Raw genomic sequence first — 56,135 nt, 5'->3', positions numbered from 1 at the left:
CTCCGACAGCGTGGTCGAGTCGGTACGCATGTAGGTGATGTAGCCGTTCTCGTAGAGCCGCTGAGCGATGCTCATCGTCCGCTCCGCGGAGAACCGCAGCTTGCGACCCGCTTCCTGCTGCAGCGTCGACGTCATGAACGGCGGATACGGGCGGCGGGTGTAGGGCTTCTCCTCCGCCGACGCCACGGTCAGCTGCGCGCCGCGCAAACCGGCGGCCAGCTCAGTCGCGCGCGCCTCGTCCAGCACCACCACTTCGTCGGCCTTGCGTAATACGCCTTGCGAGTCGAAATCGCGACCGGTGGCCACGCGCAGGCCGTCCACATTGGTCAGCCGGGCGTTGAAAGTGGGCGGCTGCGCCTCCGGGTCGGACACGCTGGCATCCAGCTTGGCCAGAATGTCCCAGTAGGAGGCGCTGCGGAACGCCATGCGGTCGCGTTCGCGCTGCACGATGATGCGGGTGGCCACCGACTGGACCCGGCCCGCCGACAGCTTGGGCGCAACCTTCTTCCACAGCACCGGGCTGACCTCATAGCCGTACAGCCGGTCCAGGATGCGGCGGGTCTCCTGCGCGTCGACCAGGTCGATGTCCAGGTCGCGGGGGTTTTGGGCGGCCTCGAGGATGGCCGGCTCGGTGATCTCGTGGAAAACCATCCGCTTGACCGGTATGCGCGGTTTCAGCGTCTCCAACAGGTGCCACGCGATCGCTTCGCCCTCGCGGTCGCCATCTGTGGCCAGATACAGCTCGTCGACGCTCTTGAGGAGGCCCCTCAGCTCGCTGACGGTGCTCTTCTTCTCCGGGCTGATGATGTAGAGGGGTTCGAAGTCGGCGTCGACGTTGACGCCGAGCCTGGCCCACGGCTCCGACTTGAACTTCGCGGGCACGTCGGCCGCGGCTCGTGGCAGATCGCGGATGTGCCCTCGAGAGGACTCGACGATGTAAGACGAGCCCAGGTAGCCGGCTAGTTTGCGCGCCTTGGTCGGCGACTCGACAATGACAAGTCGCCGTGGGCTCCCATTTCGGCCGCTAGTAGTGCCCGTCTGGCCTCCGGTACTCGGGTCAGGCAACTGCGCTTACGCTCCATCTCTGTGTTCCGGCCCCCGACGGGACCACCCGTAGCAGGGATAACGGTCGGCCCTGAGGTGCAGATGCAATCCAGGAGATCCGGGTCCGTCGGCGTCCCTCCGCCTGCGGGCACCTGACAATTTCGCACCCTTTGGTGGGCCCGCGCAAACTGGGTGCACACCGACTCCCCGTAATGGGGATGCCGGCGGACCGCTAAACCCGCGGCCACTGCGACAACGCGTCCGCGCTATCAGGCGGTTCCCCTACGTTCTCTACCAGGCGCGATAGCCGGCGTCGGCCGCTGATCCGCAGGGCGGGCCGAGCTCCGCGAGTGCCGATCAAAGTAGGCGCGATGCCGACCCGCATCAACGCCGACGCGAGCGGCGAATGGGTGTCCGGCGCGTGTGGATCCAGACCCAGCAGGTAGCGGTCGGCCTCTGGGCTTCCCGCCGCCAGGGTCCACGCTCGCAGTTCCCGCGGGCCCGGCAGCCAGCGCGGCGGCACCGTCTTGACCGCGCCACGCGTCCATTCGGCGGCGATCGGGCGCAACAGCGGGCTGACTTCCGTCCTGACCAGCGGGGTGTCTTCCTCGGTGCGGGTGATCTCGGGCGCCAAACCGGCTTCGCGGATCATCTCGGCCAGCGCCTCTGCGCGCCAGGGCTGCTCGACCACCACCGAGAGCCGGGCGCCCTGAATATCGCCGCTGGTGACAAGCACGATCTGACCAGTGGCCGCCAGCACACCGGCGAGATCGGCGACCGCGGGCGGTACCGACTCTGCGGTGAAGAAGGAAAGCTGGCTCACGTCACCGACAGTAGGCCAGCGAGCCGAGCTGCGGCTTGAAGTTTTCGGCGCGGCGGTGCTGCCTCGCGCCGGATGGACCAAAACGAAAACCCCCCGGATCGCGCCGGGGGGTTTCGTCAGCTTCTGCCCGCTTAGACGGAACGGACGCCGGTGGCCTGGGGGCCCTTAGGGCTGTGGCCGATCTCGAACTCGACCTTCTGGTTTTCTTCAAGGGTGCGGAAGCCCGAACCCTGGATCTCCGTGTAGTGGACAAACACATCCGCGGAACCATCTTCAGGGGCGATAAAGCCGAACCCCTTCTCCGCGTTGAACCACTTCACAGTTCCCTGTGGCATTTCTCGATCTTTCCTTTTCTTCTGGGTGCGGTGCACCGCCTTTCGGTGCCCCGGGCCAGCTGCGACCGCCATACCTCGCGGAGTCGCCGGAACTTCACCCGACCGATAACCTCGCAGGAACCGCGGCCGCAACGTCGATCCTGCGAAAGTTTGACACGAACACAGAAGCTGCGACCGGGATTAGTCAACCATGTTCAACGCGTCGGCGACAGCTCCTTGGCAGTCGAAGGGATGGTGAATTTACGTCCGCGTCATACCGACACCCGGCTAGACACGCGCGGAAAGGCCTGAAATGGCGAGTTTCGGCAGCGAACTGCTGACGGTCGCGCTCGCCGGCACTCCACCGGGCGAGCGTCCGTTGCGCCATGTCGCCGAGCTGCCGGCGCGCAGCGGCCGGCCCCACCAGTGGCCGCACTGGGCCGAGCCCGAGGTGATTCGGGCGTTCGGCGAGCGCGGCATCGTCGCTCCGTGGTCCCACCAGTTCGAGGCGGCCGAGCTGGCGCACGCCGGCCGTCATGTGGTGGTGAGCACCGGTACCGCGTCGGGAAAATCGTTGGCGTATCAACTCCCCGTCCTCAACGCGCTGGCGACCGACCCCACGGCCCGGGTGCTGTACCTGTCGCCGACGAAAGCGCTCGGCCACGATCAGTTGCGCGCCGCACACGCCCTGACCACCGCCATCCCGCGGATGGCCGACGTCGCTCCCACGGCCTACGACGGCGACAGTCCCACCGAGGTGCGCCGGTTCGCCCGCGAACGCTCTCGATGGCTGTTCTCCAACCCCGACATGGTCCACTTGTCGATACTGCGCAACCATGCCCGCTGGGCGGGGCTGCTGCGCCGTCTTCGCTACCTGGTTGTCGACGAATGTCATTACTACCGCGGTGTTTTCGGCTCGAACGTGGCGATGGTGCTGCGTCGCCTGCTGCGGTTGTGCGCGCGTTATTCGGCCGAGCCCACGGTGATCTTCGCGAGCGCGACGACGGCATCGCCGGGCGCGACGGCCGCCGAACTCATCGGCCGCCCGGTCGCGGAGGTGACCGAGGACGGCTCGCCGCAGGGGGCCCGCACCCTCGCGCTGTGGGAGCCTGCGCTGCGTACCGACCTGACCGGTGAGAACGGCGCCCCGGTGCGACGGTCCGCGGGTGCCGAGGCCGCCCGGGTGATGGCCGACCTGATCGCCGAAGGAGCCCAGACCCTGACGTTCGTCCGGTCGCGGCGTGCCGCCGAGCTGACCGCACTGGGCACCCAATCCCGGTTGGACGACATCGCTCCAGAGCTGTCCAAGACGGTGGCGTCCTATCGAGCCGGTTATCTCGCCGAAGACCGCACAGCCCTCGAGCATGCGCTGGCCGAGGGCAGGCTGCGCGGTTTGGCCACGACCAACGCCCTGGAATTGGGTGTCGACATCGCCGGCCTGGACGCGGTGGTGCTCGCCGGGTTTCCGGGGACAGTCGCTTCGTTCTGGCAACAGGCGGGGCGGTCCGGCCGGCGCGGACAGGGCGCGCTGGTGATGCTGATCGCCCGCGACGACCCGCTGGACACGTTTCTGGTGCACCATCCAGCGGCGCTGCTGGACAAACCGGTCGAGCGATCCGTGATCGATCCCGCCAACCCTTACCTTCTGGGACCCCAGTTGCTCTGTGCAGCAACCGAATTGCCCCTCGATGAGGCCGAGGTCAGAGCGTTGGGTGCCGAGCAGGTAGCCGAAAACCTGGTCGACGACGGGCTCCTGCGGCGGCGCAACGGCAGGTATTTTCCGGCGCCCGGCGTCGAACCTCACGCCGCGGTGGACATCCGGGGTTCGACGGGCGAGCAGATCATGATCGTGGAGGCCGAAACCGGACGGCTGTTGGGCAGTGTCGGTCTCGGTCAGGCTCCGGCCACGGTTCATCCGGGGGCGGTGTACCTGCATCAGGGCGAGACCTACCTCGTCGACTCGCTGGATATCGAGGACGGGATCGCTTTCGTGCACGCTGGGGACCCCGGCTACGCGACGTTCGCGCGAGAAGTCACCGACATCTCGGTCACCGGTATCGGGGAGCGCTTACCGTTCGGCGAAGTCACTCTAGGGCTGGTGCCCGTGACCGTCACCCATCAAGTCGTCGGCTATTTGCGTCGGCGGCTGACCGGGGAGGTGATCGACTTCACCGAATTGGACATGCCCAAGCACACCTTGCCCACCACCGCCGTCATGTACACCGTTACCCCGGAGGCCCTGTTAGACAACAATATTGAGCTACCGCGCATCCCCGGGTCGCTGCACGCCGCCGAGCACGCCGCCATCGGACTGCTGCCGTTGGTGGCCAGCTGCGACCGCGGCGACATCGGCGGCATGTCCACCGCAATCGGGCCCGACGGCCTGCCCAGTGTTTTCGTCTACGACAGCTACCCGGGCGGGGCGGGATTCGCCGAACGTGGCTTCCGCCAGGCCAGCACCTGGCTGGGTGCGACCGCCGCGGCCATCGAGGCATGTGAATGCCCGGGCGGATGTCCGTCATGTGTGCAGTCGCCCAAGTGCGGCAACGGCAACGACCCATTGGACAAGGCCGGTGCCGTGCAGGTGCTGCGGTTGGTGCTCGCCGCGCTGGCCGGCGAATCACGATAAGGAACCCGGAGGATGGCGACCGACCCCTCGACGGTCGACCTCCACGGGACGACGAGCAGTCGGAAAACACGATCCGCTCGTAAGCCCGACGATGCGGGCGCAGAGGAAATTACTCCGTTTCCGGTGGTCTGCGCAAATTCCGTGGGCCGCACGAACCCGGTCGATGCGGCGACCCGCTTCGGGCCTGATCCTGGCTCCGGCCCGTAAACTTGTCGGCATGGCCCACGACTGGCTGCTCGTGGAGACGCTGGGCGACGAACCCGCCGTGGTAGCGCAGGGGCGTCAACCGAAGAACCTCGTTCCGATAACCGCGTTCCTGCGACGAAGTCCCTACCTCTCCGCGGTCCGTACGGCGATCGCCGAGTCCGTGCAAACTGGCCAGAGCCTGACCAGCATCACCCCCAAGAGCGACCGCGTCATCCGCACCGAACCAGTGGTGATGTCCGACGGCCGCATGCACGGCGTGCACGTCTGGAGCGGGCCCGCCGGCACGGATCCGCCGGAGCGGCCGGTCCCCGGCCCACTCAAGTGGGACCTGACCTTGGGCATGGCCACCGATACTCCGGAGTCGCTGGAAAACAGCGGCAAAAATCCGGCGGTCGAGGCCACTCATGGCAGGGCCTTCGCGGAGGATCTGCCATCGCGCGATCTCAATCCCAACGAGAGCAAGGTACTGGCGTTGGCGATCAAAGCCGAGCCCGGTCAAACCCTTTGCAGCAGCTGGGATATCACCGATTGGCAGGGCGAGCCGATTCGGGTGGGCTTCGTCGCGCGCACCGCGGTGGAACCGGGGCCGGACGGTCGCGACCACTTAATTTCGCGCGGGATGAACTGGCGGGGCGAACTCGAAGGGGCGCCACTGCCGGTCGATCGACTGGCACAGCAGATCTTGAACGGATTGGCCCAGCCCGGGGTGCACCGGGCGTTGGTCGACCCCAACAACTGGACCCTGTTGAAGTGGCTCGACGACCCCTGCCCCTTCTACGACTGGCGTGGCAGCGACCCCGACCGGCCGCGGGTGCATCCCGACGACGAGCATCTGAAGTCGTCCATGACTTCGGAATTCGTCGGCGGCGCCACATCCCGGGTGTTGCGCCTGCCCGGCGACCGTGGCGCTTGGGTGCCGATGCATGTGACGGTCAATCGGGTAGAGCTGGAACCGGACACGTTCGCCGGATTGGTGTCGCTGCGACGGCCCACCGACGAAGAACTCGCCGACGCGAATCTGGCTCCGGGCACCGACGACACCGACGACACCTGACGAACGAGCTACCTCGAAACCGGCCCGGCCCGCGCCGCCGCCTGCGCCGCGCCGGCGAAGGCGACAGCGACCCGGACCGTTACCACCACGTCGAGGCCGTCTACCCGGCATACGGCGTCGTCGACACGCATCGCCAGGGCCACTGCGGTCGCCAGATCGCAGGCCGCCGCAACGCCCGAAGGTAGTCGCGCCGCGCCCGCCAGAGCGGCCAGGTCGGCCGCCGCCTGCGCTCGGTGCCGTGCCACCACGACCGAGCCGAGATACGCACCGGCGCCCGTAACGGACAGCAGGACGGCGACCATAGCCGCCGCGACCAACGTGGCCGAGCCGAGATCATCCCGCCGGTTCGGCTGCCGATACCGCTTTGGCCGCAATGCCCAACTTAGGCAACAGCTTTGAGTGCGCGACCACGGTGGCGACCATGAAGTCGCCGTCGCGGCGTACCTGGATCTGCGCGCCGCCCGGGGCGATGCGCCGCGCTGCGGCGACGCCCGCGTGTTCGTCGCCGCGCGCCGACAGCCGGGCTGCCTCGCGGGCGGCATCGATACAGCGCACCTGCATCGACACCGCGGTGATCCCGGCCAGGCACAACACCAGCACCACGACCAATGCGGCGATTCCCAGTGCCGCCTCGACCGTGCTCGCGCCGGCACTCGCAGCTAGACCTTCGTGTTGAGCGCGCGACCGATGATGTTGGTCAGCGCTGACACGATGGAATGACCGGTGACGACGGAGTAAAGGATCGCACCGAAGGCCGCCGCCGCGATGGTCCCGATCGCGTACTCGACTGTGGACATCCCGGACTCGTCGGTGGCAAGCAGCGTCATGCGCGCCACGAACACCCGAAACATGTTGATTACCAAGACTTTCTCCTTTTGGTCGGTCTTCATCTCTATTCACAGCAGTCCCGATTGAAGAAGGTCGCCGGCCAAGCCGGCGACCACCGGAACAATGCCCAGACACACGAACGCCGGCAGAAAGCACAGTCCAAGGGGTCCGGCGATCAGCACCCCGGCTCGCTCGGCGGCCGCGGCGGCCGCGTGTGCAGCGTCGCTGCGGCACTGATCGGCCAGTTCCGCGACGCCGGCGGCCAGCGCCGAACCCGAAGACGCCGAACGCCTGGCCAACCGCAGCAGCGCATCGATCTGCGGATCCACCGAGTCGGCGGGCAGATCCCGCGGCGACGACCAGGCCACTGCCGGGTCGGCTCCCAGCGCCAGCAGATCGGAAGCCCGACGGAGCACCGAGGCCAATTTTGGTGGCGCGGACGGCGCGGTCGCCGCCGCTGCGGCCGACACCGCCATGCCGGCCGTCAGGCAGACCGCCAGCACGTCGAGGCTGGAGGCCACCGCCAGCGGGTCCGCACCGCGTTTCGTGCGGTGCAGCGGGCCCTGCCGGGTGTGTGCGCGGACCGGTCTCCTGGCTCGCGCCCGCACCATCGAGGGGCCGGCGCCGGTCCACAACGCCACGGCCAACAAAACCGCCGCGGTACTCATGCCTCGGCTCCCGCTCGCTCGGTAATGCGGTCCGACCAAAGCAGTCCCAGGCAAGCGAGTGTCGACCCCACCACCAGCAGCCACCCGCCCGCGTGGCCACTCAGCAAGAACGTCAGCGGCCGGGCCCCGATCAGTTGGCCGAGCAGCACCCCGAGCACCGGCAGGCCGGCCAGGATGGCAGCGGTAGCGCGAGCGCCGGCCATTCCCGATGCCACCCGTGCCGCGAATCGTTGCCGCTCGGCGATGTCTCGTTGTGCGGCGCGCATCAAAGTCGCGATGGCCAACCCATGGTCGGTGGCCAGCTGCCAGCACACGGCTAGCCGCTCCCACTGCGAGGGCAGGGCCGAGGAGCCGGCCGCACCGCGCAGACCCGCCGCAACATCGGCGCCCAATCTGGCCCGAGCCGCGACGGCGCGCAACGACGCGGCAACCGCGCCGTGGGTCTCGTCCGCCGCGACGTCGAATGCGTGCACCGGATGCGAGCCCACGCGCAGTTCGCCGACCAGCACATCCAGCGCGGTTTCCAAGGTCTGGCCCTCGGCGGTCGCCCGGCGGATTCGGTGGCCACGGCGGCGGCGCACTGTGGCGGTGGCGCCCAGCACCGCGCCGGCGAGAACCGTCGTCAAGGGCAGCAAGGCGACGCCGGCGACCGCGGAACATCCCACCGCGATGCGGCCCGCGCAGCGGGCGCCCGCCAACCGGAGGTGCCGACCGTCGAGCGCCGAAACGGTGAGCCGGCGCCGCGGGGACGACGAAAGCATGAAGAGGGCAAGCGACAAGAACAGCGCCGCCATCACCTGGCCGTTCACGACGATATTCGGCTTCGCAGTAGGCGCTGCAGATCACCCGCGTCCTCGGTCATTCCCCGGTCGGCATGCCACACGGTGACCGCCCGAACTGTCCCTTCCGCCGGGCGCAGCACGGCGATCTCTGCGAGCCGACGCCGCCCGAAGCGGTCCCGAGCGACGTGCAGCAGCACCTGGACGGCGGCGGCGAGCTGGCTGTGCAGCGCGGCCCGGTCGAGACCGCCGAGCGCGCCCAGCGCCTCCAGCCGCGCGGGAACCTCGCCCGGATTGTTGGCGTGCACGGTGCCCGCCCCGCCGTCGTGGCCGGTGTTCAGCGCCGTCAGCAGATCGACCACCTCGGCGCCCCTGACCTCGCCGACCACGATGCGGTCCGGCCGCATCCGCAGCGCTTGACGAACCAGCTGGCGCACTGGCACCTGCCCGACGCCTTCGACGTTCGCACATCGCGCGACCAGCTTGACCAAATGCGGATGCCGGGGTGCCAGCTCGGCGGCATCTTCGACGCAGACGATGCGCTCATTGGGAGCTACCGCGCCCAGCATGGCCGCCAACAAAGTTGTCTTTCCGGCCCCGGTGCCGCCGCACACCAGAAATGCGAGCCGCGCGGCGATGATGTCGGCGACCAGCGCAGCAGCCTGCGGCTCGATCGCGCCGGCCGCGGTCAGGGCTGCCAGATCCTGAGTGGCGGGCCGCAGCACCCGCAACGACAGGCAGGTGCCCGCGGCCGCGATGGGCGGCAGCACCGCGTGCAGCCGCACCGCGAACTCTCCACCGCCGATTGAGGTTAGCTGGCCGTCCACCCAGGGTTGCGCGTCGTCGAGGCGGCGGCCGGCGGCCAAGGCCAGCCGCTGCGCCAATCGCCGCACCGCCGCCTCATCGGCGAACCGAATTTCGCTGCGGCGCAGTCCGTTTCCGTCGTCGACCCACACCGCATCCGGCGCGGTGACCAGAACGTCGGTGGTGCCGTCGGCACGCAGCAGCGGTTCGAGGATTCCGGCGCCGGTCAGTTCGGTCTGTAAGACCCGAAGATTGGCGAGAACCTCGGTATCGCCGAGCACTCCGCCAGACTCGGCCCGTATCGCGGCGGCCACCACAGCGGGCCCCAGCCGCGACCCCGGCAAGGCGGGTTCCGCGGCCAGCCGCTCCCGCACCCGTTCGATCAGCGACCCGCTCACGCCGCCCTGCCGTTCTGCATTGTGCCCGGACGTGCCGGCAGCACACCGAGCACCCGACGAGCCGCCACCGCCAACGGGGAGCCACGCCGCAAGCGCAGGCCACCGTGTTCCAGCTGCTCGGCTAGGCACGGCTGGGCTCTCATCGAGGCCAGCAGCGGCAGACCCGCGATGTCTGCCACCTCTGCTGCGCGCAATCCACCCGGTGACGGTCCCCGGACGACCAGGCCGACGTTGGGATTGATCGCGGCGAGCATCGGAGCGAGGGTCGCGGACGCCGCGCACGAACGCACATCGCACGGGCTCACCAGTACTACGAGATCAGCTGTGTCCAAGGCGGTCTGGGTGGCATCGGTCAGGTTGCGGGGCAGATCGCATACCACGGTGACTCCGCCACGGCGGCCAGCGTCGATGACAGCGTCCGCCGGCCCCGCTTCGACCTCGTACCCGCGTCTGGTGCCGGAGAGCACGGTGATCCCGCGATGGCGGGGCAGCGCTTCACGCATGGCCGACCAATTCAGCCGGCCGCTCTGTAATGACAGGTCGGGCCAACGCACACCGGGCACGCCCTCTCCGCCGACCAACAGGTCGATGCCACCACCCCACCCATCGAGGTCCACCAGGAGCGCGTCGGTGGCCGCGAGCGCGAGTGCGACCGCAAACAACGACGCGCCCGCGCCGCCGCAGCCGCCGACCACAGCGACGACGTCTCCACGGGCAGCGTCGTCGCGCGCCGATTCGGCCGCTTCGGCCAACTCGTGGACCAGTTCGGCCTCTTGGCCGGGCAATCTCAGCACATGCTGGGCGCCGACGACGATGGCCGACTCCCAGGTCGCAGTCGTTGGTCCGGCGGCGGTCAGCACGCTGACATGGACACGCCGCGGCAGCGCCAGCCGCCCACAGCGCTCTGCCGCGGGCTGGTCGAGGACCACGGCCGCGGCCGCCGACCATGTCCTTCTGCTCAGCGCGGCTCCTGAGCCGAGGTGCACCACTCGGATACCGACGGCAGCGGCAACGCGGTCCAGCTCGTCACGCAGATCGGAGTCGGTCAGCACCGCCAACACACCGGCCGAAGCCATCCTTACGTTGCTCGCGTCGCTACTCACTCACCCAGCGTGGGCGGCCGGCGGGCTGGGACGCCAGTCCCAGACAGCGATCTGTGGAAAGAGACGCAAGTGTGCACAAACTGGCCCGCCCAGCACTGCGACCGCGCGCGACAGCACATTCCCGCAACGCACATCTAGCTGTGCCGAGCGCCCTACGTATAAGAAATATTTTCCGGAGAAAAGGGACGACCCCCGCCAGGGGGGGAGGAGGCGAGGGTCGTCGTGTATCAGCCCCGGGGGGTCGGGCTGATACACCCTCGGCCTAGGCCGAGTACTGCTTACTATACACATGACAGTCCGCACTAACGCAAGTGGTCGTCGTATCAAAAAGACACCGTGAGCCGCAAAAACACGCCCTGCCTCGGGTACCTCGGCCGACTCGGTGGCCATTTGGGGCGCAAGACCGCGGCCTCGTCATACCCGCCCCCTATGCTGGGTGCGTGACCGCTCCCGACTCGGCCGCGCAACAGCAAACCTCGCCTGAAGCAGTGCCGCCCGCCGGTCCCGGTGCTCGCACCGCGGCTTTTTTCGACCTCGACAAGACCATCATCGCGAAGTCCAGCACGCTGGCGTTCAGCAAACCATTCTTCGCTCAGGGACTGCTGAGTCGCCGCGCTGTGCTCAAGTCCAGCTATGCACAATTCATCTTCCTGCTCTCCGGGGCAGATCATGACCAGATGGATCGGATCCGCGCCCACATGACCAACATGTGCGCCGGATGGGACGTGGCGCAGGTGAAGTCGATCGTCAACGAAACTCTTCACGACATCGTGACCCCACTGGTGTTTGCCGAAGCCGCGGACCTGATCGCCGCCCACAAGCTTTGCGGCCGTGACGTGGTCGTGGTTTCGGCGTCGGGTGAGGAGATCGTGGGGCCGATCGCCCGCGAGTTGGGCGCCACCCACGCCATGGCGACCCGGATGGTCGTCGAGGACGGCAAGTACACCGGAGAGATTGCGTTCTACTGCTACGGCGAAGGCAAGGTGCAAGCTATCCGTGAGCTGGCCGCGCGTGAGGGCTATGCGTTGGAACACTGCTATGCCTACTCGGACTCGATCACCGACCTGCCGATGCTCGAGACAGTCGGTCACCCGAACGTGGTCAACCCGGACCGCGCGCTGCGCCGAGAAGCCATCGAACGTGGTTGGCCCATACTGACGTTCGACCGGCCGGTGTCGCTGCGCGACCGCATCCCCGCACCTTCGGGTGCCGCAATCGCAACCACCGCCGCGGTGGGTATCAGCGCGGTGGCCGCCGGCGCGGTCACCTACGCGCTACTACGCCGGTTCGCCTTCTAACCCCGCGCAGCTTCAGCTGCCAGCAAACTGGCAAGCGCGCAAATTCAAAGCCCCTTCGCAACATTCACTCAATTGGGCCTTGCTGTGCCAAGGGTCTAGTAGTACAAAGGAAACACGGAAGCCCGGTGAGGCCTAGGTCGATCCGGAAGAGAAGGTTCGATCTCCCGATCCGGGCACCTAGCACGGTTCTCGGCACCCACGCTGAGTCACAGCCGCGATAATGGCAGAAGTGTTGCGGGCCTGCGTAATTGCGAAAAGTGAAAGGTATCGACGGCCCTTTGGGTGGGGTTGCAACCGGAAGCGTCGCAAGATCGCCGAGGCCATCCCACGCAGCCCATAGGATGTACGCCTGGTAACCGAGTTCCGTGTTAGCGGGCGGCGGACCGAATACCTCGGACCGCCGCCCGCTTTCACATTTCTGGACGTATCTTCGGCACCGGTCGGCTATTTTTTCGGATTCGTCGGCAACGACTCCGCAATCGAAAGTGCCTCTTCCGCGCCGGCCTGTAGCGCGCGGCAACACAGCAGCAGCCACGCCCCCACGCCTTTCGGCGTGCCTTCCGCGAAACCGCGCGCGGCGTCGCGATAGTCGGCGGCTTGGCGCATCCATCGCACTTCCGGCACCCCCAGCCCGTGCGGGTCCAGCCCGCTCGCGATGGTCACCAGCCGCGACACCGCGCGGGCGACGACGCCGTCCGCGCTACCGAAAGGCTTGAGCGTCAGCAGCTCTCCGTGTGCGACCGCGGCAACCACCGGCGCGGACGCCTCGGTGCGACCGGTCACCAGCTCAGCGAGCAATTCCAGTCGGGGCCCGATCTCGGGCTCGGTGCGGGGACGCCCCAGACGATCCGCATCGACCTGGTCCGCGGCGGCCAGCATGTGCAGGCGCGCCAGCGCTTGCAACGGAGCCCGCTGCCACACCGCGACCAGGGTGCCTCCGCCGCCTTCCAGCGCCTGGGCCACCCGCAGCGCTCCACCGAAGACGGGATCGCTGACGCCCGACTCCGGTCCGGCCGAGTCCGCGAGATCGTCCAGGCGCACCGGACCGCCGTCGAGCACCGACGACGCCCGCGCCGCCCGCAACGCCGACTCGGCAGCCGTCACCGGCCAGCCCCGCAGGTTGGCGCGGTGCCGGTGGGCCCGGCCCAGCGCGTCGCGGGCCCGGTCACTGGCCTCGGCGACGCCAGGCAACTCCATCAGCGGAGCCAGCGGGTCAGCCGTCACGAGTTGCCAAGCCTATCGGGAACGTGCCGAGGCGCCGGGAATGGCCTGCAGCAGCTCGCGGGTGTACTCATGGCCGGGCCGGCTGAACAGCTCTTCGGTGGGCGCACGTTCGACCACCCGCCCGGCGCGCATCACCAGCACGTCGTCGGCGATCTGCCGGATCACAGCCAAGTCGTGACTGATGAACAGGTAGGTCAGGCCCAGTTGGGTCTGCAGATCGGTCAGCAGATCAAGAATCTGCGCCTGTACCAGCACGTCGAGTGCCGACACCGCCTCGTCGCACACGAGTACCTCCGGGCGCAGCGCAAGTGCCCGAGCGATCGCCACCCGTTGCCGCTGACCACCCGACAGCTCACGGGGCAGCCGGCCCAAGACCGACGACGGCAGTGCCACCTGGTCGACCAGTTCCCGCACCGCGTGCTCCCGTTGCCTGCGATCGCCGATCCGGTGGATCCGTAACGGTTCCTCGATGGCGCGATACACCGTGTATCTGGGGTCCAGACTGCTGTAGGGATTCTGCAATACCGGCTGGATCCGCCGGCGGAAGGCAAGCGCTCCGTCCCGGCCAAGGTGGTCGGTGATCTCAGTGCCGCCGAAAACCACCGTGCCCGACGTGGGTCGCAGCAGACCGAGGACCATCCGCGCCAGCGTTGACTTTCCCGACCCGGACTCTCCGACGATCGCCAGGGTGCTCGCCCGTCGTAGCCGGAATGACACGGCGTCGACGGCACGGAATTCCGTTCGCCGCCAAGGCGCGCCGTGCGACTCCCGGTAGACCTTGGTCAGCTCTGACGCAACGAGAATGTCGTCGAATTCGGCCTGCACAGCCCGCTCCCGGCGGCGGGTCGCAATAAGCGACGGAGCCGCGGCCACCAGCCGCCGGGTGTACTCGTGTTCGGGGCTGCGCAGGATCTGCTGTGCCGCACCGGATTCCACCACCTTGCCGCGATGGACGACGACGACGGCCTCGGCCCGCTCGGCGGCCAGCGCCAGATCGTGCGTGATCAGCAGCAGAGCGGTGCCCAATTCGGTTGTGAGGCGTTGCAGATGGTCGAGCACCTGCCGCTGCACGGTGACGTCCAGCGCGGATGTCGGCTCGTCGGCGATCAGCAGCCGGGGTCGGCCCGCCAGGCCGATGGCGATCAGCGCGCGCTGGCACATTCCGCCGGACAGCTGATGCGGGTACCTGCCCGCCTGCTTCTGCGGGTCGGGCATACCGGCCTCGGCAAGCAATTCCACCGCCCGTCGTCGCGCGTCGCGCCCATCGGTGTTGACCCGCAAGGCTTCCCGGATCTGGAAGCCGACCTTCCAGACTGGGTTGAGATTGGTCATCGGATCCTGCGGCACATAGCCGATGTCTCTGCCCCGAATGGACCGCAGCAGTCGAGAGTCGGCTTTCCGATCGGACGACGCGATGTCTCGGCCGTCGAAAGCGATGCGGCCGGCGGTTATTCGCCCGCCCGGCGCCAGCAGGCCGAGGATCGCCGCGGCCGCGGTAGATTTCCCCGATCCGGATTCGCCTACCACGGCGACGGTTTGACCACGAAGCACGGTCAGATCCAATCCACAAACCGCGGGTTCCTGGCCGCCGAACCTGACTTCGAGACCCTCGACCGACAACAGCGGAGGGTCGGCGTTCATGCCCGCCACGCCCGTGATGCCGGATCAAGGGCGTCCCGCAGGACGTCACCCATCATCATGAAAGCCAGCACGGTGATCGCCAGTGCGCCTGCGGGATAGAACAATATCGGCGAGCCGGCCCGCAGCCTGGTCTGCCCTATGTTGATATCGCCGCCCCACGAAACTACCGATGTCGGCAGACCCACCCCCAGGTAGGACAACGTCGCCTCGGTGACGATGAACGCGCCCAGAGCAATTGTGGCCACGGCGATAACCGGCCCGATGGCGTTGGGCAGCGCATGCCGCAGCAAGATTTGAATTCTGCTCAGTCCCAGAGCTTTAGCCGCCAGCACATAGTCGCTGGCCCGTACTTCGAGGACCGCCCCGCGGGAGATTCTGGCCACTTGCGGCCAGCCGAACAAGGCCAGGATGGCGATCACGGTCCAGACCGTCCGGTGGTGCATGACCTGCATGAGCACGATGGCGGCCAGCAGCAGCGGCAATCCGAAGAACACGTCGGTGATACGGGAGATGACGGCGTCGATCCAGCTGCCGTAGAAGCCCGCCAGGGCTCCCAAGGCCCCGCCGACGACGAACACCGCCAAGGTGGCTCCCAGTCCCACGGTGACAGACGCCCGCGCACCGTAGACCGTGCGCGCGTAAATGTCGTGGCCCTGCAGGTCGGTGCCGAACCAGTGTGCCGCCGACGGCGGCTGCAGGCTCTGGCTGGGATCGGCGTAGGTCGGGTCGGCTGCGGTGAACAAAGCCGGAAACCCGGCAACGACGACGACGAATAAGATGAGCGCGGCGGCGACAACGAACTTCGGCCGGCGGCGCAGATTGCGCCAGGTGTCGCGCCAGAAGCTGTGCGTCTCAGCCATACCGGATCCTCGGGTCGAGCGCCGCGTAGAGCAGGTCCACCAATAGGTTGGTGATCAGATAGATGAGCACCAGCACCGTCACCACCGACACCACCGTTGGCGCCTCCTGCCTGGTTACCGCCTGATACAACACCCCTCCGACGCCATGGATGTTGAAGATGCCTTCGGTCACAATCGCTCCGCCCATCAGCGCCCCCAGATCTGCACCGAGGAAGGTCACCACCGGGATCAACGAATTGCGCAGGATGTGTACCGTCACCACCCGAGGCCGCGACAAGCCCTTGGCGGTGGCGGTGCGGACATAGTCCGCGTGCGCATTGGCGGCAACCGCCGACCGGGTCAAGCGCACCACGTAGGCGAATGACACCGAGCCCAGGACGATTCCAGGTAGCAAAAGGCGGGTGAAGCTTGCCCTTTCACCGACGGTGACGGGTGCGATGCCCAGTCGGACCCCGAAGACGAATTGCGCCAGAAAGCCGAGCACAAAGATCGGGACCGCGATGATGACAAGACCGGTGACCAGGACTGTGGCATCGAAGACACCGCCCTGACGCAGGCCGGCGATCACGCCGAAACCGATCCCCAGCACCGCCTCCACTGCCAGTGCGATCAACGCCAGCCTGATAGTCACCGGAAACGCATGCGCCAGAACGGCACTGACCGGCAGGCCGGAGTAGGCGCGACCCAAGTCGCCATGCATGACACCGCCGAGGTAGCGCAGATACTGCAACAGAAAGGGATCGTCGAGGTGGTAGCGGGCGCGCAGCTGTGCGGCCACAGCAGGGGTCAACGGCCGGTCTCCGGCCATCGCGGCCAGCGGATCACCGGGTAACAGGAACACCATGGCGTAGATCAATAGCGTGGCACCGAGGAAGACCGGCACCATGGCAGCGATCCGGCGCACTAAGTACCAACCCATTTCAGGCCTTCACGATGTTCTCGTAGTCGGGCAATCCGTTCCAGGTGACCGTGACGCCATGTACCGACGACGACCAGCCGACCACCGCGATGTTGTCCCACAACGGCACAGTAGGCATGTCGTGCAACAGGATTCGCTGCGCGATATTGGTCAGCACGGCGGACTCAGCCAGGGTGGGCGCTGCTTCTGCCGTCGCCAGTGCCGCGTCGAACTCCCTGCTGGAGTACCCGACGTCGTTGGATCCCGCCCCGGTCCCGAACAGCGGGGCGAGGAACTCCACCATCGACGGATAGTCGCCCTGCCAGCCGGCGCGGAACGCGGTGTCAATGTTGCGGTTGGTGATCTGGGTACGGAATCCCGCGAACGTCGGCTGCGGCACGCCGGCGGCATCGATACCCAGCACGTTCTTGATGCTGTTGGCCACCGCGTCGACCCAGTCCTGGTGTGCGCTGTCGGCGTTGTAGGCAATCGCGTAACGGCCGCTCCACGCCGAGATCGCATTGGCTTGCGCCCATAGTTGCCGGGCCCGTTCGGGGTTGAAGTCCAGCACGTCGTTGCCAGGCAGGTTCGGATCGAAGCCCGGCAGCGATCTGGCGGTGAAATCGCGTGCGGGGCTGCGGGTTCCGGCGAAAATCTGCCGGCAGATTTGCGGACGGTTGATCGCGGCCGACAGGGCGAGCCGGCGCAGTCGCCCCTCTTCGCCGCCGAAATGCGGCAACCGCAACGGGGTGTCGAGGGACTGATTCACCGCGGCCGGCCCACTAGCGGCGTTGCCGCCGAGGTCACGCTGGTAGATGGTCAGCGCGCTCGACGGAATCGTGTCCAGCACATCGAGATTGCCGGACAGCAGATCGGCATAGGCGGTATCCAGGTTTGCGTAGAACTCGAACCTCAGGCCCTTGTTGTGCGGCTTACGGTTGCCGTGGTAGTCCGGGTTGGGTTTCAGGTCGATCCGGACGTTGTGTTCCCAGGCTGGACCGTCGGGGCCGTCGGCCAGCCGGTAGGGGCCGTTGCCTACCGGGCTGCGGCCGAATGCCGGCATGTCACGAAATGCCTTGTCGGGCAGCGGATAGAACGCGCTGTGGCCCAGTCTCAACAGGAAGTCGACGGTGGGCGCCTTGAGCCGTACGGTGAATTCGCCATCGCTGACCACCCGCAACCCGGACATGGTGGTGGGTTTTCCGTCGCCCGGTGCGCCGGCGACATCCTCGAAACCGTCGATCGGGCTAAAAAACTCTTGTTGCAGTTGGGCATTGGCGCTCAGGGCTCCATAATTCCACGCATCGACGAACGAGTGGGCCGTCACCGGCGATCCGTCGGTGAACTTCCACCCGGGTTTCAAGAGGATTCGATAGTTGACGTTGTCGGTGGTCTCGATCGACTGCGCCACCTCCGGCGTCGGTTTGCCCGCGGCGTCATAGGAGACCAAGCCGGCGAACAGCCGATCCAGGATCCGCCCGCCAAAGCTGTCGTTGGTGCCGGTCGGAATCAACGGATTCGGCGGTTCGCCGCCGTTGACCACCACCACATCGGGGCTCAGTACCCCGCCACCGCAACCGGCCAGGAACGCGGCCACCAGCACCGCGATGACGGCAGCTAGCGTGGCCCGCAACCTCGGACGCATGACAGCGACCATAGGTGCTGTCGTCGCGGCGCGCTGTCAGCTCAGGTGCCGACGCGCCGCGCTGGCTAGAGATTCTTGCCCACTGCTACAGTTGCACTACTGTGTGTTTTCGGGTTGCAGGCAAACCGTCTAGATGGTCGCGGTGGCAGTCGGCCATCGCTGTCGTTGCCGTGTTGTGTGTCTGCGGCGCTGCCTTGGGCAGCTGGACTTTGCAGACCGACATCTCGACCGACGCATCGCAATCGGTCGCCGCAACAGCACTGATCGGCCCGAACGCCGGTCCGGCACACGCCAATCGCCGCTCCGCGTCAGTAGGCGATCTCGACAGCGGTTCCCCCTCGGACGACAAGGCAGTCAAAGGCGTCGGACTGAGGCGTGATCGGCCCAGCACCTGGTCGGTGTGCGAACCTCGCGGCGCGTGGTCGCCGCCCTCGGTTACCTGGGTCGCCGGGACGCAGCGGCAGGGCGACGTCCGTTCGCGAGCACCCGCCACCGTCCTCGCCGGCCAAGATATTTTGACCCAACTCTGCGTCGCCCGGCGCTGACCGGTCAGCCGCCGGGCAATTCCCCTGCGTTACAAGGCCTTTGCCGGAACTGACGGTTCACCAATCCCGCGGTAGAGCACGCGGCGACAAGCCGAGACGCAGTCAGCGGCAGCCTTGGTCTATCCGCGCAACTCAGCTTCCAGGAGCGATCCAGCAGTGGATTTCGGGATGTTACCGCCGGAGATCAACTCCGCACGGATGTATCACGGCCCCGGGCCGGGGTCGATGTTGGCCGCCGCGACGGCCTGGGACGAACTGGCCGGCCAGCTGTACGAGGCGGCCGCCGACTACCATGCCATGACCTCTGCATTGGTCGACGGATGGCAGGGCGCAGCGGCCACGGCGATGGGTCAAGCCGCGGCACCGTACCTGGGGTGGCTGAATGCCACTGCCGCATCGGCGCAGCACACGGCGCGCCAGGCCAGAGCGGCTGCCGACGCCTTCCAATCGGCGTTTGCGGCGACGGTCCCCCCACAGCTGATCATGGCCAACCGCGCCTTGCGGACGTCATTGGTGACGGCGAACTTCTGGGGCCAGAACCACCCGGCAATCGCGGCAGCCGAGGCCGATTACGAAAAGATGTGGGTCCAGGACGCCGCCGCGATGTACGCCTACGCCGACGCCTCGGCGGCGGCCTCGAACCTGCAGCACTTCGTGTCGCCGCCGGCCGCCGGACCCGCCCAGACATCCGACGACGACGATGACGCTGAGGTCATATCCGCTGGCGCACAACTGATTTCCATGCTGCCCCGACCACTCAGGGCGCTGTCCTCGGCCTCGTCCACGCGGTTCGGCAAGGCTCTGCTGTCGATGTCGTCGCCTCTGTCGAAGCTGAGTTCGCTGCGGCTGGGTTTCGCAAAACACGCCAGCGTTCCGATCGCCGTCGCGATCGCGGGTGCGACCAAAGCGGTCCGGTCGAACCGCGCGTCCGTCGTCGCCGGTGTCGGCCGCGGCATGTCGATCGGAGTCCTGTCGGTACCGCAGGCCTGGCTACCGGCGCCGCCGGCCGGGACTTTCGAAACCGAATTCCAGAGCGCTGCCGTTGCGATCGGGCGCCGGCTGAGTGGACGACCCGGGCGCAGCGCGACGTAAGCAACAGCGGAACGCCTCGGCCAAACCGGCGCGACGGCAGTAACCGCGACCGCTATTTGCTCAAAAACCTCAAATCGATCAACCCCTAAACCCAAGGAACTGGGATGGATTTTGCCGGACTACCACCAGAGATCAACTCCAGCCGCATGTATACGGGCCCCGGGGCAGCACCCATGCTGGCGGCCTCGGCGGGATGGGACGCGCTGGCCGCCGAACTGCACACCGCCGCCGGGGGCTATCAGTCGGTAATGACACGGCTGACCGGGCAATCGTGGATCGGCCCGTCGTCGATGTCGATGGCGGCCGCGGTCACGCCCTACCTGGTCTGGATGAGAGCCACCGCCACCCAGTGCGAAGAGGCGGCCAGGCAAGCCACCGCGGCTGCCGGCGCCTTCGAAACCGCCTATGCGATGACGGTGCCGCCGCCGATGGTGGCGGCCAACCGGGTTCAGTTGGCGACGTTGGTGGCGACCAACCTGCTGGGGCAGAACACGCCTGCGATCATGGCCAACGAAGCGGAGTACGCGGAGATGTGGGCCCAGGACGTCGCGGCGATGTACGGCTACGCGGCGAGTTCTGCTGCCGCGTCGGCTGTTACGGCGTTCACCCCGCCGCCGCAGACGACCAGCCCCGGTGGCGTTGGCGCCCAGGCTGGCGCGGTCGCGCATGCGGCGGGCACTCGTGCCGGCGCTGTGGCGCACACGGCGTCGACGCACCTGATGTCCACGGTGCCCCAGACGCTGCAGGGTCTGGCGACGCCCGGATCGTCAACCGCGGGCACGATTGCCTCGTCGGGCATGTCGTCTGCGGCATCGGCGCCGGTTGCCGCGGTTTCCGGCCTCGCCGGCGTGTCAGGCATGAAGGGCGTCGGCAAAAGCGCCGGCGCTCTCGAGGGCGCGGCGACGGGCCTGACCGGTCTTAGCGGTGAGGAACTGGGCTTGGCTGAGGACACCGCGGGTCTCGGCATGGACGCGTTCGGTCTGGTGGGTTTGGACGGCGGAGGTGTGGGCCTGGATTTGATCGGCGTAGGCATGGACTTCACCGGCGCGGACGAGTTGAGCGAGTCCGCAGGATTGGGACCGTTGGGCGCCTTGGGACAGCTCGGTGGTGCCGGAGTTTTGGGTCCTTCGGGCGGATCCGGCGCGGCAGCGAGCCTGGGCCAAGCGACGCCGCTGGGGACTTTGTCAGTGCCTCCGAGTTGGGGCTCTCAAGCGGCGCAAGCCGTGCCGATGACTGCGCCGGCGCCCATCCATACCGGCGTCGTACCGGCCGGGACGCCGTCGACAGCGAGCGGACCCGCGATTTCCAGACTGCCGCTGGGCGGCATGGTGGGACGCGAATCCGAAGGTGCGCTGCGAGTTGGGTTCCGTCCGTCCCTGATTCCCCATTCGCCGTCGGCCGGCTAAGACGGCGTCGCCGTGGATGCCCTCGCCGCGGATGCCTCGCTCGCTGCGCGCCCATCGTTGCGGCGCTAGGCTCGCAGGCGCGAGCCGAGACCCGATCGGCCCACCGCACGGCAGCGCCTCGACCCAGGAGAGAAGCCAGTGAGCGACACCGATGCCGAAGGACCTCACCAGGGCCCGCCGTCGTATCCGCCGCCCGCACAGTTCGTAGAGCAAGCCAACGCCCGCGAGGATCTCTATCGGGAGGCAGAGGAAGACCGGCTGGCGTTCTGGGCCAAGCAAGCCGAGCGGCTGTCGTGGGAGACACCCTTTACCGAGGTGTTGGACTGGTCGGATGCACCATTCGCCAAATGGTTTGTCGGCGGCAAGCTCAATGTCGCCTATAACTGCGTGGACCGCCACGTCGAGGCCGGCCACGGCGATCGGGTCGCTATCCACTGGGAGGGCGAGCCGGTCGGCGACAGCCAAAGTTTGACGTATTCCGATCTGCAGACGCAGGTCTGCAAGGCTGCCAACGCTTTGACCGATCTCGGTCTTTCGGCCGGTGATCGCGTCGCGATCTACATGCCGTTGATTCCCGAAGCAGTGATCGCCATGTTGGCCTGCGCGCGATTGGGGGTCATGCACAGCGTGGTGTTCGCCGGCTTCACCGCCAAGGCACTGCGCGCCCGGATCGCCGACGCCGAAGCCAAGCTGCTGATCACGACCGACGGACAATTCCGCCGCGGCAAGCCGGCGCCGCTGAAGGACGCCGCGGACGAGGCGGTCGAAGGACCGGACAGTCCCGTCGAGCACGTTATCGTGGTGCGGCGCACCGGGATTGACGTGCCCTGGAAAGACGGCCGCGACCTGTGGTGGCACGACGCCGTCGACTCCGCGTCACCCGAGCACACCCCGGAACCGTTCGATGCCGAGCAGCCGCTGTTCTTGCTGTACACGTCGGGTACCACCGGCAAGCCCAAAGGCATCGTGCATACCAGCGGCGGCTACCTCACCCAGTGTGGCTACACGATGCACGCCATTTTCGACGTCAAGCCCGAAACCGACGTGTTCTGGTGTACCGCAGACATCGGCTGGGTCACCGGCCACACCTACGGCGTTTACGGTCCACTGTGCAACGGCATCACCGAGGTTCTCTACGAGGGCACGCCCAACACTCCTGATGAACACCGGCACTTCCAGATCATCGAAAAGTACGGCGTCACAATCTATTACGCTGCACCCACGTTGATCCGGACGTTCATGAAGTGGGGTAGGCAAATTCCCGACTCCCATGACCTGTCCAGCATTCGACTGCTGGGCTCGGTCGGGGAACCGATCAACCCCGAGGCTTGGCGCTGGTACCGCGATGTCCTTGGCGCAGGCCGGGTTCCGGTGGTGGATACCTGGTGGCAGACCGAGACCGGCTCAGCGATGATCTCGCCGCTGCCCGGAGTGGCTGCGGCCAAACCCGGTTCGGCGATGGCACCGCTGCCCGGCATCTCAGCCAAAATCGTTGACGACCATGGTGATCCGCTGGAGCCCGCCGATGACGAGGCGGGGCACATCAGCGGCTATCTGGTCGTGGACCAGCCCTGGCCGTCGATGCTGCGCGGCATCTGGGGTGACCCGGACCGCTACCGGGAAACCTACTGGTCGAAATTCGCCGACAAGGGCTTCTACTTCGCCGGCGATGGTGCCCGCTCCGACCCCGACGGAGCGATCTGGGTGCTGGGCCGCATCGACGACGTGATGAACGTGTCCGGGCACCGCATTTCCACCGCCGAAGTGGAATCGGCTCTCGTCGGCCACTCCGGTGTCGCCGAGGCTGCGGTGGTCGGAGTCACCGACGACACCACCGGCCAAGCCATTTGCGCCTTCGTCGTCCTGTGCAACAGCGACGACGCACACGAAGGAACCGTCGAGGAGCTGCGCGCCGAGGTGGCCCGGGAGATCTCGCCGATCGCCAAACCGCGCGAGATTCACGTCGTGCCGGAGTTGCCCAAGACCCGCAGCGGCAAAATCATGCGCAGGTTGTTGCGCGACGTCGCCGAAAACCGCGAGCTTGGCGACACGTCAACGCTCCTCGATCCCGGCGTGTTCGACGCGATCAAGGCGGCCAAGTAACTCGCGCGACATTCTGGGCTCATCGAGTCTGCGGCCAGGGCGAAAAAATGCGCCTGCCCCTAGCCGTAGACGCAGGCTCGACGCCGTGAGCGCAGTCTCGACGTGTTGACCGCGGACTCGATACCCGACCCCCTCAGCCCGGCACCGGCACGAAACCCGCGCCGGGGCGATTCTTGGCGGTGACGTCGGCCAGTATCGAGTTGAAGTCCATCACCACCGCCGGCGTGTGCAGCGGAATGTACTTGATGACGCAGGTCGGCAGGTTGTCGCTGAAGGCGCCGTGGATCATGCCGACCAGCAGATTGTTGACGGTCACCGGCGCCCCCGAATCTCCTGGGCGTCCGCAGACCTGCATGACGATGGTGCCCGGCGTCTGACCCATCCCCCAGGTGACGCCGCAGGAGTTCCCCGTGGTGCGCCCCTGCTTGCAGGCGATCTCGCCGAACGCCGGGTCCGGCCCGATGCCGTTGATCACGAAGCCGTTGTAGTTGGCCACCGGCGCCACCTTGGCCGGGTCGAACTTGATCACCGCATAGTCCAGGGTGTCGTTGCCGGCGACCATGACGCCCAGCGGACCCCGGTTTTCCGCGACCTCCGCGGCGACCTGAGCACCCGGACTTCCGCAGTGCGCGGACGTGAAGCCGACGAGCTGACCGGTGCGATCGGTACCGATCGTGGTCAGGGTGCACATGGTGTCCCCGTTGACGACGATGCCCGCCCCACCGCCCAACGGGATCCTGTCGTCAGCCGACGCAGTCGTAGGCAATCCAACCAGTGCCCAGAGCATGGCGGCGACCGCCATCGCGACCCACCGGTGCACTGTATGCACAGGGAAACTCCTGTCTGGCTGGTTGAACGTCGGAGAACAGGTGCGCCAGTCTAAATGATCGGCTGCCGCTGCCCGCTCAGCCCGAATTGCGATGGCCGTCAATTGGTCGGGCGATTGATCGTCACTCCTCCAGTGTGCTGTGGCTGGCCTCGTCTGGCAGAGCACCACATGGCAACATGAACCGCGACGACAGCGAACCGGGCAAGTAAACCGAAAGGACCGTCTGTGAGCAAAGCCGATCACACGAACGGTGTGCCCAGCACCTTGACCACGATTCCGTTGGCCGATCCGCATGCGCGGTCGGGCGATCCGTCGATCGGTGACCTGATCAAAGACGCGACGACGCAAATGTCCACGCTGGTGCGCGCCGAGGTCGAACTTGCCCGTGCCGAGATCACCCGTGACGTCAAGAAGGGCCTGACCGGCAGCGTGTTCTTCATCGCTGCGCTGGTGGTGCTGTTCTATTCCACGTTCTTTTTCTTCTTCTTCCTCGCCGAGCTGCTCGACACCTGGCTGTGGCGGTGGGTGGCGTTCCTGATCGTGTTTGCGATCATGATCGTCGTCGGCGCGGTGCTGGCCCTGTTCGGCTACCTGAAGGTCCGCCGGATCCGCGGGCCGCGCGAGACCATCGAATCGGTCAAGGAGACGCGAACCGCGCTCACCCCGGGCCACGACAAGCCCGGGGCCCCCAAGGCAATCACGTCCGATGGCACGGATCTGAAGAAGCCCGCCGACCCCTCAGGTTGGTAGATGCCAGCACCAGATCCGTCGGTGGTCCGCATCGACGGGCCATGGCGCCATCTGGACGTGCACGCCAACGGCATCCGGTTCCACGTCGTCGAAGCCGTGGCGACTGATCCGAATAGTCCCACCGAGCCGGCCACGGCGCGGCCACTGGTGATCCTGCTGCACGGTTTCGGCTCGTTTTGGTGGTCGTGGCGGCACCAGCTGCGTGAACTGACCGGAGCACGCGTGGTCGCGGTCGATTTGCGCGGCTACGGCGGTAGCGACAAGCCTCCGCGCGGCTACGACGGCTGGACGCTCGCCGGCGACACCGCCGGGCTGATACGGGCGCTCGGACACTCTTCGGCAACCCTGATCGGCCACGCCGACGGCGGGCTGACCTGCTGGGCCACCGCATTACTGCATTCACGGCTGGTGCGTGCCATCGCGCTGATCAGCTCACCGCATCCGGCCGCGTTGCGGAGGTCCACGCTGACCCGGCGCGACCAGAGCCGGGCGCTGTTGCCGACGCTGCTGCGCTACCAGGTGCCGCTGTGGCCGGAGCGGCTGCTCACCCGACACAATTCCGATGAGATCGAGCGGCTGGTCCGCAGCCGTAGCTCGGCCAAATGGGTTGCTTCTGAAGACTTTTCACTCACAATCGGACATCTGCGGCAGGCGATTCGGATTCCCGGTGCAGCGCACTGCGCACTCGAGTACCAGCGCTGGGCGGTTCGCAGTCAGCTGCGCGACGAGGGTCGGCGCTTCATCAAGTCGATGTCCCAACAGCTCGGCCTGCCATTGCTGCACCTGCGCGGCGACGCGGACCCCTACGTGCTGGCCGACCCCGTCGACCGCACGCAGCACTACGCTCCGCACGGACGCTACTTATCCATTGCCGGCGCAGGGCATTTCAGCCACGAAGAAGCACCGCACGAAGTGAACCGGCATTTGACGCGCTTCCTCGAGCACGTGCACGGGCCGCGGCTCAGCTGACGCAGGCGCCGGTAGCCACCGGCTGGGTGTAGCCGATCCGCTCGAGTTGAGCGGCCACCTCGTCGGCCGTCAGCACGAAGCCGGTGTTGGCGTCGTCGACAGCCGCACCGAACACCACACCGAGCACCCGGCCGCTGAGGTCGATCAGCGGTCCGCCCGAATTGCCCTGCTCCACGTTCGCGAAAATCGTGTACACGTCACGGGTTACCGGTTTGGGGTCCCGGTAGATGTCCGGCCCGCTGAGCTTGATGGCCTCGCGAACCCTGGCGGGGGTGGCCGTGAAGTTGCCGCCGCCGGGATAGCCGAGCACCACGACGCTGGTGCCCGACTTCGCCTCGGCCTGAGCGAAGGCCAGAGGTGGCGGCGGCAGGTTGGGCACGGCGAGGATGGCGATGTCGACCCGCGGGTCATAGGACACCACCGTGGCGTTGAACGGATTTCCGCTGGCGTACACCTGCACGCTGTTAGACCCCGCCACCACGTGGGCGTTTGTCATCACCCGGTTGGGCGATATCACGAATCCGCTGCCCTCCAGCACTTTCTGGCAACTGGGAGCCACGCTGCGGATCTTGACGACGCTTGGCCGGGTAGCGGCCACCACCGGGTTGTTGGCCAGCGCCGGATCCGGTGACGCGACCGGCGCTACCGGGGTCCGGCTGAACGGCTCCAGCACTGCGGGCAGACCCGAGGTATTCAGCAGCGCCGACAGCCGCTTGGGCACCGTCTTCAAGATCTGGGGCGCAACCTCGTTCACCGAAGCGAGCACCCGTGAACCCTTCACCGCGGAGGCCAGCTCGGGCTGATCCTTCGACTGGGTCAGCGGAGTAGCCAACAGCCACGCCGCGGTCAGCACGACGATCACTTGCACGCCGACCCCGACGACCGAGTCGATCAACCGGACATTGCGGTTGCGGATTGCGCCGCGGACCGCACGGCCCAGCACCACGCCCGCGACTTCGCCGACGACAACCAGCGCGAGGATGAGAAACAGCGCGGCGAACAGTTTGGCGCGCGGCGCCGCGATATGGCTGACGATGTGCGGGGCCAGCAGCACGCCGGCCAGCGCGCCCAGGAGCACGCCGGCGAAGGACAGCATCGATCCCATCGCGCCGGAACGCCAGCCCGAGATGGCCGCGATGAACGCGACCGCCAACACGGCCACATCCAGCCAGTCCGACGGTGTCAGCGAATTCATCGGGCTCCACCCTGTTCGCCGACCAGCACCATGGCGTCATCCAGTTCGCGGACGTCGCTGGTGTCCCAGGGCTGGGCCCAGCCGGCGACGTCGAGCACCGCAGAGATCACCTGGCCAGTGAATCCCCATACCAGCATTTCGTTGAGGAGAAACGCCGGTCCGGCCCATCGGCGACCGAGAGCGCTGCGGTATACCGTCAGCCGGTTGGCCGGGTTGACGAAGGCGCGCACCGGGACCCGCGCCACGATCGCGGTTTCGGCCTCGTTGACCACCGACACCGGCCCTGGATCCGGTGAGTAGGCCAACACCGGGACCACATGGAACCGAGAGGGCGCAATGAACGTCCGTTCCATCGTGGCCAGCGGATGCAGCCGGGACAGATCGATTCCGGTTTCCTCGTGCGCCTCGCGCAGGGCGGTGGCTACCGGCCCGTCGTCGCCGGGATCGGATGCGCCGCCGGGAAACGCCGCCTGACCGGCATGGTGGCGCAGGGTCGAGGCCCGCACGGTCAGCAACAGGTCGGCGTCGTCTGGAAGGCTGCCGTCGGCCGGGCCGGTCTGCGGGCCGGAAAACAACACCAGCACCGCGGCTTCGCGATCGTTGCCACGAAGCGAGGCCACCGAGGACATAGCCCGGGCCGCGGTCACCATCGCCAGCACATCGGCGGGCAGCCGCCGCCGGAACGCTTCGGGAATCTGGCCGACGTTGTCCACCAGCGGACGCAACCACGCCGGGCCGGCTTCAGGCGTCAGGGAAGCATCGTTCACCGGCGCCTCCATCGCGTTCAGGCCGTTGCACGGCGCTCTCATTGCGCGTCATTTCTTAGTGGGGTCCGAGTGCAGCCGCGATCTCATCGGCAGAAGCGAAGGCCCGCGGCAGCGTCTGGGCAACGCTACCGTCCGGCCGCAGCACAACCGTCGCGGGCATCACGTTTGCCACCGCCAACGCCCCCGCCACCCGGCGGCGACCGTCCTGCAGGGTCGGCAGCCGGACATCGAGCTCGGCCAATTGCAGCAACGCTGCCGTCTCGTTCACGTCTTGATGCACGGTCACCACCAGCACGTCCGGCCCGACCCGGCGCTGGTACTCGGCCATGGCCGGCAGTTCCGCCCGGCACGGCACACACCAATACGCCCACAGGTTGAGGACCACCCGGCGTCCGGCCAGCGCGCGGGCCACGTCGACGGCCGAACCGTCCGCCGCACACTCCACCACCACACCGCGCAATGCGGCCGGGCCGGGATCGCTCCCGGCAGCGGGACACGACGGCAGGTTCGCGCGCTGCCGGGGCCCCGCAAGCGCCGCGGGGGTGTCCGCGTCGCGGTGTTGACGGTCGGCGGCCGGCCGCGTCGTGCCGGCCGTCGGGGAGTCGTCGTGCAATTGCGCCACCAGCGCCGCCGTCAGCGCTGCCACCACCGCCAGGATCGCTATGGTCCAGCGGGTTCTTACGGTCAAAGTCGCCCCGCCCCGCTGCTACAACCCGGCCAGCGCCAGCAGATGCTCGGTTTCCGGACCTTGGACGAGCGGAGCCGCCAGCAGCGGTTCGGTGGGGCCAAGACCGAAGGAGGGGCAGTCCTTGGCCAGCACGCATACCCCGCACGCGGGTTTGCGGGCGTGGCACACGCGGCGGCCGTGAAAGATCACGCGGTGGCTCAACAAAGTCCACTCTTTGCGCTCGATCAGTTCGCCGACCGCGTGCTCGACCTTGACCGGATCCTCTTCGGCGGTCCAGCGCCACCGGCGCACCAGGCGTCCGAAGTGGGTGTCGACGGTGATGCCCGGAATCCCGAAGGCGTTCCCGAGAATGACGTTGGCGGTCTTGCGTCCCACCCCGGGCAGCGTCACCAACTCGTCCATGGTGGCCGGCACCTCGCCGTCGAACCGCTCGACCAACGCTTGCCCCAGGCCGATCAACGAGTTCGCCTTGTTACGGTAGAAACCAGTGGGACGGATGAGGTTTTCCAGCTCGGCACGATCTGCTTGCGCGTAGTCCAGCGCCGTACGGTATTTCGCGAACAAAGCCGGCGTCGTCAGGTTCACCCGTTTGTCGGTGCTCTGCGCCGAGAGGATGGTGGCCACCGTCAACTCGAGCGGCGACGTGAAGTCCAGCTCGCAGTACACATGCGGAAATGCTTGCGCCAGTGCGCGATTCATGCGTCGCGCCCGTCGCACCAAGCCAACTCGTGTTTCCTTGGACCAACGCCGGGCCAGCTCTGCGCCAGGTGCCGCCGGCCTCGGCTTCGTGCGGCCGGACGACTTTGCCGTTGTCACCTACGACAGAGTACTGATTTCGTGATCTCGCTGAGACCTCATGTTGATCCAAGGCCATGTTTACTCTCCTTGTGTCGTGGTTGCTGGTGGCCTGCGTTCCGGGGCTGCTCATGTTGGCGACGCTCGGGCTCGGGCGGCTGGAAAGGGAACTGACCACCGACACCGTCACGGCGACCGACGTCGACGAGTTTCTCGAGCTTGCCGAGGCCGTGGACGTCCACACGCTGGCCCGTGAGGGTATGCCAGAGGCGCTGGATTATCTGCACCGCCGCCAGGTCGAGCGACTCGCCGAATCGCCGGCGTCCGGCTCCCCTTCCGGACCACGCCACGACGCGTTGTTGTTTGCCGGCGATCTCCGCAGCCCGGGTGAGTCCGGCCTGCCGATGCGAATGGACGCCCGTTCCGGGATTAATCCGCAATTTAGGGAGACTCGGGACGTCAATCGTGTGTAGCGTTGGCACGTCGAACTGATTGGCCTACCTTTAAACGCGTGTCACTCGTAACAGGTCGGGCTGCCCGTATCACTTTGTTGGAAAACTGAAGAGGCAACGTGGACGAGGTCTTGGCAAGGGCAGGGATCTTCCAGGGGGTTGAGCCCAGCGCAGTCGCCGCACTGACCAAACAACTGCAACCTGTCGACTTTCCGCGTGGACATACGGTTTTCGCCGAGGGAGAGCCTGGCGATCGGCTGTACATCATCGTCGCGGGAAAGGTCAAAATCGGCCGCCGCTCGCCGGACGGCCGGGAGAACCTGTTGACCATCATGGGGCCGTCGGACATGTTCGGCGAGTTGTCGATATTCGACCCGGGGCCGCGGACGTCCAGCGCGACCACCATCACTGAGGTGCGCGCGGTCTCGATGGACCGTGACGCGCTGAGGGCATGGATCGCCGACCGTCCCGAGATCGCCGAGCAGCTGTTGCGGGTGCTGGCCCGCCGGTTGCGCCGCACCAACAACAACTTGGCCGACCTCATCTTCACGGATGTGCCCGGACGGGTGGCCAAACAGCTGCTGCAGCTGGCCCAGCGTTTCGGCACCCAGGAGGGTGGGGCGATGCGGGTTACCCATGACCTCACCCAGGAAGAGATCGCCCAACTCGTGGGCGCCTCACGGGAAACGGTGAACAAGGCGCTGGCCGATTTCGCCCACCGCGGCTGGATCCGCTTGGAGGGCAAGAGCGTGCTCATATCGGACTCCGAACGCCTGGCCCGCCGAGCGAGGTAAACGCGCTTAGTTGCCGAGGTCTCTACGGGCCGGTGCAAAATTGGCGCCCGTCCGTTGTCTCGCCTCCGGGTGTGAAACCAGGGCGTCGGGTGTGAAGCCAGGACGTCGGGTGTGAAGCCAGGGCGTCGGGTGTGAAACCAGGGCGTCGGGTGTGAAACCAGGGCGGGATCCACGCGCCGATTCCCGCCGTCGTTTCACGCTCAACGCCGTCGTTTCACGCTCAACGCCGTCAGTTCACGCTCAAGCGACTCCGGCTCTCGGAACAGCCCCGTCTACTCGCAGTCTGGCGCGCGCTAGCGACAGCCTCGATGCGTCTCATCCGCGCAGATAGTTCAGCTGCACCTGCACCGACCACTCGGCGGCGTCCCACAGCTTCTCGTCGACGTCGACATAGACGTGTTCGACTACCTGGCGCACGCTGGCGTCGTCGCCGAGTTCCCGCAGCGCCCCACGCACCTGCTCCAGACGTTCCTGGCGGTGCATCAAATAACCAGAAGTGACGGCTTCCAGGTCGGGCAAATCCGGCCCGTGCCCAGGCAACACCGTCCTGCCGCCCAAACCGCGCAGCCGGTGCAACGACTCCAAGTAATCACGCAGGTTGCCGTCTTCTTTGTCGAAGACGGTGGTGCCGCGGCCCAGCACACTGTCGGCGGTCAGCACGGCGTCGTCCAGAACGAACGACAAGGAGTCGGCGGTGTGGCCGGAAGTGGCCAGCACCGTGATCTTGAGCCCGGCCGCATCGATCACCTCGCGGTCGGCCAGCGTCACGCCGTCATTCCGCAAAAACTTTGGATCGGCGGCGCGCACGGGTGCGCCGGTCAGCTCGACCAGCTTGTCGATCCCGTCGGTGTGGTCGCCATGCCGGTGACTGATCAGCACCAGCGCGATGCGGCCCAACGCGGCGATTCGGGGGATGTGCTCGTCGTCGTCCGGTCCGGGGTCCACGATGACCAGCTCGTCGCTGCGCGGACCGCGCAGCACCCAGGTGTTGGTCCCGTCCAGCGTCATCAGACCCGGGTTGTCGGCCAGCAGCACCGATGCGGTTTCGGTGACGGGGCGCAGCATGCCGTAGGCGGGATGCGCGAGCGGCTCGACGGGCTCGGCTGACCCAGACATAGGACCTCAGCCGACCTCCACGATCAACTCGATCTCCACCGGTGCATCCAGCGGTAACTCGGCCACCCCCACCGCCGAACGCGCATGCGCACCCTTATCGCCGAACACCTCCGCGAGCAGGTCCGAGGCGCCGTTGACTACGCTCGGCTGGCCATTGAAACCGGGCGCCGACGCTACGAACCCGACGACCTTGACCACCTGGGTGACCGTGTCAAGACCCACCAGAGCATCCACTGCGGCCAACGCGTTGAGCGCACATATCCGCGCCAACACTTTTCCCTCTTCGGGAGTGATGTTCGCGCCCACCTTGCCGGTGCGTGCCAGCTTTCCGGAGTCGAACGGCAACTGACCCGCCGTGTAGACCAGGTTGCCGGTGCGCACCGCGGGAACATAGGCGGCCAGCGGTGCCGCTACTTGCGGCAGCGCGACACCGAGTTGCCCGAGGCGGGTTAGCCAGGACGCTCCGGAATTCATCACGGCCGCTACTTGGGGCGCTTCAGGTACGCGACGTGCTGCTCGCCGGTGGGCCCGGGCAACACCGCCACCAGCTCCCAGCCGTCGGCGCCCCACTGATCGAGGATCTGTTTGGTTGCATGCGTGAGCAGCGGAACGGTGGCGTACTCCCACGCGGTCGGTTGGGTCATGACGCGAGCTTATCGGGCAGTCATGACCAGCTCCGGCCAGCCCGGCAGCCGGGCAAAGCCAACACGCTTTAGCATGCGATGGTGGCAACCACATCTAGCGGCAGTCATTCCGTCGGCTGGCCGGCGCGCTTGTCAAAGGCTCGCTTGCACTTTGTAACCGGCAAGGGCGGTACGGGAAAGTCGACCATCGCGGCCGCGCTGGCCCTGACCCTGGCCGCGGGGGGCCGCAAAGTTCTGCTCGTTGAAGTCGAGGGGCGCCAGGGAATCGCGCAGCTCTTCGACGTGCCGCCGCTGCCCTATCAGGAGCTCAAGATTGCCACTGCCGAGCGCGGCGGCCAGGTCAACGCCCTCGCGATCGACATCGAGGCGGCGTTCCTGGAATACCTCGACATGTTCTACAACCTGGGCATCGCGGGCCGGGCGATGCGGCGGATCGGGGCCATAGAGTTCGCGACGACCATCGCACCCGGCCTGCGCGACGTGCTGCTGACCGGCAAGATCAAGGAGACCGTCATTCGCGTCGACAAGAACCGGCTGCCGATTTATGACGCGATCGTGGTCGATGCGCCCCCTACCGGGCGCATCGCGCGTTTCCTGGACGTCACCAAGGCCGTATCCGATCTGGCCAAGGGCGGCCCCGTGCATTCGCAGGCTGAAGGTGTGGTCAAGTTGCTGCACTCCGATCAGACCGCCATCCACCTGGTGACGCTGCTGGAAGCGCTGCCGGTGCAAGAAACCCTGGAAGCCATTGACGAGCTGGCGGAAATGGAACTGCCGATCGGCAGCGTGATCGTCAACCGCAACATCCCGGCGTACCTCGGGCCCGACGCTCTGGCCAAGGCCGCTGAAGGAGACGTCGACGCCGACTCGGTCCGGGCCGGCTTGGCGTCGGCCGGAATCACCCTGGCCGACGACGATTTCGCCGGTCTGCTGACCGAGACGATCGAGCACGCCACCCGCATCAGCGCGCGCTCCGAAACCGCCCGACAACTCGACGAGTTACAGGTATCGCGCCTCGAACTGCCCACCATCTCCGACGGCGTGGATCTAGGCAGCCTGTACGAACTTTCCGAATCGCTTGCAGAGCAAGGGGTTCGATGATGACTCATCAGCCGACGACGCTCGACATGGCCGCAATCCTGGCCGACACCTCCAACCGGGTGGTGGTGTGCTGCGGCGCCGGTGGCGTCGGCAAAACAACCACCGCGGCCGCGATGGCGTTGCGTGCTGCCGAATACGGCCGCACAGTGGTCGTTTTGACAATCGATCCCGCCAAGCGTTTGGCACAAGCGTTGGGAGTCAACGACCTTGGTAATACTCCGCAGCGAGTGCCGTTAGCCCCGGAAGTCCCCGGCCAGCTGCACGCGATGATGCTCGACATGCGCCGCACCTTCGACGAAATGGTGGTTCAGTACTCCGGACCCGAACGGGCACAAGCGATTCTGGACAACCAGTTCTATCAGACCGTCGCCACATCGCTTGCCGGCACGCAGGAATACATGGCGATGGAGAAGCTGGGTCAGCTGCTGGCCCAGGACCGTTGGGACCTGGTGGTCGTGGACACCCCGCCGTCGCGCAACGCGCTGGATTTTCTGGACGCGCCAAAACGATTGGGCAGCTTCATGGATAGCCGTCTGTGGCGGCTGCTGCTGGCGCCCGGCCGGGGCATCGGCCGATTGGTCACCGGTGCAATGGGATTGGCCATGAAGGCAATGTCGACGATTCTCGGTTCACAGATGCTCGGCGACGCCGCGGCGTTCGTGCAATCGCTTGATGCAACATTCGGCGGCTTCCGCGAGAAGGCGGACCGTACGTACTCGTTGCTGAAACGACGCGGCACCCAGTTCGTCGTCGTGTCGGCGGCCGAACCCGACGCGTTGCGCGAGGCGTCCTTCTTCGTCGACCGGCTCTCACAGGAAGGCATGCCGCTCGCCGGGCTCGTCCTGAACCGCACGCACCCGACATTGTGTTCACTGCCGGTCGAGCGGGCGATCGACGCGACCGAAACGCTGGAGACAGAGCATGCCGACTCGAGCGACACCCCGCTGACCGCGGCTGTGCTGCGGATTCATGCCGACCGTGGACAGACCGCTAAGCGCGAGATACGGCTGCTGTCCCGATTCACGGGTGCCAACCCACACGTGCCGGTGGTCGGAGTCCCGTCGCTGCCGTTCGACGTGTCTGACCTCGATGCGTTGCGGGCCCTAGCCGACCAGATCACTTCGGTCGGCGACGATGCGGGCCGCGCAGCCGCCCGCTGAGAAGCCGGCCCCTCAGCAGAAGTCGGCGACGATGCGGGCCGAGCCGCGGCCCGCTGAGAAGCCGATGGAAACGCCAGTTCCCATAGCGCACAAACGAATTCGATTCGGGCCGGGCGACTGTAACAGAAATGTAATGAGGAGTGCTGGAAGCGAGGCGTTCAAGGGCCTCGCCGGCGGATGGCCGACGAATCAGCCCACGCTGCGGCTACGCCTCTTGTCGAAAAAGTCCGCCCAGGACACTACCTCTGGGTGTTGCTTGAGCAAAGCCCTGCGCTGGCGCTCGGTCATCCCACCCCAAACGCCGAACTCGACCTTGTTGTCCAGTGCGTCTGCGCCGCATTCCTGCATTACCGGGCAGTGGCGGCAGATCACCGCGGCTTTGCGTTGAGCAGCCCCTCGAACGAACAATTCGTCGGGATCTGTTGTCCGGCACAACGCCCTGGAAACCCAGGCAATTCGCTCTTCCGCGTCGACGGTGCGAAGCGTGGTGTTCACAGCTGACAAATTTGTCCTGCGCGCTCCTGGGCGTGTTGCTGGCACGAGCCTTTCCCTTCCTCCCGGCCGCGATTCGCGGCCGCCCTCCCCGGGTGCAGACCCTGCTGCGATCTACGCCACACTGTGCACCGCGGTGTTACCTACATCTCACCGTGTGTCTAAGTTAGGTGGTCAGGGGCCAATTGCGCAACAGTCTTATAACGGTTTTTTTGGGACGAGCGTGCCGTCTGGGCGACTGGGAAGGCATCCACTCCGGATGGTGTAGCCACTAGCTGCGGTTTGAACACCGATACTTGCAAAAATTTTCTGTCGACTTCCTCCGGCCCCGCGGCACCGTTCGGGCCGGTATGCAGGGATTTGTAGGCGTGAGGACATGGCGCTGTCGACAGATGTGGATACTGTGGACCCATGTCCGATCGTCCCCCAGTCGCGCTGACGCTGTTGAAGCTCGCTGGGTGCTGCTTACTGGCCGGCGTTGTCGCCACCGCGCTGATGTTCCCGGTGGCGGGTGGTTTGGGGCTGATGTCCAATCGCGCCTCTGAGGTGGTCGCCAACGGCTCGGCGCAACTTCTCGAGGGGGCAGTGCCAGCCGTGTCGACGATGGTCGACGCCAAAGGCAACACCATCGCGTGGCTGTACTCGCAACGCCGGTTCGAAGTGCCCAGCGACAAGATCGCCAACACCATGAAGCTGGCAATCGTCTCGATCGAGGACAAGCGGTTCGCCGAACACAACGGCGTGGACTGGAAAGGCACCTTGACGGGGTTGGCCGGCTACGCATCCGGCGACGTGGAAACCCGCGGTGGATCGACGATCGAGCAGCAGTACATCAAAAACTACCAGTTGCTGGTCACCGCCCAGACCGACGCGGAGAAGCGGGCAGCCGTCGAAACCACACCGGCACGTAAGCTGCGCGAGATCCGGATGGCCCTCACGCTGGACAAAACCTTCACCAAGCCCGAAATCCTGACGAAATACCTGAACCTGGTGTCGTTCGGTAACAACTCGTTCGGTGTGCAGGACGCGGCGCAGACCTACTTCGGTATCAACGCCTCCGAGCTGAACTGGCAGCAAGCGGCATTGCTGGCCGGCATGGTGCAGTCGACCAGCACGCTCAACCCGTACGTCAACCCCGAAGGCGCCCTGGCGCGGCGGAACCTGGTCCTGGACACCATGATCGAGAACCTGCCTGCGGAGGCGGACGCCCTGCGCGCCGCCAAGACCCAGCCGCTGGGCGTTTTGCCGCAGCCCAAGGAGTTGCCGCGGGGTTGTATCGCGGCCGGCGACCGCGCGTTCTTCTGCGACTACGTCCAGGAGTATCTGTCTCGCGCCGGAATCAGCAAGGAGCAGCTGGCCAGGGGCGGCTACAAGATCATGACCACGCTTAACCCCGATGTGCAGATCCCGGTCAAGGCGGCTATCGACAAGTTCGCCAGCCCGACCTTGCCGGGCATTTCCAGCGTGATGAGCGTGATCAGGCCAGGCAAGGACTCCCACCAGGTTCTCGCGATGGCCAGCAACCGCAAGTACGGCCTGGACATCGACGCCGGCGAAACCATGCGGCCGCAGCCGTTCTCGCTGGTCGGTGATGGTGCGGGGTCGGTCTTCAAGATCTTCACCACGGCGGCGGCTATGGATATGGGCATGGGCATCAATGCCACGCTCGAGGTGCCGGGCCGGTTCCAGGCCAAAGGCATGGGCAGCGGCGGGGCAAAGGGGTGCCCGAAGGACACCTGGTGCGTGATCAACGCCGGTAAATACGGCGGGTCGATGAATGTGACGGACGCGCTGGCCACCTCGCCCAACACGGCGTTCGCCAAGCTGATCCAGCAGGTCGGGGTGTCGCGCACGGTGGACATGGCCATCAAGCTCGGCCTGCGGTCCTACGCCAATCCCGGCACCGCTCGCGACTACAACCCGGACAGCAACGAAAGCCTGGCCGACTTCGTCAAACGGCAGAACATCGGTTCGTTCACGCTCGGACCGATCGAGGTCAACGCGCTGGAGCTGTCGAACGTCGCGGCCACCCTGGCGTCGGGGGGTGTGTGGTGCCCACCGAACCCGATCGACAAGCTGATCGACCGTAACGGCAATCAAGTCGCGGTGACCACCGAAACGTGCGAGCAAGTCGTGCCCGAGGGGTTGGCGAATACGCTGGCCAACGCCATGAGCAAGGATGCGACGGGCTCCGGCACGGCCGCTGGTTCAGCCGGTGCGGCCGGCTGGGACCTACCGGTGTCGGGCAAGACCGGCACCACCGAAGCGCACCGGTCCTCTGGATTCGTGGGCTTCACCAGCCACTACGCGGCGGCGAACTACATCTACGACGACTCGACCTCACCGACGGATCTGTGTTCGGGCCCGCTGCGCCATTGCGGCGAGGGTGACTTGTACGGCGGCAACGAGCCGGCCCGCACGTGGTTCACCGCAATGAAGCCGATTGCCACCATGTTCGGCGAGGTCAAGCTGCCGCCGACCGATCCCCGCTACGTCGAGGGTTCACCGGGTTCGCGCGTGCCCAGCGTCGCCGGTCTGGACGTCGAGCTGGCCCGCCAGCGCCTCAGGGAAGCGGGTTTCCAGGTGGCCCAGGAAACGGCCTCCGTCAACAGCTCGGCGAAGCTCGGCGAGGTCGTCGGAACGTCGCCCAGCGGCCAGACCATCCCGGGATCGATCATCACCATTCAAGTCAGCAACGGCATCCCGCCGCCACCGCCGCCACCGCCGGAGGGTGCGCCGGTGCCGATCGGATCGCAGGTGGTGGAGATTCCGGGATTACCGCCGATCACCATCCCGCTACTGGCACCCCCGCCTCCGCCACCACCGGGACAGCCGCCGCCATAACAGAGAGAGCTCTTTCGAGAGCCCTTAAAGGCACTGTCTCGTGGGACATGCGTGTCTAGTCGGCGACCGGCAGTAGTCTGCCTACATGGCTGTTTTGCCCGTGCTGTTACGCACCGGTGCGGTCGCGCTCGGCTCGACCGTCGCCGGAATTGGATACGCCGCGATTGTCGAGCGCAACGCATTCGTCCTGCGTGAGTTGACCATGCCAGTGCTGTCGCCGGGCTCCACCCCGCTGCGGGTGCTGCATATCAGCGATCTGCACATGCTGCCCAATCAGCGCCGCAAACAGGCCTGGCTGCGCGAGCTGGCCGCCTGGGAGCCCGATCTGGTGGTCAATACCGGGGACAACCTGGCCCACCCCAAGGCGGTGCCGGCCGTAGTCCAGACGCTGGGCGACCTGCTGTCCCGGCCGGGCGTTTTCGTCTTCGGCAGCAACGACTACTTCGGGCCGCGGCTGAAGAACCCGATGAACTACCTGACCAACCCCGACCACCGTGTCCGCGGCGAGCCGCTGCCCTGGCAGGATCTGCGGGCGGCGTTCACCGAACGCGGCTGGCTCGACCTGACCCACACCCGTCGCGAGTTCGAGGTGGCCGGACTGCACATCGCCGCCGCGGGCGTGGACGACCCGCATATCGACCGGGACCGATACGACACCATTGCAGGTCCCGCGAGCCCCGCCGCGAACCTGCGGCTGGGGTTGACACACTCGCCTGAGCCGCGAGTGCTGGACCGCTTCGCCGCCGACGGCTACCAGCTGGTGATGGCCGGCCACACCCACGGCGGGCAGCTGTGCCTGCCCTTCTACGGCGCTCTGGTAACCAACTGTGGCCTGGACCGGTCGCGGGCCAAGGGGCCGTCACGCTGGGGTGAGAACATGCTGTTGCATGTCTCGGCGGGAGTGGGGACCTCTCCGTTTGCGCCGGTGCGGTTCTGCTGCCGCCCGGAAGCAACCTTGCTGACGTTGATCGCTGCCCCGATGGGTGACCGGGACTCGGACAGCAACCTGAGCCGTTCCCAGCCAACAGCATCGGTGCGTTGACCGATCCGTCCCAAATCGCGATCCGCAGCCTGCCGCGGGAGTGGACCGACAACGCGGTCCGGCTGATCGAGGCCGACGCCCGCCGCAGCGCCGACACGCACCTGCTGCGCTATCCGCTGCCGTCGGCCTGGTCCACCGAGGTGGATGTTGCGCTCTACCTCAAAGACGAGACGACACACATCACCGGCAGCCTCAAGCACCGCCTTGCGCGTTCCTTGTTCCTCTACGCGTTGTGCAACGGGTGGATTGGCGAGGGCACCACAGTGGTCGAGGCGTCGTCCGGTTCCACGGCCGTGTCCGAGGCCTACTTCGCCGCGCTGTTGGGTCTGCCATTCATTGCCGTGGTGCCCGCGGCGACCAGCACCGCCAAGGTGGCGCTCATCGAATCACACGGTGGCCGTTGTCATTTCGTGCAGGACTCCAGCAAGGTCTACGCCGAGGCGGTCCGCGTCGCCCGCGACACCGGCGGCCACTACCTGGACCAATTCACCAACGCCGAACGCGCGACAGACTGGCGCGGCAACAACAACATCGCTGAGTCGATCTACGCCCAAATGCGCGACGAGACGCATCCGATACCGGAATGGATTGTCGTGGGCGCGGGCACCGGCGGAACCAGCGCGACGATCGGCCGCTACATCCGCTACCGGCGCCATCCCACCCGACTGTGCGTCGTGGACCCGGAGAACTCCGCGTTCTTCCCCGCCTACACCCAAGATCGGTACGACATCGTCATGCCGACGTCGTCGCGGATCGAGGGTATCGGCCGGCCGCGGGTTGAGCCGTCGTTCCTGCCTGGCGTGGTCGACCGTATGGTCGCGGTGCCGGACGCAGCATCGATCGCCGCCGCTCGCCACGTCAGCGCCGTCCTGGGCCGCCGGGTGGGACCATCGACCGGCACCAATATGTGGGGCGCTTTCGGCCTGCTTGCCGAGATGGTCACCGAAGGACGCAGTGGGTCGGTGGTCACTCTGCTGGCCGACAGCGGCGACCGCTACGCCGACACCTATTTCACCGACGAGTGGGTCGCCGCCCAGGGACTAGACCCCGTCGCGCATGCCGAGACATTGATCGAGTTCGAGCGCTCCTGCCGCTGGGGTTAGTGCGCGTTTGGCCGGTGGACGGGGCCGCGATAGGCTGTCGTGGCTTCAATCGGGGTGTGGCGCAGCTTGGTAGCGCGCTTCGTTCGGGACGAAGAGGCCGTGGGTTCAAATCCCGCCACCCCGACTCGCGTCATCGCCATAGAGGGCTGGGCACGCCCGCGACCGACGAAATCCCGTGCCGGTGACGGCCTTAGAACCAGACTCTTCGCCCCGCGACGGGCCGCCCGACGGCGCCTAGGATCCACAGGATCACGCCGACGAGCACCAGGATGCCGCCGATGGTGTACAGAATGCTCAGGCCGGTGAAGTAGCCGACCACCAAAAGAATGATGCCGAGAATAATCACATCGCGACCCTTCTGCTGAACGTTGTCCAATTAGCTGGTTCGGCTGGTATACCCGGCTTCTCAACTCTCCAATCGCGCTGCCTGAGCGCCACCGCAACCGCACCCCGACGGACTACCTGCGTCGCGTCCGCCTCGACCACGCCCATCAAGGCCCGCCACCAACCACGCCGCCACCGTCGCGGATGTCGCCCGCCGCTGGGGCTTCGGGCACTTGGGCGCTTCGCGGTCTAATACGAGAGCAGTACCGGCAGAGCCTCCCCTCGCCCTGCGCAGCTGAAACCCGAACCCTTGACGGGGCTGATTAGGCGCCTTGCAAGTGCCCTGCTGCGGTTTGCCGTTGGGCGCCAACAAAAGGGTCGCGACACGATCTCAGATGCATACCTTTTGTCGGATCACTGGTCACAACAGCCCCGCAGATCTCTATCGTCACATGTGTAACTGCGGGCGTCAATCCGGCGTCTTGTCCTCGAAAGGTGTGACATTGTCGGCGTTTCCGCGACTCGTGTCGGTATCGATGGCGTCGGCGGTCGCCATCGGACTCATCGTCGGGATAGGCGCTGCCCCGCCTGCATCCGCCACGCCCTGTGAGGCGGCGGAGGCGAATATCGAGCCCCCGGCCACCGCCGCACCGGTACCTGCACCCGCACCAGTTGTCCGGCCGCCGACCGGACGCCGGCCGAGCAACACGAATGACCATGCGCCGCTGCCCAAACTGGGTCCGCTGATCTCTTCTCTGCTCAGGCCGGGCACCACCCGGTACTCCGCCCCGAAGGAGAACCAATCGCAGGTGGTTCCCCGCGCGGAGGGGACACAGCCTGGGCCCAATCCACCCCAACCGGGCCAGCCAGGCGCCCAACCGCCCAATGCCAGTCAGCTACGTCCGAACGCAGCGCCGCAGCCCGCCCCCCAGCCGGCTCCTCAACCTGCACCCCAACCGGCGCCCGAGGCCGGACCACCGCCCTCCATCGCGGGCGCTCCGACCTCGCTGGTGGATTGGGTGACCGGGGTCAACGGCCCTAACAAGACACTCGAACGTTTCGGCATCTCGGGCACGGACCTCGGGATCGCTTGGGACAACGGCGATCCCGCGAACCGTCAGGTACTCATGGCCTTCGGCGACACATTCGGCTACTGCCGCGTCCACGGCCAGCAATGGCGTTACAACACACTGTTCCGCAGTTCAGATCATGATCTCTCGCACGGCATCCACGTGGCTGCCGGCTCCGCGACCGATAGGTATGCCGGCTCGCCGTCGTACCCGTCGGGACTGTCCAGGCAGATCATCAACACAATGAAGAGGGCGCCGCACGAGACCGGAATCATTCCGACCGCTGGAATATCAATCGGCAAAACGCAACTCGTGAACTTCATGTCGATCAGGGAATGGGTCCGTGACGGAGACTGGCGGACGAACTTCTCGGCCATCGCCATGTCCCGCGACAACGGCCAGACCTGGGGAGTCTATCCGGGCACCATCCGGCCGGCCGACCCGGAAGGCGTGCCGGGAGCCAAATTCGTTCCGGGCAACGAGAATTTCCAGATGGGCGCGTTCATGAAGGGTAACGACGGTTACCTCTACTCGTTCGGAACGCCGTCCGGGCGTGGCGGTGCGGCGCATCTCGCGCGAGTGCAACCGCAATTCGTGCCGGACCTGAGCAAGTACCAATACTGGAACGGTGACGGAGAGGGCCACTGGGTTGCGGCTGACCCCGGCGCGGCAACGCCGGTCATTCCCGGCCCGGTCGCCGAAATGTCAGGGCAATACAACAGCTATCTCAAGCAATACCTGGTGCTCTACACCAACGGAGCCAACGACGTGGTGGCAAGAACCGCCCCGGCTCCGCAAGGACCTTGGAGTCCAGAGCAATTGCTCGTGTCGTCGTTCCAAATGCCCGGTGGCATCTACGCCCCGATGATCCACCCCTGGTCTTCGGGGAAAGACCTGTACTTCAACTTGTCGCTGTGGTCGGCTTACGACGTCATGCTCATGCACACCGTGCTCCCCTAGCGGGCGCGGGCCCCGGCCGCCGCTGCGCGAGCAGACGCAAAAGCACCCATTTCGGGGTCGAAATGGGTGCTTTTGCGTCTGCTCGTCATACTGGGCGATAGCGCACTCTGGTGCCGCGGCGGGGAGCAAGCATGATGGACCGTCGCACAATTCGCTCCGGAGTCGGGTCGACGGCGGTGAACTCGCCCTCGCGCAGCAGCACATGCAGCACGGTGATCAATTCGCGCATCGAGAAGCTCGCGCCCAGACAACGTTTCACGCCGCCACCGAACGGGACCCAGGCGTAGGTCTGCGGTCGGATACCGAGGAATCGCTCCGGACGAAACTCGCTCGGATGCTCGTAGACAGCCGGGTCCCGGTTGATTGCGATGATATGCACCACGATTCGCGTGCCGGCAGCTACGCGGTAGCCGCCAATGGGGAACGGCTTCGCGGCCACACGTGACGTGAGGGGCGCCGGCGGACGCACCCGCAACGCCTCGTGGATTACGGCGGTGGTGAAATCCTCTCCGCCGCTGACGGCTTCGGACTTCACGCGTTGCAGCGCGTCGGGATGATGCAGCAGCAAATCCATGACCCATGCCAGCGTGGTCGCCGTCGTTTCGTGGCCGGCGAGCATCAAGGTGATCAGATCATCGCGAATCTCGCTGTCGGACAAGCGTTCACCGTCTTCCCCGCGGGCGCACATGAGCAACGCCAAGATGTCGAGTTGCTCCGTGAGCGCCGGGTCGTTTCGCCGCTGCGCGATGAGCGGCATCACGACGTCGTCAATCTCCCTGTTGGCCTTCGCCCGCTGCGGCCATACCCGCAGAGTGCCGAAGTGCCGCAGCGCGTAACGGACCGTTAATTCCTCCGAGACACCAAGATTCAGGAGACGCTCGAAGGGCCGGCCCAGTCGCCGCACCTCGGCGGGATCGTCGACGCCGAAAATCACCCTGACGATCACGTCCAACATCAACGACCGGGCGGCTTCCAGCATCTCGAACGGGCGGTCGACCGGCCAGCTGCGCATCGCGGCCCGGGTGGACTCCGCCATGATCGGCACATAACCGTTCAGGGCCGCCCCGTGCAACGGCGGTGTCAAGAGTTTGCGCCGCCGCAGATGTTCCGGTTCCTCCTGCACGAACATCGATCCCGACCCGTAGATCGCGGCCGCGGGCCCCACCCCCTCGCCCCCCAACAACACGTCGGTCGGGGCGGTGAAGACCTCCTTCGCCAACGCCGGATCGGAAACGATCGCAACGTCACCCAGACTGAGGATGGGCATCGTCATGATCGGGCCGTATCGACGGATCAGCCGCAGCATCCGGCGCTCCCCGCCCACCAGGTACGCAACCGCATACGCTGCCGCGAAGACCGCGCGCAATCTGCGCGGCGCGGGCAAGCCCGGCGGACGGGGCAGGGCATCCGGTGCGTTCGCCGAGCGAAGTGCGGATGATGCCACGCCAACGACACAACACGGCGCCTTCGAGTAGGTCAAGGAGCCACGTCCGGCGAAGCCTGACGCCGCCGCAGATCGCCCTTCTACTGGTAAATCGAAGCGACCCAACGCTGCGTGCAGAACCGCTGCGCCGCGGTAGCGGGGTCGATTCCGGCGGCTTGCAACGCGGCGGTCCTGGCGGCGCGGGAACCCTCCGGATAGTCGTCATTGTTGAGGCGGCACAACACGTTGCCATTGCGCACCCAGTCATGGCGGGAATCGGGGTCGGGCCGCGTCGAGGCGACCTGCATGTCCAGCAGGGCCACCTCGACCAGCTTGTCGTCGACCCAGCGGTACAACTGGACCGTTCCCGACGTCACGCTGGAATGCGCGTAGTTGCCGAAGAATCCCTCGGTGGTCTGATAAAAGCGGCGAAATCCGAACAGCTGGCCGGCGCGGACGAACCGGGGCGGCTGACCCGTCAAGCGCCAGACGGCCATTGGCTCCCCGCCCGTCCCGCCGCGGCCGATGACCACCAGCAGCTCAGGAGAACCGCCGTTGTCGATGTCTTGCAGCAGGGGCACCTCGCCGGTTTCACCGATCTCTGCTGTCGGCTCGCGGAATTCTTGTGCAACCGCTCCCGCGTTTCGCAGGGTGAACGACCAAGCGGGATCACTGGACACATCGAGGGTCAGGCCCTGTCCGACCTGCAGCACGCACCGCACATGCTGGTCTTGCAGCTTCGGCTGGGAGTCAATGGAGACGTCCGGGCATGGTAGCGATACCTGTTGCGGCGCAGTCGCACTCGCTGACATTGAGATAGACGTTGAAACGGACTTGCCCGTCGAGCCACCCGATCCGCACCCGCCCGCTACGGCCACTGCAGCGACACTGATCAGCACCACCGCGGCCCGCAAACCGAATCGGGACAACCTCATTCGCGGAAGCGCCCGTCGATTTGCTGAAAATGACACCGCGTCAACCGATTACGCGCAGCGTTCGGGCTCCGCTTCGCACAGCGGCGTCACACCGCGGAACCGATACCGGTGTGCCGCCACCCAGCGGTATGCAGCGTCCTGGGCGGGGCCGACTCCCGGGAGCCGATAGACCCGCAGCGGCAGCGTCGTTCCAAGCGCGGCAGAAAGGGCCGCATTCATTGCCTCCGCGCCGGAGAAGACGACGCCCGACGCGTCAAGCCACCATGCCGATTCCGTCAAACGGTCGGCGGACACCCCAAGCAGTTCGGCCGTCCCGGGCTTCTGGAATGGTTCGATCCGCATGCGGCCCGTCCGATTCCACCGCGCCAATCGGTTGCATGCGCGGGTGCAGATTCCGCACCGCCCGTCGAAAAGCAAGACACCGTCCATGGTCCCAGTCTGCCCCATCCGCGGCGGCCGGCAGTGGCGAATCAGGCGCAGTCGGCGCAGATCTGACGGCCCCCTGCGGTGCTGCGCAACCGACTACGGTGCTGCACCAGGAAACAGCTCGAGCAGGTGAACTCGTCCCCCCGCACGGGAATCACGGCCACCGTCAGTTCTTCATTGGACAAATCCGCGCCGGGCAGCTCGAAGAACGGCACATCGTTCAAGTCGTCGTCGGCGACTGCGGGAGAAGACCTAGGCAGAACAGGTGCCAACTCCCGCAGTGTGGACCGGTCGACGTCGGACACACGGCGTGCGTCGTAATCGCTTGCGGTCGTCATGGGCGTTCCTTCCTCGCCGAGGGGAGGGTCAACCGACCTGCCTGTAGTCGACCCGTGGCACAGGCGATACCCCCTTGAAGGGCTGGTCACACCTAGTAATTCCAAGGAATTCAATACGTGTTTCCGGCCGTCGGGCCGAGGCGAAAACAAGCAGAATCCGCGCCAACGACGGGCACGCGGAACCGGTTCTGCAGAGCTTTAGCGCGCCGGCAATCGGATCCGGTAACCGCTGCTGGACTCGGGCACAGGGTTCACGGAACGTCCGTCCTGCCAAGGCAATTCGCTGTCGAAGACGCTAGGTTTACTGTGCAGGACCGCGGCCAGCCCAAACCAAGGCACCAGAAAAGCCAGAATCAAGCTCGCGCCGGCCAGCAAAAGATAGCCGTTCGCCAACGCGATCAGGGCAGCCACCAGCGCTACCGCCCAGCCGACAGCCGATGCGCGGCCCGCCGCGCCCGATTTCCCCCCGAACACGGTCGGTAATCTACCGGATGGCGCAAAAGTCCGACACCCGTGAGCGAGACGTCGCCGGCTACGGGCCGCGGGTGCGCAACAAAAGCGGCAAGACCAGCCAAAACAGCGTGAACAGCGCCAGCGCACATGCTCCCGCGACAAAGCCCGCAATGCGCCCGGACACCGCCGCGAAGACGATCACCGTCATCCCGGTCAACGCGAGACCGAGCAGGGTCAACCCGGCATAGGCGCACCGGTGTGCCCCGGAGACCAGCACCTGGAGCCGATGGCGCCGGAACAGCAGCCGGTGTATGGCCACCGGCGCGATCAACAACACCGTTGCACCCACCGAGCAGCTCACCGTCGCCAGGTACACCATGCGCATGTGCTGGCTCAAGACGTCGAAACGCTGCTGGAACGGCAGCGTCAACAGGAATCCGGTGAGCAGCTGCACCCCGGTCTGCACCACCCGCAGCTCCTGCAGCAGGCTGTTCCAATTGCGATCCAGCCGTTGAAGTTCGGTTTCACCACGCTGGCGGCTGTCCCAGCGCTGATCTTCTTCTGGATGGTCGACATCCATGGCCGCAGCCCGGAAACGCCGTGGCGTTAGCGGTGGAGCTTGCCGTCTCGTACGCCGGTCAGCGCTTCCTCCAGCGTCGGGTACAGGGGAAAGGCCTTGTCCAGACCGGTCAGGTGAATCGGCCGTCTGGTCACCGGGCCGCGCGCCACCACCCCGAACTCGGCGGACTGGGCGAGCTTCTCGTGAGTGGCCGCCAGAATTTTCAGGCCCACCGAGCCCAGAAATTCCACTCCGGAAAGGTCGATGACCAGCGCCGTCGGACCGTCCGCAACCACCGCACCAATGGCTTGTTCCAAGGCGGGAGCGGTAACCAAATCGATTTCACCGCTGACGCTGACCACGGACACCCCATCGTGGTCCGCAACCATGGTGTTAATCGAATCAGGAGCTGACAATGGTGGTCCTTCGTCCGGGTCTTGCGTGCCTCGAGTGTGGTGCAAGCCTAACCCGCCTGGCCAACCGCGCGAGGAAAAAGACCTCAACACCAGTCGTGCGCTTATTCAGGCTAATGTCGCCATAGAACTTGCGCCCTGCGGAGCGCGTCGCGCACCGGCGAGGCACAGGGACTGCAGTGGGAGTGCATTGGAAGGCCTTAGGAGGCCACATGTCAGATTCGCTGATGGAGAACAGCAACCCGGGCAGCGCCGCGCAAACGGTCAGCGTCTCCAGCGAGGGTCTGCTGCCTCAGCTGGTGCAGCACCTGCGGCGGAATCGAACGATTCTGCGCGAAGAATGGGCGCGCAGAATCACCGAGGCCCAATTGCTCACTGCGATGACGCCCGAGGAGCTCTTTTCCGAAGCGACCGCCGTGTACGACAACTACGTCGAGGTGCTCGAGACCGGCAGCGTCGAGGCGTTGCAGGCCTACGCTCGCGACCTTTCGGAACGCATCATCCCCCGGGGCGTGGAAACCGACGAGGTACTCGGCATCGTGCTGCTGCTGCGCGACGTGCTGGCGCGGTCGCTGTTCGAGAAGTACCAGGCCGAGTTCGACATGCTCAACCGGGTTTTGGACGCCTATGAACCGGCGGCCAACCGCATCGCCAATACCGTGGGCGTCAGCTTCGTCCAGGAACGCGAGCGCATCATCCGCCAGCAGCAGGAGGCGATTCGCGAGCTCTCGACGCCGGTGCTGCAGGTGCGCGAGCAGCTGCTGATCCTGCCGATCATCGGTGTCCTCGACAGTCAGCGCGCCCGTCAGGTCACCGAGCAGCTGTTGCGCGCCATTCGGGCCAACCGCGCGAAAGTGGTGGTCATCGACATCACCGGTGTGCCCACCATCGACTCGACGGTGGCAAACCACCTGGTCCAGACGGTGGACGCGTCGGGTTTGATGGGTGCGAGCGTGATCATCACCGGCCTGTCCTCCGAAATCGCCCTCACACTGGTGACCATCGGGCTGGACCTGTCGAAGATGAACGCCGTCGGCGACCTGCAGGGCGGCATCGAGGAAGCCGAGCGGCTACTGGGTTACGAAGTGACTCGCACCGGCGAGGTAAGCGGCTAGCAGGAAGTAAGCAAAGGCCACGGGACCCTCATGCCAGTACCAATCCTGAAGCAGGGCTCGATTCTGATTGCAACCGTGCAGGCCGCGCTCACCGACTCCGAGACCGAGCGGTTGCGATACGACCTCATGGAGCGGGTCAGCCGGTTTCGCGCCCAGGGGATCATCGTCGACGTCACCGCCATCGACGTGATGGATTCGTTCGCGGCCCGGTCGCTGCGCACGATTGCGCACATGACGCGGCTGCGCGGCGCCGATACGGTGATCGTCGGTCTCCAGCCGGAGGTGGCCTTTGCAATGGTCCAGCTGGGACTGGCGTTCGACGACATGAACACCGCGCTGGACCTCGAAGAGGGCCTTGCCCTGTTGAACCGGCAACTGGGACTTGGGAAATCGACGATCGGGCGCGACGGTGGCGGGTGACCGGGAAGTTGTGGTCGTCGACATTAACAACCCCGACGACATCGTCGACGCCCGCAAAGCCGGACATGAGCTCGCCTTAGATCTTGGATTCTCGCTGACCGACGTCACCATGATCGCCACCGCGATCTCGGAAGTCGCACGCAACATCACCAGCTATGCCGGTCGCGGCGCGGTTCGGGTGGCGGTGGCCGACCGGGAGGGCCGCACGGCACTGGTGGTACGCGCCGAGGACGACGGGCCCGGCATCGCCGACATCGACCGCGCCATGGAAGAGGGGTACTCCACCGGGCGCGGGCTCGGCCTGGGCTTACCGGGGGCGCGCCGGTTGATGGACCGTTTGCTGGTGGAATCCACGCTTGGCCAGGGAACCGTAGTCGAGATGTGGAAGTGGGTCCCTGCCCGTGCGTGACCATTTGCGTGACCAGGGCCGATTGGGGCCCATCGAGTGGGCGATGGCCGGACGACCCCGTCCCGGCGAGTATGCCTGCGGCGACCAATCGTTGGCGATCGGTGTGGGTGATTCGGCGGCGTTGTTCGGCTTACTGGACGGACTCGGTCACGGTCCGTCCGCCGCGACCGCGGCGACCACCGGGGTGGACGTGCTCAAGGACGCTTGCGCAGAACGGCTCGACGTGCTGATCCAGCTCTGCCACCGCGTCTTGTCCCGCACCAGAGGGGCGGCGATGACCTTGGCGCGCATCGATTTCGAGGCCGGTGAACTGTCGTGGACCGGAGTGGGAAACGTCAGCGCCAATCTGGTTGCCAAGGCGGCCACCGGCATCCGGGTGCGTTCTTCTGCCCGTCTTACCGCCGGCATCGTCGGCTACCGAATACCGGATATAGCACCCGCGCAAGTGGTTCCGATACGCACCGGCGATCTGCTCCTGATCGCCAGCGACGGCATCGCCGAAGATCACTTGGACCACATCGACTTCGCCGCTACCGCCCCCCAGATCGCCTCGCAGATACTGGAAAAACACGCCAAGGAGTCGGACGACGCGATGGTGCTGGCCGCACGACACCGGGGCACCTCGATATGAGTCAGATATGAACGACAGCAACGACTTTCACGCCCAGTACGTGACCGCGCTGAAAACCTACCTGGACACACACGACGAGGACAGCCTGGCCGTCGGCCATGAGCTCGGCCGGCGGGCCTTACAAGAGCAAATCAGCATGCTCGAGATCATCGAGAATCACTTCGCCCAAATCGAGAAGCTGTCAAAGTATCCCGACTTCGACCCGCCCGCCGCGGTGGAATTCCTGTTGCAGACGCTGGCCGCGCTCGACGTGGTGACCCGCGGCTATCTGGACGGCACCCGGCGTTACGAGGAACAGCGCGCCCGCGCCGAGGGGCTGGCCGACCGCGACAAATTCCGTACTGCCCTGGTGAATTCGTTGCAGGAGGGGTTTTTCGTCGCCGATCAGCACGGCGCCGTCGTCGAGATGAACGCTGCCTTCGCCGAGATCACCGGCTTTCCGCCGGAGGGCATGCCCTACGCGTGGCCGCACCCGTGGCTGGTGGACAAGAAAACGGCCGCCCAGCAAACAGATCGAGTCTCGCGCGAGGGCAGCGCGGAATACGAGACCCCGATTCGCCGCCAGGACGGGCGTCTGGCATGGGTGGCGGTCAGCATCAACGAGGTGCGCGAATCCGGCACGGACCAAGGTGTATTCGTCGGAACGATTCGCGACATCACCGCCCAGCGGGCGTTCGCGGCACGGGAAAGCGCCGTGCTGCGACTGGCGACTGCCGTTACGGTGGCCAAGAGCCTTGCCGAGGTGCTGTCGATCACCCTCGACGAATGCCGCACAGCCGTCGACGTGCAGCGGGTGGTAGCCGCCATCTGGCCGCCGGGCGACGGCGAACCAACCATTCAAGCCGCCGGGGAACCGTCGGTATCGAGTTGGCATGAACTGGATCCGTTGCTGCGCCAGACATTTCAGGATGCCCGCAATCAATTGCCGCTGACGGCCAGGACGGCGGAGTGGCCGGACGATCCGAGTAAGGCACGTGGCATGGTTGCGGTGCTGTCCGGCGCAGCAGACGTCGCGCTGTGGCTCGAGCTGCGGGTACCTCGCTGGGTGAGTGCGGAGGACCGGTTGTTGGTCACGGTACTCGTCGGCCACCTCAGCCTGGCGGTTCAGCATGTGCGCCAGTTCGAGATTGCCCGCGAGACATCACTGACCCTGCAGCGCACGATGCTGCCGTCGCTGCAGCCTCCACCGGGTTTCGCTGTGCGCTACGAGCCCGCTGTTCCGCCGTTGGAGATCGGCGGCGACTGGTACGACGTGCTGCCGCTGGGAGATCACCGCATCGGCATCGTCGTCGGCGACTGCGTGGGTCGTGGGCTGCCGGCCGCGGCCATCATGGGTCAACTGCGCAGCTCGGCGCGCGCGCTGTTGCTGACCGCCGACCAACCGGCGGTGTTGCTCGAGCAACTCGACTCGGCGGCGGCCCTGATTCCGGATGCGTATTGCACCACGGTGTTCTTGGCGATTCTGGACACCGAATCCGGGATCTTGGAGTACAGCAACGCCGGGCACATGCCCGCGATCCTTGCCACGGCCGGGCCGGATACCGAATCGGGGACCACCGTTGTGACCGGCGCCCGGTCGGTGCCGCTCGCGGTGCGGCGGGAAGGACCGCGCCCGCAGGCCACGCAGGTGCTGCCGTCCGGGTCGACGCTGATGCTGTTCACCGATGGTCTGGTCGAGCGCAAACACGAGTCCATCGACGACGGGATCGGGCGCGCGGCAGACGTTTTGGCAGAAACGATGAAGCTGCCGCTGGACGCCGTCGCGGATGCGGTGCTAAGTGAATTGGCTCCCCCGCCCGGTTATGACGACGACGTCGCGATGGTGATCTACCGACACCAATCAGCGCCACTTCGGATCGAATGCGACGCGACGGCCAATCAGCTGGCAGCGATCCGGCACCGGCTGAGCGGTTGGCTGCGCGGCGCCGAGGTGCCCGACGAGCTGTCCGCCGACGTGGTGCTGGTCGTCAACGAAGCGTGCACCAACGTCATCGAGCATGCCTACGCCGGCCAACGCACCGGAACAATGCAGCTGGAGGTCGACTGCGTGGAGAACGAAGTCCGGGCGCGGGTGGCCGACACCGGATCTTGGCAAACACCGGCCGCCCACCCCGGCAGCAGCGGCCGCGGCCTGATGCTGATCAGGGCGATGGCCGACTCGGTTGACGTGGACAGCGAACCGGCCGGAACCACCGTGAACGTGCGATTCCGGCTCCCCGCAGTGCGTGAGCACTAGAAAGGCCAGCCGCACATGAGATTTGGCGTGCATTCCGACCGCGACGTCAGGTCGCACCCGTTTGCCAGGTCCGATAGCGGGTATCTCACCGGGGTGACTAGCGCACCGACCACCGTCGAACCGGCCCTGCCGGCGGCGAATGGACCGCTCTCGATGACCGTGCGCCGTGCCCTGACCGGGCCGTCGTTGCGCGATCAATTGACTCGCATCGGTGCATCGGTGCGCGACTCGGACCCTTACGGTCTCGACCTGCAGCTGGCCCTGTACATGTGCTACGAGCTGCACTACCGGGGTTTTGCCGGCATCGACCCCACATGGGAGTGGAATCCGGCGCTGCTGGGACTGCGCGCCGAATTGGAACGCGCTTTCCTGGCGGAGGTACGCCGTGACGTCGGCCACATGGAACCCGGCGACAGTGCGACGGCCGAAATGGAGGCGCTGTCCATCGAGCCCGTGGACGGCAACGGACCGTCGTACCATTTGCGCGATGAGGGCAGCTGGCAGCAAATGCGCGAATACTTCGTACACCGGTCGCTGTATCACCTCAAGGAAGGCGATCCGCACGCCTGGGTGATCCCGCGCCTGACGGGCCGCGCCAAGGCGGCGTTCGTTGCGGTCGAATACGACGAGTACGGCGCCGGGCAGGCCGCGCGCCTGCATCAGCAACTGTTCGCCGATCTGATGGCAGCGGCCGACCTGGATTCGCGCTATCTGGGGTATCTGGATGCGGTTCCCGCCGAATCACTGGCGGTGGTGAACTTGATGTCGATGTTCGGCCTGCACCGGTGGCTGCGCGGTGCCGCGATCGGGCACTTCGCCGCCACCGAGATCACCTCACCCCCGGGTTCCCGACGGATGGTCCAGGCGTTGCAGCGCATGGAGGCGCCAGCGGCCTGCGTCGCGTTCTACCAGGAGCACGTCGAGGCTGACGCGGTACACGAACAGGTGGTGCGCCTCGACGTCGTCGGCGACCTGGTCGCACGCGAGCCGCAGCTGGACCGCGACATCGTCTTCGGCATGCGCGCACATGCCGTGGTGGAGAATCGCTTGGCGGACAATCTCATGGTGTGCTGGAAGCTGAACCAGTCATCGCTACGGCGGCCTGTTTAGCCGTCGGCTTCAACGCTTTTCGGTGATCCGGCAACGCCGGTGGCTGGTGTCACACAGCGGATATTCCTTGCTCCGCGCACACGTGCAGACCGCCACCATGAACCGATCGGACTCGACCACACCGCCGTCTGGCATCTCGATGCGCACCGGACCCGAAATCAGCACCGGGCCCTTGGGCACCACTTGCACCCGGGTGGTGGTCATGGCTTTTCAGCCCGAATGACAACCAGCTCTTCTTTGCGGCAGCCGCGCCGCAGCTGGCCCGTGTCCTCCAGCCACCGTGCCCGGGCAGACAATACCGGGCCGAACGGAACCCATTGGGAGGCAACGACTCTGGCGTGCAGTCCGGTGGAGCGCAGGCAGTCCAGCGACTGTTGCACACCGGCGAAGGCCGACTGCACCAATAGCAGGGATCCACCGTGACACAACAGCTTTGTCGCTGACTCGCACAACGGGTCGAGCACCAGGCGCCCGTCGGGACCGGCGTTGAACGCCCAGGACGGGCCGGCGCTGGGAGCGATCAAGTCGGCGTCGTCGATGGGCGGTGTCGGCACGTACGGCGGATTGGACAGCACGACATCGAACTGAGCGCAGTCGAAGGCCCTCGTCCACGAACCCTCGCGGACATCGACATCCACCCCGGCGTGAACGGCATTGTCACGCGAGCACCGTACGGCGTGTGGGCAGATGTCGAAGGCAGTCACGCTGGCACAGCCCATTTCGGCGGCAGCGATCGCGACGAAACCGCTTCCGGTACACAGATCGAGAACCCGTCGCCCCTCGACAATTCCGGTCCACTTCATCGTGTCCACCAACAGCCGCGAATCGTATTGTGGCTGGTAGACGCTGACGGCGGGCAAGGCGGCATCCGCCACTTGATAGGTGGTCGTCAACGTAGGCCTTTCGGTGAATGTCCGCGCTCAATCCGATCGAACCGCGATTACGGCACCACAGATTAATGCCCGCAAACCGCTGCTTTAAACCCCGGCGGCCGTCTTGGCGCCTATCGCGGCGAGCCCGTAGAGACGTGAGCGAATTGCTTGACAATCGTCGAGCAAAATGCTGGAAGATCGGACGGCGAGCGACTCGTGATCAGATTGCCGTCGACGACTACTTCCTCATCGACCACATTGGCGCCGGCGTTTCGCAGGTCGGTGCGGATGCTCGCGTAGCAGGTCATCGTTCGTCCCGCCGTGACACCGGCTTCGACCAGCGTCCACGGGCCGTGACAGATCGCCGCGACCGGCTTTCCGGACTCGACGAAGTCGCGTACGAAGGCGACCGCGGACTCGTCTTTGCGCAGTTTGTCCGGGTTTACCGTGCCACCGGGAAGCACCAACCCGTCGAATTCGTCTGGCTTCGCATCTGATACCGCGCGATCGACAGCAAATGCGCCAGCGGGCTCGAGATCGTGGTTGCGCGCTTGTATCTCGCCGCGTCTCAGCGAAAGCACCTCGACCTGGGCTCCCGCCTGCCTCAATGCCGCGCGCGGTTGCTCGAGTTCGACTTTCTCCACTCCGTCGGCGGCCAGGATAGCGATCTTTTTACCTTGTAATCCTTGTGACATCGGTATTCTCCTTCAGTGCAGCCAGCGACTCAGAACGGCTTTCACGCAGTTGATTCGAAAGTGTTCTCTCTCAGTCACTTTGCAACTCAACCGGTGGGCGCCGGAGGGGCCCCGTCAGCCGCGATGCCAACCGGATACCCGAGCGGTCATCGCCCAAACGCGCGGTCTTCTTCGCGGTCTTCTTCGCGGTCTTCTTCGCGGTCACTGAGCCGCGGCGCGCAGCGCCTCGAGCAACGGTTCGGCGGCTTCCTTGAGAAACAGGTCCTGCGTCTCACCGCCGATCTGGATCAGCGCGACATCGGTGAACCCGGCCGTCAAGTAGGGGCGGACAGCCTCGACGATCGCATCGAGGTCCGGGCCGCACGGAATGCTCTCGGCGACATCTTCGCGACGTACGAATTGGGTGGCTCCGTCGAAACCGGCGGGCGTCGGCAGGTCGGCGTTGACCGCCCACCCGCCGCCAAACCAGCGGAACTGATCGTGTGCGCGTTCGATGGCGGTGTCTCGGTCGGGGTCCCAGCACACCGGAATCTGCCCGATCACCCGTTCGCCGCCGGCCACGTTGGCGGCCTGCCGGGCGGCGTGCCAGGCGTCGACAAGTTCTTCGTCGGGCTGTACGGCAATCAGGTGGTCGGCGAGCTTGGCGAATTTGTCGACGCCTTTGGGCCCGGCCATCGCCACGCCGATGCAGACCGGCACCTCGGGCAGATCCCAGAGCCGTGCCGAGTCGACCTGAAAATACTCGCCACGCCAGTTCACCAGTTGCCCGCCGAACAGCTCGCGGATGATTTTGATGGCTTCTCGCAGCATGTCCTGTCGGCGCTCGACGGTCGGCCAACCCTTGCCCACTACGTGCTCGTTGAGGTTCTCGCCGCTGCCCAGCCCGAGGGTGAAACGTCCGTCGGCAAGAATCTGTACGGTCGCGGCTTGTTGAGCGACGATCGCGGGGTGATATCGCATCGTCGGACAAGTCACGTAGGTGTAGAGGTGCACCCTCTGAGTCATCTGGGCGACCGCGCCGAGCACCGCCCACGCGTTGGGGGCGTGCCCCTGGGATACCAGCCAGGGCGAAAAGTGATCGCTGCAGACTTCGAAGTCGAAACCGCACTCTTCAGCTGAAACCGCATACCGCACAAGGTCTTTGGGCCCGCTCTGCTCGGTCATCAAGGTATAGCCGAACTTGGTCATAGCGACAGGGTTACCCGTGCGCCGGTGGGGCAAACGATTCGGCTACAGACGCTCTTTCACCGCCGCGGACAGGCGGGCACCGTCGGCTTTGCCGGCGGCGATCGCGGTGGCCGCCTTCATCACCAAACCCATCTGCTTCATGCTCGGCCGCTCGCCGATGGCCTCGGCCACCTCGGCGATGGCGGTGTCGGCGACGTCGGCCACCTCGGCCTCGGTGAGCGGCGTGGGCAGATATTCGTCGATGATCCGCGCCTCGGCGTGCTCGCTGGCCGCGATCCAGACGGCGGAGGTCTCCGGCAAGCAGGCCAGAGAACTCTCCGACGACGAGGTGATCCAGGTGTTGGCCAAAGAATCGCGCAAGCGTGGCGAGGCGGCCGAGATCTACACCCAGAACGGCCGCGGGCACCTAGCGGCCAGCGAGCACGCCGAGGCGCGGATCATCGACGAATATCAG

The 56,135-nt window shown here is 66.2% G+C and carries 60 protein-coding genes, 1 tRNA gene and 1 pseudogene (1 of these 62 running past the window's edge); 25 read left to right on the top strand and 37 right to left on the bottom strand.

The features are described 5' to 3' along the window. The 3 genes from topA to cspA all read right to left on the bottom strand — a co-directional run. Positions 1–1,065 carry the 5' portion of a type I DNA topoisomerase gene (topA, locus tag A5791_RS08740; protein ID WP_067234006.1) on the bottom strand. 1,740 nt of this gene lie to the left of the window's left edge, so only the first 1,065 of its 2,805 coding nucleotides appear in the window; the start codon lies at positions 1,063–1,065; its stop codon lies off the left edge, out of view. A 211-nt stretch (positions 1,066–1,276) separates the two neighbouring features. Further along, positions 1,277–1,867: a hypothetical protein gene (locus tag A5791_RS08735; protein ID WP_067234001.1), complete on the bottom strand. Its 591-nt coding sequence runs from the start codon at positions 1,865–1,867 to the stop codon at positions 1,277–1,279. Between the two features lie 131 nt (positions 1,868–1,998). Beyond that, the gene (gene cspA, locus A5791_RS08730) at positions 1,999–2,202 is read right to left on the bottom strand and encodes a cold shock protein CspA (protein WP_007166602.1); all 204 of its coding nucleotides are present in this window, start codon (positions 2,200–2,202) and stop codon (positions 1,999–2,001) included. Positions 2,203–2,494: 292 nt separating this feature from the next. Here cspA and A5791_RS08725 point away from each other — a divergent pair, with 292 nt between their 5' ends. After that, on the top strand, positions 2,495–4,810 hold the full coding sequence (locus A5791_RS08725) for a DEAD/DEAH box helicase (protein ID WP_067233999.1): 2,316 nt from the start codon (positions 2,495–2,497) through the stop codon (positions 4,808–4,810). A 217-nt stretch (positions 4,811–5,027) separates the two neighbouring features. Then, positions 5,028–6,071, top strand: a complete 1,044-nt coding sequence (locus A5791_RS08720; protein ID WP_067233997.1) for a PAS domain-containing protein — start codon at positions 5,028–5,030, stop codon at positions 6,069–6,071. An 8-nt stretch (positions 6,072–6,079) separates the two neighbouring features. Here A5791_RS08720 and A5791_RS27140 read toward each other — a convergent pair whose 3' ends face one another. The 7 genes from A5791_RS27140 to ssd are packed head-to-tail and all read right to left on the bottom strand — an operon-like array spanning position 6,080 to position 10,600. Further along, positions 6,080–6,373, bottom strand: coding sequence for an Rv3654c family TadE-like protein (locus A5791_RS27140; protein WP_369828036.1), 294 nt, complete (start codon positions 6,371–6,373; stop codon positions 6,080–6,082). Positions 6,374–6,404: 31 nt separating this feature from the next. After that, positions 6,405–6,689 carry a TadE family type IV pilus minor pilin gene (locus tag A5791_RS27135; protein ID WP_304441690.1) on the bottom strand — a complete coding sequence of 95 codons (285 nt, stop codon included), beginning with the start codon at positions 6,687–6,689 and terminating at the stop codon, positions 6,405–6,407. A gap of 41 nt (positions 6,690–6,730) precedes the next feature. Further along, positions 6,731–6,961 carry a DUF4244 domain-containing protein gene (locus tag A5791_RS08705; protein WP_067233994.1) on the bottom strand — a complete coding sequence of 77 codons (231 nt, stop codon included), beginning with the start codon at positions 6,959–6,961 and terminating at the stop codon, positions 6,731–6,733. Between the two features lie 6 nt (positions 6,962–6,967). Beyond that, entirely contained in the window at positions 6,968–7,567 is a 600-nt protein-coding gene (locus A5791_RS08700; RefSeq protein ID WP_067233993.1) for a type II secretion system F family protein, read from the bottom strand. Continuing rightward, positions 7,564–8,361, bottom strand: a complete 798-nt coding sequence (locus A5791_RS08695; protein WP_369828035.1) for a type II secretion system F family protein — start codon at positions 8,359–8,361, stop codon at positions 7,564–7,566. The genes A5791_RS08700 and A5791_RS08695 overlap by 4 nt, the downstream gene beginning before the upstream one ends. 11 nt (positions 8,362–8,372) lie before the next feature. After that, complete coding sequence (locus A5791_RS08690; protein ID WP_067233990.1) at positions 8,373–9,548, bottom strand: TadA family conjugal transfer-associated ATPase; 1,176 nt, start codon at positions 9,546–9,548, stop codon at positions 8,373–8,375. After that, positions 9,545–10,600, bottom strand: coding sequence for a septum site-determining protein Ssd (gene ssd / locus A5791_RS08685; RefSeq protein ID WP_156661093.1), 1,056 nt, complete (start codon positions 10,598–10,600; stop codon positions 9,545–9,547). The genes A5791_RS08690 and ssd overlap by 4 nt, the downstream gene beginning before the upstream one ends. Before the next feature lie 491 nt (positions 10,601–11,091). Here ssd and A5791_RS08680 point away from each other — a divergent pair, with 491 nt between their 5' ends. After that, on the top strand, positions 11,092–11,949 hold the full coding sequence (locus A5791_RS08680; RefSeq protein ID WP_067233985.1) for an HAD-IB family hydrolase: 858 nt from the start codon (positions 11,092–11,094) through the stop codon (positions 11,947–11,949). Between the two features lie 444 nt (positions 11,950–12,393). On the opposite strand, the gene A5791_RS08675 is transcribed toward A5791_RS08680, so the two are convergent. From A5791_RS08675 to A5791_RS08655, 5 genes are read right to left on the bottom strand one after another with little or no spacing between them, the layout of a single operon-like run. Then, a complete protein-coding gene (locus tag A5791_RS08675; protein ID WP_067233980.1) occupies positions 12,394–13,173 on the bottom strand; it encodes an oxidoreductase in 780 nt (259 codons plus the stop codon). Between the two features lie 12 nt (positions 13,174–13,185). Then, positions 13,186–14,814, bottom strand: coding sequence for an ABC transporter ATP-binding protein (locus A5791_RS08670; RefSeq protein WP_067234081.1), 1,629 nt, complete (start codon positions 14,812–14,814; stop codon positions 13,186–13,188). After that, positions 14,811–15,674 (bottom strand): ABC transporter permease, encoded by an 864-nt coding sequence (locus A5791_RS08665; protein ID WP_067233978.1) that lies wholly within the window; start codon positions 15,672–15,674, stop codon positions 14,811–14,813. Before A5791_RS08665 ends, A5791_RS08670 begins: the two co-directional genes overlap by 4 nt. Then, the gene (locus A5791_RS08660) at positions 15,667–16,593 is read right to left on the bottom strand and encodes an ABC transporter permease (RefSeq protein ID WP_067233976.1); all 927 of its coding nucleotides are present in this window, start codon (positions 16,591–16,593) and stop codon (positions 15,667–15,669) included. Before A5791_RS08660 ends, A5791_RS08665 begins: the two co-directional genes overlap by 8 nt. Position 16,594: 1 nt before the next feature. After that, a complete protein-coding gene (locus A5791_RS08655; RefSeq protein WP_067234079.1) occupies positions 16,595–18,217 on the bottom strand; it encodes an ABC transporter substrate-binding protein in 1,623 nt (540 codons plus the stop codon). Between the two features lie 194 nt (positions 18,218–18,411). On the opposite strand from A5791_RS08655, the gene A5791_RS26725 reads away from it, so the two are divergent. The 4 genes from A5791_RS26725 (at position 18,412) to acs (ending at position 23,363) form a co-directional block, all read left to right on the top strand. Further along, positions 18,412–18,762, top strand: a complete 351-nt coding sequence (locus tag A5791_RS26725; RefSeq protein ID WP_082966827.1) for a hypothetical protein — start codon at positions 18,412–18,414, stop codon at positions 18,760–18,762. Positions 18,763–18,918: 156 nt separating this feature from the next. Next, a complete protein-coding gene (locus A5791_RS08645; protein ID WP_156661087.1) occupies positions 18,919–19,854 on the top strand; it encodes a PPE family protein in 936 nt (311 codons plus the stop codon). Between the two features lie 104 nt (positions 19,855–19,958). Next, the gene (locus A5791_RS08640; protein WP_067233972.1) at positions 19,959–21,260 is read left to right on the top strand and encodes a PPE family protein; all 1,302 of its coding nucleotides are present in this window, start codon (positions 19,959–19,961) and stop codon (positions 21,258–21,260) included. A gap of 138 nt (positions 21,261–21,398) precedes the next feature. Then, positions 21,399–23,363, top strand: coding sequence for an acetate--CoA ligase (gene acs, locus A5791_RS08635; RefSeq protein WP_067233970.1), 1,965 nt, complete (start codon positions 21,399–21,401; stop codon positions 23,361–23,363). A gap of 133 nt (positions 23,364–23,496) precedes the next feature. Here the strand turns inward: acs and A5791_RS08630 are convergent, their stop codons facing one another. Next, positions 23,497–24,192 carry a serine protease gene (locus tag A5791_RS08630; protein WP_156661086.1) on the bottom strand — a complete coding sequence of 232 codons (696 nt, stop codon included), beginning with the start codon at positions 24,190–24,192 and terminating at the stop codon, positions 23,497–23,499. Between the two features lie 225 nt (positions 24,193–24,417). Between A5791_RS08630 and A5791_RS08625 the strand changes: the two genes are divergently transcribed. Next, on the top strand, positions 24,418–24,942 hold the full coding sequence (locus tag A5791_RS08625; RefSeq protein ID WP_067233969.1) for a phage holin family protein: 525 nt from the start codon (positions 24,418–24,420) through the stop codon (positions 24,940–24,942). Further along, positions 24,943–25,911 (top strand): alpha/beta fold hydrolase, encoded by a 969-nt coding sequence (locus tag A5791_RS08620; protein WP_067233968.1) that lies wholly within the window; start codon positions 24,943–24,945, stop codon positions 25,909–25,911. Here A5791_RS08620 and marP read toward each other — a convergent pair. Genes marP through nth form a run of 4 tightly spaced genes read right to left on the bottom strand, consistent with a single transcriptional unit; the run spans position 25,904 to position 29,317 of the window. Further along, positions 25,904–27,097, bottom strand: coding sequence for an acid resistance serine protease MarP (gene marP / locus A5791_RS08615; protein WP_156661092.1), 1,194 nt, complete (start codon positions 27,095–27,097; stop codon positions 25,904–25,906). The two genes, A5791_RS08620 and marP, sit on opposite strands and share 8 nt — an antisense overlap. Before the next feature lie 5 nt (positions 27,098–27,102). Beyond that, complete coding sequence (locus A5791_RS08610; protein WP_067233965.1) at positions 27,103–27,915, bottom strand: CoA pyrophosphatase; 813 nt, start codon at positions 27,913–27,915, stop codon at positions 27,103–27,105. Between the two features lie 13 nt (positions 27,916–27,928). Further along, positions 27,929–28,561, bottom strand: a complete 633-nt coding sequence (locus tag A5791_RS08605; protein WP_067233963.1) for a TlpA disulfide reductase family protein — start codon at positions 28,559–28,561, stop codon at positions 27,929–27,931. An 18-nt stretch (positions 28,562–28,579) separates the two neighbouring features. Continuing rightward, positions 28,580–29,317, bottom strand: coding sequence for an endonuclease III (gene nth / locus A5791_RS08600; RefSeq protein WP_156661090.1), 738 nt, complete (start codon positions 29,315–29,317; stop codon positions 28,580–28,582). 116 nt (positions 29,318–29,433) lie between these two features. Between nth and A5791_RS08595 the strand changes: the two genes are divergently transcribed. Together A5791_RS08595 and crp are read left to right on the top strand one after the other, a co-directional pair. Then, complete coding sequence (locus A5791_RS08595; RefSeq protein ID WP_082966825.1) at positions 29,434–29,829, top strand: hypothetical protein; 396 nt, start codon at positions 29,434–29,436, stop codon at positions 29,827–29,829. A 98-nt stretch (positions 29,830–29,927) separates the two neighbouring features. Next, positions 29,928–30,602: a cAMP-activated global transcriptional regulator CRP gene (gene crp, locus A5791_RS08590; protein ID WP_067233956.1), complete on the top strand. Its 675-nt coding sequence runs from the start codon at positions 29,928–29,930 to the stop codon at positions 30,600–30,602. A 315-nt stretch (positions 30,603–30,917) separates the two neighbouring features. Here crp and A5791_RS08585 read toward each other — a convergent pair whose 3' ends face one another. From A5791_RS08585 to A5791_RS26425, 3 genes are read right to left on the bottom strand one after another with little or no spacing between them, the layout of a single operon-like run. Then, entirely contained in the window at positions 30,918–31,718 is an 801-nt protein-coding gene (locus tag A5791_RS08585) for an MBL fold metallo-hydrolase (protein WP_067233953.1), read from the bottom strand. 6 nt (positions 31,719–31,724) lie between these two features. Beyond that, the gene (locus tag A5791_RS08580) at positions 31,725–32,192 is read right to left on the bottom strand and encodes a RidA family protein (protein ID WP_067233952.1); all 468 of its coding nucleotides are present in this window, start codon (positions 32,190–32,192) and stop codon (positions 31,725–31,727) included. Between the two features lie 8 nt (positions 32,193–32,200). Further along, on the bottom strand, positions 32,201–32,362 hold the full coding sequence (locus tag A5791_RS26425; RefSeq protein WP_003419736.1) for a DUF4177 domain-containing protein: 162 nt from the start codon (positions 32,360–32,362) through the stop codon (positions 32,201–32,203). A gap of 78 nt (positions 32,363–32,440) precedes the next feature. Between A5791_RS26425 and A5791_RS08575 the strand changes: the two genes are divergently transcribed. Then, complete coding sequence (locus A5791_RS08575; RefSeq protein WP_067233951.1) at positions 32,441–33,463, top strand: ArsA family ATPase; 1,023 nt, start codon at positions 32,441–32,443, stop codon at positions 33,461–33,463. Further along, entirely contained in the window at positions 33,463–34,623 is a 1,161-nt protein-coding gene (locus A5791_RS08570) for an ArsA family ATPase (protein ID WP_067233949.1), read from the top strand. Before A5791_RS08575 ends, A5791_RS08570 begins: the two co-directional genes overlap by 1 nt. A gap of 189 nt (positions 34,624–34,812) precedes the next feature. Here A5791_RS08570 and A5791_RS08565 read toward each other — a convergent pair whose 3' ends face one another. Continuing rightward, a complete protein-coding gene (locus A5791_RS08565) occupies positions 34,813–35,163 on the bottom strand; it encodes a WhiB family transcriptional regulator (protein ID WP_067233947.1) in 351 nt (116 codons plus the stop codon). A gap of 363 nt (positions 35,164–35,526) precedes the next feature. Here A5791_RS08565 and ponA2 point away from each other — a divergent pair, with 363 nt between their 5' ends. From ponA2 to A5791_RS08545, 4 genes are all read left to right on the top strand, one after another. After that, the gene (gene ponA2 / locus A5791_RS08560; protein ID WP_067233944.1) at positions 35,527–37,959 is read left to right on the top strand and encodes a transglycosylase/D,D-transpeptidase PonA2; all 2,433 of its coding nucleotides are present in this window, start codon (positions 35,527–35,529) and stop codon (positions 37,957–37,959) included. A gap of 85 nt (positions 37,960–38,044) precedes the next feature. Next, positions 38,045–39,001, top strand: a complete 957-nt coding sequence (locus tag A5791_RS08555; protein ID WP_067233942.1) for a metallophosphoesterase — start codon at positions 38,045–38,047, stop codon at positions 38,999–39,001. Next, positions 38,998–40,104 (top strand): PLP-dependent cysteine synthase family protein, encoded by a 1,107-nt coding sequence (locus A5791_RS08550; RefSeq protein WP_067233941.1) that lies wholly within the window; start codon positions 38,998–39,000, stop codon positions 40,102–40,104. The genes A5791_RS08555 and A5791_RS08550 overlap by 4 nt, the downstream gene beginning before the upstream one ends. Before the next feature lie 50 nt (positions 40,105–40,154). Next, positions 40,155–40,228, top strand: a tRNA-Pro gene (locus A5791_RS08545). Between the two features lie 66 nt (positions 40,229–40,294). Here A5791_RS08545 and A5791_RS08540 read toward each other — a convergent pair. Beyond that, on the bottom strand, positions 40,295–40,480 hold the full coding sequence (locus A5791_RS08540; RefSeq protein ID WP_067233940.1) for a hypothetical protein: 186 nt from the start codon (positions 40,478–40,480) through the stop codon (positions 40,295–40,297). Between the two features lie 484 nt (positions 40,481–40,964). On the opposite strand from A5791_RS08540, the gene A5791_RS08535 reads away from it, so the two are divergent. Further along, positions 40,965–42,458 carry a DUF4185 domain-containing protein gene (locus A5791_RS08535; protein ID WP_082966824.1) on the top strand — a complete coding sequence of 498 codons (1,494 nt, stop codon included), beginning with the start codon at positions 40,965–40,967 and terminating at the stop codon, positions 42,456–42,458. 85 nt (positions 42,459–42,543) lie between these two features. Here the strand turns inward: A5791_RS08535 and A5791_RS08530 are convergent, their stop codons facing one another. The 7 genes from A5791_RS08530 to A5791_RS08500 all read right to left on the bottom strand — a co-directional run bounded on the left by A5791_RS08530 (position 42,544) and on the right by A5791_RS08500 (position 46,981). Continuing rightward, positions 42,544–43,938: a cytochrome P450 gene (locus tag A5791_RS08530; protein WP_156661084.1), complete on the bottom strand. Its 1,395-nt coding sequence runs from the start codon at positions 43,936–43,938 to the stop codon at positions 42,544–42,546. 44 nt (positions 43,939–43,982) lie between these two features. Then, positions 43,983–44,594, bottom strand: coding sequence for a hypothetical protein (locus A5791_RS08525; protein WP_156661083.1), 612 nt, complete (start codon positions 44,592–44,594; stop codon positions 43,983–43,985). Between the two features lie 270 nt (positions 44,595–44,864). Continuing rightward, positions 44,865–45,245: a thiol-disulfide oxidoreductase DCC family protein gene (locus tag A5791_RS08520; RefSeq protein ID WP_067234066.1), complete on the bottom strand. Its 381-nt coding sequence runs from the start codon at positions 45,243–45,245 to the stop codon at positions 44,865–44,867. A gap of 41 nt (positions 45,246–45,286) precedes the next feature. Beyond that, the gene (locus A5791_RS08515; RefSeq protein WP_067233936.1) at positions 45,287–45,580 is read right to left on the bottom strand and encodes a DUF4193 domain-containing protein; all 294 of its coding nucleotides are present in this window, start codon (positions 45,578–45,580) and stop codon (positions 45,287–45,289) included. Positions 45,581–45,778: 198 nt separating this feature from the next. After that, positions 45,779–46,054: a hypothetical protein gene (locus A5791_RS08510; protein WP_067233934.1), complete on the bottom strand. Its 276-nt coding sequence runs from the start codon at positions 46,052–46,054 to the stop codon at positions 45,779–45,781. Between the two features lie 58 nt (positions 46,055–46,112). Further along, positions 46,113–46,613 (bottom strand): DUF6328 family protein, encoded by a 501-nt coding sequence (locus A5791_RS08505; protein ID WP_067233932.1) that lies wholly within the window; start codon positions 46,611–46,613, stop codon positions 46,113–46,115. Positions 46,614–46,639: 26 nt separating this feature from the next. Next, positions 46,640–46,981, bottom strand: coding sequence for an STAS domain-containing protein (locus A5791_RS08500; RefSeq protein ID WP_067233930.1), 342 nt, complete (start codon positions 46,979–46,981; stop codon positions 46,640–46,642). A 236-nt stretch (positions 46,982–47,217) separates the two neighbouring features. On the opposite strand from A5791_RS08500, the gene A5791_RS08495 reads away from it, so the two are divergent. The 6 genes from A5791_RS08495 to A5791_RS08470 all read left to right on the top strand — a co-directional run bounded on the left by A5791_RS08495 (position 47,218) and on the right by A5791_RS08470 (position 52,926). After that, positions 47,218–48,120, top strand: coding sequence for an STAS domain-containing protein (locus tag A5791_RS08495; RefSeq protein WP_067233927.1), 903 nt, complete (start codon positions 47,218–47,220; stop codon positions 48,118–48,120). A gap of 30 nt (positions 48,121–48,150) precedes the next feature. Further along, the gene (locus A5791_RS08490) at positions 48,151–48,540 is read left to right on the top strand and encodes an STAS domain-containing protein (protein ID WP_067233924.1); all 390 of its coding nucleotides are present in this window, start codon (positions 48,151–48,153) and stop codon (positions 48,538–48,540) included. Between the two features lie 10 nt (positions 48,541–48,550). Next, on the top strand, positions 48,551–48,949 hold the full coding sequence (locus tag A5791_RS08485) for an ATP-binding protein (protein WP_156661082.1): 399 nt from the start codon (positions 48,551–48,553) through the stop codon (positions 48,947–48,949). 4 nt (positions 48,950–48,953) lie between these two features. Beyond that, the gene (locus tag A5791_RS08480) at positions 48,954–49,580 is read left to right on the top strand and encodes a SpoIIE family protein phosphatase (RefSeq protein ID WP_067234063.1); all 627 of its coding nucleotides are present in this window, start codon (positions 48,954–48,956) and stop codon (positions 49,578–49,580) included. Positions 49,581–49,587: 7 nt separating this feature from the next. Beyond that, positions 49,588–51,816, top strand: coding sequence for a SpoIIE family protein phosphatase (locus A5791_RS08475; protein ID WP_067233921.1), 2,229 nt, complete (start codon positions 49,588–49,590; stop codon positions 51,814–51,816). Between the two features lie 153 nt (positions 51,817–51,969). After that, positions 51,970–52,926 carry an iron-containing redox enzyme family protein gene (locus A5791_RS08470; protein WP_369828034.1) on the top strand — a complete coding sequence of 319 codons (957 nt, stop codon included), beginning with the start codon at positions 51,970–51,972 and terminating at the stop codon, positions 52,924–52,926. A gap of 9 nt (positions 52,927–52,935) precedes the next feature. Here A5791_RS08470 and A5791_RS08465 read toward each other — a convergent pair whose 3' ends face one another. From A5791_RS08465 to A5791_RS08445, 5 genes and pseudogenes are all read right to left on the bottom strand, one after another. Continuing rightward, positions 52,936–53,130, bottom strand: coding sequence for a CDGSH iron-sulfur domain-containing protein (locus A5791_RS08465; RefSeq protein ID WP_067233919.1), 195 nt, complete (start codon positions 53,128–53,130; stop codon positions 52,936–52,938). Further along, positions 53,127–53,819 carry a HemK2/MTQ2 family protein methyltransferase gene (locus tag A5791_RS08460; RefSeq protein WP_067233916.1) on the bottom strand — a complete coding sequence of 231 codons (693 nt, stop codon included), beginning with the start codon at positions 53,817–53,819 and terminating at the stop codon, positions 53,127–53,129. The genes A5791_RS08465 and A5791_RS08460 overlap by 4 nt, the downstream gene beginning before the upstream one ends. A 110-nt stretch (positions 53,820–53,929) precedes the next feature. Continuing rightward, positions 53,930–54,493 (bottom strand): type 1 glutamine amidotransferase domain-containing protein, encoded by a 564-nt coding sequence (locus tag A5791_RS08455; protein WP_067233913.1) that lies wholly within the window; start codon positions 54,491–54,493, stop codon positions 53,930–53,932. Between the two features lie 201 nt (positions 54,494–54,694). After that, positions 54,695–55,681: an LLM class F420-dependent oxidoreductase gene (locus tag A5791_RS08450; protein WP_067233912.1), complete on the bottom strand. Its 987-nt coding sequence runs from the start codon at positions 55,679–55,681 to the stop codon at positions 54,695–54,697. Between the two features lie 42 nt (positions 55,682–55,723). Beyond that, positions 55,724–55,957, bottom strand: a pseudogene (locus A5791_RS08445) (GatB/YqeY domain-containing protein); the annotation flags it as partial. Here A5791_RS08445 and A5791_RS08440 point away from each other — a divergent pair. After that, on the top strand, positions 55,860–56,135 hold a 276-nt coding region (locus A5791_RS08440), incomplete at its 3' end, for a GatB/YqeY domain-containing protein (protein WP_369828033.1). The pseudogene A5791_RS08445 and the gene A5791_RS08440 overlap by 98 nt on opposite strands.

This window comes from Mycobacterium sp. 852002-51163_SCH5372311, assembly GCF_001667115.1.
Lineage (GTDB): Bacteria > Actinomycetota > Actinomycetes > Mycobacteriales > Mycobacteriaceae > Mycobacterium.
Note: the sequence above shows the minus strand (reverse complement) of the source record. Positions and strands in the feature narration are given on the sequence as shown.

What these genes read in the sequence shown, in the direction of transcription:
- cspA (WP_007166602.1), bottom strand. Translation starts at nt 2,202, where the DNA reads ATGCCACAGGGAACTGTGAAGTGGTTCAACGCGGAGAAGGGGTTCGGC.
- A5791_RS08725 (WP_067233999.1), top strand. Translation starts at nt 2,495, where the DNA reads ATGGCGAGTTTCGGCAGCGAACTGCTGACGGTCGCGCTCGCCGGCACT.
- A5791_RS08720 (WP_067233997.1), top strand. Translation starts at nt 5,028, where the DNA reads ATGGCCCACGACTGGCTGCTCGTGGAGACGCTGGGCGACGAACCCGCC.
- A5791_RS27140 (WP_369828036.1), bottom strand. Translation starts at nt 6,373, where the DNA reads ATGGTCGCCGTCCTGCTGTCCGTTACGGGCGCCGGTGCGTATCTCGGC.
- A5791_RS08705 (WP_067233994.1), bottom strand. Translation starts at nt 6,961, where the DNA reads ATGAAGACCGACCAAAAGGAGAAAGTCTTGGTAATCAACATGTTTCGG.
- A5791_RS08700 (WP_067233993.1), bottom strand. Translation starts at nt 7,567, where the DNA reads ATGAGTACCGCGGCGGTTTTGTTGGCCGTGGCGTTGTGGACCGGCGCC.
- A5791_RS08695 (WP_369828035.1), bottom strand. Translation starts at nt 8,361, where the DNA reads ATGGCGGCGCTGTTCTTGTCGCTTGCCCTCTTCATGCTTTCGTCGTCC.
- A5791_RS08670 (WP_067234081.1), bottom strand. Translation starts at nt 14,814, where the DNA reads ATGAACGCCGACCCTCCGCTGTTGTCGGTCGAGGGTCTCGAAGTCAGG.
- A5791_RS08665 (WP_067233978.1), bottom strand. Translation starts at nt 15,674, where the DNA reads ATGGCTGAGACGCACAGCTTCTGGCGCGACACCTGGCGCAATCTGCGC.
- A5791_RS08660 (WP_067233976.1), bottom strand. Translation starts at nt 16,593, where the DNA reads ATGGGTTGGTACTTAGTGCGCCGGATCGCTGCCATGGTGCCGGTCTTC.
- A5791_RS08655 (WP_067234079.1), bottom strand. Translation starts at nt 18,217, where the DNA reads ATGCGTCCGAGGTTGCGGGCCACGCTAGCTGCCGTCATCGCGGTGCTG.
- A5791_RS08640 (WP_067233972.1), top strand. Translation starts at nt 19,959, where the DNA reads ATGGATTTTGCCGGACTACCACCAGAGATCAACTCCAGCCGCATGTAT.
- A5791_RS08620 (WP_067233968.1), top strand. Translation starts at nt 24,943, where the DNA reads ATGCCAGCACCAGATCCGTCGGTGGTCCGCATCGACGGGCCATGGCGC.
- A5791_RS08610 (WP_067233965.1), bottom strand. Translation starts at nt 27,915, where the DNA reads ATGAGAGCGCCGTGCAACGGCCTGAACGCGATGGAGGCGCCGGTGAAC.
- A5791_RS08595 (WP_082966825.1), top strand. Translation starts at nt 29,434, where the DNA reads ATGTTTACTCTCCTTGTGTCGTGGTTGCTGGTGGCCTGCGTTCCGGGG.
- A5791_RS08585 (WP_067233953.1), bottom strand. Translation starts at nt 31,718, where the DNA reads ATGTCTGGGTCAGCCGAGCCCGTCGAGCCGCTCGCGCATCCCGCCTAC.
- A5791_RS08580 (WP_067233952.1), bottom strand. Translation starts at nt 32,192, where the DNA reads ATGAATTCCGGAGCGTCCTGGCTAACCCGCCTCGGGCAACTCGGTGTC.
- A5791_RS26425 (WP_003419736.1), bottom strand. Translation starts at nt 32,362, where the DNA reads ATGACCCAACCGACCGCGTGGGAGTACGCCACCGTTCCGCTGCTCACG.
- A5791_RS08575 (WP_067233951.1), top strand. Translation starts at nt 32,441, where the DNA reads ATGGTGGCAACCACATCTAGCGGCAGTCATTCCGTCGGCTGGCCGGCG.
- A5791_RS08570 (WP_067233949.1), top strand. Translation starts at nt 33,463, where the DNA reads ATGACTCATCAGCCGACGACGCTCGACATGGCCGCAATCCTGGCCGAC.
- ponA2 (WP_067233944.1), top strand. Translation starts at nt 35,527, where the DNA reads ATGTCCGATCGTCCCCCAGTCGCGCTGACGCTGTTGAAGCTCGCTGGG.
- A5791_RS08555 (WP_067233942.1), top strand. Translation starts at nt 38,045, where the DNA reads ATGGCTGTTTTGCCCGTGCTGTTACGCACCGGTGCGGTCGCGCTCGGC.
- A5791_RS08535 (WP_082966824.1), top strand. Translation starts at nt 40,965, where the DNA reads ATGGCGTCGGCGGTCGCCATCGGACTCATCGTCGGGATAGGCGCTGCC.
- A5791_RS08520 (WP_067234066.1), bottom strand. Translation starts at nt 45,245, where the DNA reads ATGGACGGTGTCTTGCTTTTCGACGGGCGGTGCGGAATCTGCACCCGC.
- A5791_RS08515 (WP_067233936.1), bottom strand. Translation starts at nt 45,580, where the DNA reads ATGACGACCGCAAGCGATTACGACGCACGCCGTGTGTCCGACGTCGAC.
- A5791_RS08505 (WP_067233932.1), bottom strand. Translation starts at nt 46,613, where the DNA reads ATGGATGTCGACCATCCAGAAGAAGATCAGCGCTGGGACAGCCGCCAG.
- A5791_RS08500 (WP_067233930.1), bottom strand. Translation starts at nt 46,981, where the DNA reads ATGGTTGCGGACCACGATGGGGTGTCCGTGGTCAGCGTCAGCGGTGAA.
- A5791_RS08495 (WP_067233927.1), top strand. Translation starts at nt 47,218, where the DNA reads ATGTCAGATTCGCTGATGGAGAACAGCAACCCGGGCAGCGCCGCGCAA.
- A5791_RS08490 (WP_067233924.1), top strand. Translation starts at nt 48,151, where the DNA reads ATGCCAGTACCAATCCTGAAGCAGGGCTCGATTCTGATTGCAACCGTG.
- A5791_RS08475 (WP_067233921.1), top strand. Translation starts at nt 49,588, where the DNA reads ATGAACGACAGCAACGACTTTCACGCCCAGTACGTGACCGCGCTGAAA.
- A5791_RS08470 (WP_369828034.1), top strand. Translation starts at nt 51,970, where the DNA reads ATGACCGTGCGCCGTGCCCTGACCGGGCCGTCGTTGCGCGATCAATTG.
- A5791_RS08465 (WP_067233919.1), bottom strand. Translation starts at nt 53,130, where the DNA reads ATGACCACCACCCGGGTGCAAGTGGTGCCCAAGGGCCCGGTGCTGATT.
- A5791_RS08455 (WP_067233913.1), bottom strand. Translation starts at nt 54,493, where the DNA reads ATGTCACAAGGATTACAAGGTAAAAAGATCGCTATCCTGGCCGCCGAC.
- A5791_RS08450 (WP_067233912.1), bottom strand. Translation starts at nt 55,681, where the DNA reads ATGACCAAGTTCGGCTATACCTTGATGACCGAGCAGAGCGGGCCCAAA.